This is a genomic window from Candidatus Rokuibacteriota bacterium, from assembly GCA_016209385.1.
Taxonomy (GTDB): domain Bacteria; phylum Methylomirabilota; class Methylomirabilia; order Rokubacteriales; family CSP1-6; genus JACQWB01.
The window spans coordinates 1-50243 of sequence record JACQWB010000205.1 but is presented as its reverse complement, the minus strand read 5'-3'; the positions used below and the strand labels follow the sequence as shown (position 1 = coordinate 50243).

46 protein-coding genes are annotated in these 50243 nt (G+C 68.7%); 6 read left to right on the top strand and 40 right to left on the bottom strand.

Annotated elements, in window-relative coordinates; translation table 11 throughout:
* Positions 1 to 313: 313 nt before the first annotated feature.
* The 30 genes from HY726_15090 to motA form a co-directional block, all read right to left on the bottom strand.
* A complete protein-coding gene (locus tag HY726_15090) occupies positions 314 to 1405 on the bottom strand; it encodes a hypothetical protein (GenBank protein MBI4610323.1) in 1092 nt (363 codons plus the stop codon).
* The gene (gene flhA / locus HY726_15085) at positions 1395 to 3539 is read right to left on the bottom strand and encodes a flagellar biosynthesis protein FlhA (protein MBI4610322.1); all 2145 of its coding nucleotides are present in this window, start codon (positions 3537 to 3539) and stop codon (positions 1395 to 1397) included. Before flhA ends, HY726_15090 begins: the two co-directional genes overlap by 11 nt.
* Positions 3536 to 4612, bottom strand: a complete 1077-nt coding sequence (flhB, locus tag HY726_15080) for a flagellar biosynthesis protein FlhB (GenBank protein ID MBI4610321.1) — start codon at positions 4610 to 4612, stop codon at positions 3536 to 3538. The genes flhA and flhB overlap by 4 nt, the downstream gene beginning before the upstream one ends.
* Complete coding sequence (fliR, locus tag HY726_15075; GenBank protein MBI4610320.1) at positions 4602 to 5402, bottom strand: flagellar biosynthetic protein FliR; 801 nt, start codon at positions 5400 to 5402, stop codon at positions 4602 to 4604. The genes flhB and fliR overlap by 11 nt, the downstream gene beginning before the upstream one ends.
* A 150-nt stretch (positions 5403 to 5552) precedes the next feature.
* On the bottom strand, positions 5553 to 5822 hold the full coding sequence (gene fliQ / locus HY726_15070) for a flagellar biosynthesis protein FliQ (protein ID MBI4610319.1): 270 nt from the start codon (positions 5820 to 5822) through the stop codon (positions 5553 to 5555).
* A 10-nt stretch (positions 5823 to 5832) separates the two neighbouring features.
* Positions 5833 to 6588 carry a flagellar type III secretion system pore protein FliP gene (gene fliP, locus HY726_15065; GenBank protein MBI4610318.1) on the bottom strand — a complete coding sequence of 252 codons (756 nt, stop codon included), beginning with the start codon at positions 6586 to 6588 and terminating at the stop codon, positions 5833 to 5835.
* A complete protein-coding gene (locus tag HY726_15060; protein MBI4610317.1) occupies positions 6585 to 6899 on the bottom strand; it encodes a flagellar biosynthetic protein FliO in 315 nt (104 codons plus the stop codon). The genes fliP and HY726_15060 overlap by 4 nt, the downstream gene beginning before the upstream one ends.
* A gap of 232 nt (positions 6900 to 7131) precedes the next feature.
* Positions 7132 to 8025, bottom strand: a complete 894-nt coding sequence (gene fliN / locus HY726_15055) for a flagellar motor switch protein FliN (protein MBI4610316.1) — start codon at positions 8023 to 8025, stop codon at positions 7132 to 7134.
* Complete coding sequence (gene fliM / locus HY726_15050; protein ID MBI4610315.1) at positions 8022 to 9023, bottom strand: flagellar motor switch protein FliM; 1002 nt, start codon at positions 9021 to 9023, stop codon at positions 8022 to 8024. The genes fliN and fliM overlap by 4 nt, the downstream gene beginning before the upstream one ends.
* On the bottom strand, positions 9020 to 9511 hold the full coding sequence (locus HY726_15045) for a flagellar basal body-associated FliL family protein (protein ID MBI4610314.1): 492 nt from the start codon (positions 9509 to 9511) through the stop codon (positions 9020 to 9022). Before HY726_15045 ends, fliM begins: the two co-directional genes overlap by 4 nt.
* Positions 9495 to 9719, bottom strand: a complete 225-nt coding sequence (locus tag HY726_15040; protein MBI4610313.1) for a flagellar FlbD family protein — start codon at positions 9717 to 9719, stop codon at positions 9495 to 9497. Before HY726_15040 ends, HY726_15045 begins: the two co-directional genes overlap by 17 nt.
* An 11-nt stretch (positions 9720 to 9730) precedes the next feature.
* Complete coding sequence (locus tag HY726_15035) at positions 9731 to 10957, bottom strand: flagellar hook protein FlgE (GenBank protein ID MBI4610312.1); 1227 nt, start codon at positions 10955 to 10957, stop codon at positions 9731 to 9733.
* Positions 10958 to 10972: 15 nt separating this feature from the next.
* Entirely contained in the window at positions 10973 to 11647 is a 675-nt protein-coding gene (locus HY726_15030) for a flagellar hook capping protein (GenBank protein ID MBI4610311.1), read from the bottom strand.
* A gap of 188 nt (positions 11648 to 11835) precedes the next feature.
* Positions 11836 to 12531, bottom strand: coding sequence for a flagellar hook-length control protein FliK (locus HY726_15025; protein MBI4610310.1), 696 nt, complete (start codon positions 12529 to 12531; stop codon positions 11836 to 11838).
* Between the two features lie 1031 nt (positions 12532 to 13562).
* Positions 13563 to 14357, bottom strand: coding sequence for a hypothetical protein (locus HY726_15020; GenBank protein MBI4610309.1), 795 nt, complete (start codon positions 14355 to 14357; stop codon positions 13563 to 13565).
* Positions 14347 to 14781 (bottom strand): flagellar export protein FliJ, encoded by a 435-nt coding sequence (fliJ, locus tag HY726_15015; protein MBI4610308.1) that lies wholly within the window; start codon positions 14779 to 14781, stop codon positions 14347 to 14349. Before fliJ ends, HY726_15020 begins: the two co-directional genes overlap by 11 nt.
* Positions 14778 to 16121 (bottom strand): FliI/YscN family ATPase, encoded by a 1344-nt coding sequence (locus tag HY726_15010; GenBank protein ID MBI4610307.1) that lies wholly within the window; start codon positions 16119 to 16121, stop codon positions 14778 to 14780. The genes fliJ and HY726_15010 overlap by 4 nt, the downstream gene beginning before the upstream one ends.
* Entirely contained in the window at positions 16118 to 16816 is a 699-nt protein-coding gene (locus tag HY726_15005; protein MBI4610306.1) for a hypothetical protein, read from the bottom strand. The genes HY726_15010 and HY726_15005 overlap by 4 nt, the downstream gene beginning before the upstream one ends.
* A complete protein-coding gene (gene fliG / locus HY726_15000) occupies positions 16809 to 17822 on the bottom strand; it encodes a flagellar motor switch protein FliG (protein MBI4610305.1) in 1014 nt (337 codons plus the stop codon). The genes HY726_15005 and fliG overlap by 8 nt, the downstream gene beginning before the upstream one ends.
* A gap of 3 nt (positions 17823 to 17825) precedes the next feature.
* Entirely contained in the window at positions 17826 to 19403 is a 1578-nt protein-coding gene (gene fliF / locus HY726_14995; protein MBI4610304.1) for a flagellar M-ring protein FliF, read from the bottom strand.
* Positions 19404 to 19406: 3 nt separating this feature from the next.
* Positions 19407 to 19745 (bottom strand): flagellar hook-basal body complex protein FliE, encoded by a 339-nt coding sequence (gene fliE, locus HY726_14990; GenBank protein ID MBI4610303.1) that lies wholly within the window; start codon positions 19743 to 19745, stop codon positions 19407 to 19409.
* A 20-nt stretch (positions 19746 to 19765) separates the two neighbouring features.
* Positions 19766 to 20185, bottom strand: a complete 420-nt coding sequence (gene flgC / locus HY726_14985; GenBank protein ID MBI4610302.1) for a flagellar basal body rod protein FlgC — start codon at positions 20183 to 20185, stop codon at positions 19766 to 19768.
* Between the two features lie 60 nt (positions 20186 to 20245).
* Positions 20246 to 20644 (bottom strand): flagellar basal body rod protein FlgB, encoded by a 399-nt coding sequence (gene flgB / locus HY726_14980; GenBank protein MBI4610301.1) that lies wholly within the window; start codon positions 20642 to 20644, stop codon positions 20246 to 20248.
* Entirely contained in the window at positions 20641 to 21993 is a 1353-nt protein-coding gene (locus tag HY726_14975) for a sigma-54-dependent Fis family transcriptional regulator (protein ID MBI4610300.1), read from the bottom strand. Before HY726_14975 ends, flgB begins: the two co-directional genes overlap by 4 nt.
* Positions 21990 to 22790 (bottom strand): hypothetical protein, encoded by an 801-nt coding sequence (locus HY726_14970; protein ID MBI4610299.1) that lies wholly within the window; start codon positions 22788 to 22790, stop codon positions 21990 to 21992. The genes HY726_14975 and HY726_14970 overlap by 4 nt, the downstream gene beginning before the upstream one ends.
* 6 nt (positions 22791 to 22796) lie before the next feature.
* A complete protein-coding gene (locus HY726_14965) occupies positions 22797 to 23432 on the bottom strand; it encodes a response regulator (GenBank protein ID MBI4610298.1) in 636 nt (211 codons plus the stop codon).
* Positions 23433 to 23752: 320 nt separating this feature from the next.
* The gene (locus HY726_14960; protein ID MBI4610297.1) at positions 23753 to 25087 is read right to left on the bottom strand and encodes a hypothetical protein; all 1335 of its coding nucleotides are present in this window, start codon (positions 25085 to 25087) and stop codon (positions 23753 to 23755) included.
* A gap of 93 nt (positions 25088 to 25180) precedes the next feature.
* Positions 25181 to 26476: a response regulator gene (locus tag HY726_14955; GenBank protein ID MBI4610296.1), complete on the bottom strand. Its 1296-nt coding sequence runs from the start codon at positions 26474 to 26476 to the stop codon at positions 25181 to 25183.
* A 59-nt stretch (positions 26477 to 26535) separates the two neighbouring features.
* Positions 26536 to 27420, bottom strand: coding sequence for an OmpA family protein (locus HY726_14950; GenBank protein MBI4610295.1), 885 nt, complete (start codon positions 27418 to 27420; stop codon positions 26536 to 26538).
* A gap of 3 nt (positions 27421 to 27423) precedes the next feature.
* Positions 27424 to 28284, bottom strand: coding sequence for a flagellar motor stator protein MotA (gene motA / locus HY726_14945; GenBank protein ID MBI4610294.1), 861 nt, complete (start codon positions 28282 to 28284; stop codon positions 27424 to 27426).
* A 516-nt stretch (positions 28285 to 28800) separates the two neighbouring features.
* Here motA and HY726_14940 point away from each other — a divergent pair.
* From HY726_14940 to HY726_14930, 3 genes are all read left to right on the top strand, one after another.
* On the top strand, positions 28801 to 29715 hold the full coding sequence (locus HY726_14940) for an HDOD domain-containing protein (protein ID MBI4610293.1): 915 nt from the start codon (positions 28801 to 28803) through the stop codon (positions 29713 to 29715).
* A gap of 1035 nt (positions 29716 to 30750) precedes the next feature.
* Positions 30751 to 31035 (top strand): ribbon-helix-helix protein, CopG family, encoded by a 285-nt coding sequence (locus HY726_14935; GenBank protein ID MBI4610292.1) that lies wholly within the window; start codon positions 30751 to 30753, stop codon positions 31033 to 31035.
* Positions 31028 to 31294 (top strand): type II toxin-antitoxin system RelE/ParE family toxin, encoded by a 267-nt coding sequence (locus HY726_14930; protein MBI4610291.1) that lies wholly within the window; start codon positions 31028 to 31030, stop codon positions 31292 to 31294. The genes HY726_14935 and HY726_14930 overlap by 8 nt, the downstream gene beginning before the upstream one ends.
* A 179-nt stretch (positions 31295 to 31473) precedes the next feature.
* Here the strand turns inward: HY726_14930 and HY726_14925 are convergent, their stop codons facing one another.
* From HY726_14925 to HY726_14880, 10 genes are all read right to left on the bottom strand, one after another.
* On the bottom strand, positions 31474 to 36675 hold the full coding sequence (locus HY726_14925) for a GAF domain-containing protein (GenBank protein ID MBI4610290.1): 5202 nt from the start codon (positions 36673 to 36675) through the stop codon (positions 31474 to 31476).
* Positions 36672 to 38780, bottom strand: coding sequence for a response regulator (locus HY726_14920; protein ID MBI4610289.1), 2109 nt, complete (start codon positions 38778 to 38780; stop codon positions 36672 to 36674). Before HY726_14920 ends, HY726_14925 begins: the two co-directional genes overlap by 4 nt.
* A 12-nt stretch (positions 38781 to 38792) precedes the next feature.
* Positions 38793 to 40934 (bottom strand): GAF domain-containing protein, encoded by a 2142-nt coding sequence (locus tag HY726_14915; protein ID MBI4610288.1) that lies wholly within the window; start codon positions 40932 to 40934, stop codon positions 38793 to 38795.
* Positions 40921 to 41595, bottom strand: a complete 675-nt coding sequence (locus HY726_14910; GenBank protein MBI4610287.1) for a GNAT family N-acetyltransferase — start codon at positions 41593 to 41595, stop codon at positions 40921 to 40923. Before HY726_14910 ends, HY726_14915 begins: the two co-directional genes overlap by 14 nt.
* Before the next feature lie 2 nt (positions 41596 to 41597).
* Positions 41598 to 42143, bottom strand: coding sequence for an STAS domain-containing protein (locus tag HY726_14905; protein ID MBI4610286.1), 546 nt, complete (start codon positions 42141 to 42143; stop codon positions 41598 to 41600).
* Between the two features lie 81 nt (positions 42144 to 42224).
* Entirely contained in the window at positions 42225 to 42878 is a 654-nt protein-coding gene (locus tag HY726_14900; GenBank protein ID MBI4610285.1) for a hypothetical protein, read from the bottom strand.
* Positions 42879 to 42926: 48 nt separating this feature from the next.
* Entirely contained in the window at positions 42927 to 43844 is a 918-nt protein-coding gene (locus HY726_14895; protein MBI4610284.1) for a methyltransferase domain-containing protein, read from the bottom strand.
* Positions 43845 to 43879: 35 nt separating this feature from the next.
* Entirely contained in the window at positions 43880 to 44347 is a 468-nt protein-coding gene (locus HY726_14890; GenBank protein ID MBI4610283.1) for a response regulator, read from the bottom strand.
* A 418-nt stretch (positions 44348 to 44765) separates the two neighbouring features.
* Complete coding sequence (locus HY726_14885; GenBank protein ID MBI4610282.1) at positions 44766 to 46112, bottom strand: sigma-54-dependent Fis family transcriptional regulator; 1347 nt, start codon at positions 46110 to 46112, stop codon at positions 44766 to 44768.
* Between the two features lie 19 nt (positions 46113 to 46131).
* On the bottom strand, positions 46132 to 48195 hold the full coding sequence (locus HY726_14880) for a GAF domain-containing protein (GenBank protein MBI4610281.1): 2064 nt from the start codon (positions 48193 to 48195) through the stop codon (positions 46132 to 46134).
* A gap of 136 nt (positions 48196 to 48331) precedes the next feature.
* On the opposite strand from HY726_14880, the gene HY726_14875 reads away from it, so the two are divergent.
* The 3 genes from HY726_14875 to tatB all read left to right on the top strand — a co-directional run bounded on the left by HY726_14875 (position 48332) and on the right by tatB (position 50125).
* Positions 48332 to 49153: a methyltransferase domain-containing protein gene (locus HY726_14875; protein MBI4610280.1), complete on the top strand. Its 822-nt coding sequence runs from the start codon at positions 48332 to 48334 to the stop codon at positions 49151 to 49153.
* A 146-nt stretch (positions 49154 to 49299) separates the two neighbouring features.
* A complete protein-coding gene (locus HY726_14870; protein ID MBI4610279.1) occupies positions 49300 to 49650 on the top strand; it encodes a phosphotyrosine protein phosphatase in 351 nt (116 codons plus the stop codon).
* Between the two features lie 4 nt (positions 49651 to 49654).
* Positions 49655 to 50125: a twin-arginine translocase subunit TatB gene (gene tatB / locus HY726_14865; GenBank protein ID MBI4610278.1), complete on the top strand. Its 471-nt coding sequence runs from the start codon at positions 49655 to 49657 to the stop codon at positions 50123 to 50125.
* Positions 50126 to 50243: the final 118 nt, after the last annotated feature.

Here is a 50243-nt window from a genome sequence, read left to right as displayed (position 1 = left end):
GTCATCTTCGTCATGTGGAGTCGGCAGGTGCCATACGACGAGACCTACCACCTGGCGACCATGGCGCGGCAGCAGTTACGCCGGGCGGCGTGACCGTGAAAAAAAAAGTTCTTGACAAGGGTCATAGAAAGTCTCCCCCGGTGGCAGTTCGAGCCGAGGGGCTCCCGACGAGCCGCAGGCGAGGAGAGCCACGAGGCGAGGCCCGAGTGAAATTGCGCGGGCCGGGCGGGTACCCGGGCCGGAGGCCGGGGTGTGCCGGAGGCATGGGTACGCGCTCGAAAGGCCCCGGGGCAGATTAGTGATGCCGGGTTTCTCATGCGGCGTTTCCCGAGACGATCGCGGTCGCGATCCGCTCTGGCCGAGCTTCCTCCAGGTCGTCGGGGACCTCCTGTCCGATGCCGAGCCAGGTGAGGGGGAGGGCGGTCGCGTGGCTCACGCTCAGGATGCCTCCGTAGTGCGAGGTCTCGTCGAGCTTGGTGAAGCAGAGCCGGTTGGGTCGGAGCCTGGCGAAGCCCTTGGCGGCTCCGAGGAGGTCGACCGAGCGTGTGGTTGCGGGCAGGACGAGGTGGACCTCGTCGGCGTGGGCGGCGTCGAGGAAGGGCACGAGCTTGTCCACGGACGAGCCCAGAGGGCTCCGGCCGATGGTGTCGATGAACACCAGGTCCTGGCTGTCCAGCGCGGCGAGTGCCCGGTCCATCTCATCGGGCTCGGTAACGACCTGGAGGGGGCTCTTCAGCAGATCCGCGTAGACCTTGAGTTGAGGGATGGCTCCGATCCGATAGGTGTCCATGGTCACGAGACCGATCTTCCGCCCATGGGTGAGCTGAGCCGTCGCCGCGACCTTTGCCATCGTCGTGGTCTTCCCTGCGCCGGTCGGACCGACGAAGGCGATCCGTAGAGCCCGCCGGCCGGCCCGATCCCACCGGCTGGGCGCGACGGGCAGGCGGTCCGCCAGAAGTCGTGTCGTGGCAGCCGCGGTCACTTTGCCGCCTTTGCGTTGGAGGGTCCGGAGGAAGGTCTGCGCGGTCGCGTCGGAAACGTCTTGCTCGCAGAGGCGATGGTAGAAGACCTGGAGCGGCGCGGGAAAACGGATGTGATCCGCCGCAGCCTTGCGGCCGGCGAGCGCGCCGGTGCCGCCGGCGTCGAACTCCTTGAGCCCTGCGGGCAGCCTCGCCGGGTTTGCCTGCGCCGCTCCCGCGCGGGCCGCCCGAGCCGGTGGCACCACGTGAGGCACCGCGCCGTCGAGGGCCGCGAGCACCTCCACGCGCGGCCGGCCGAAGAGGCGCCCGAGGCCCGCCGGCGGGAGCGTCTTGGTGTGAAGGAGGACGGCGTCTTCCCCGAGTTCCCGACGGACGGCCGCGAGGGCCTCGGGAACGCTGGCAGCTTCGAACCGTTTAAGCAGCATGCTCGACCTCCACAGGCAAGCTGGGTTGCAGCGTCACAGTGGCCGGAAGCTCGGCATACGAGAGCACGCCGAGATGGGGGAACGATCGCTCGAGGAGCCGGCGCAGGTGCGGGCGGAGGTCCTGCGCGCACAGCAGACATGGCCGCGCTTCGCCCGGGGCAGCCTGCTCGAGGGCGCGCGCCACCCCGTTCACGAGCCCCTGGAGCGCGTGCGGCTCGAGGACCAACGCGCCGGCTCCCTCCCCGCGCTGAAGGCCGGCCCGGAGCAGTCGCTCCACGCCGGGGTTGAGCACGAGCGGACGCAGCGTCTTGTTCGGCCCGAGGTACGGGTGGATCACGGCAGCGGGGATGACGGCCCGCACCCGCTCGGCCAGGTAGGCCGGATCCTTCGTATGGGGAGCGTAGTCCGACAGGGCCTCGAGGATGGTGGGCAGGTCCCGGATGGACACCTCTTCGGCAAGGAGGAGCTGAAGAACCTTGTGCACGGCGCCGAGCGGCAGGAGCGCCGGGATGAGCCCATCCAGGACCGCGGGTTGGCTTGCCTTCACCTGGTCCAGCATCTCCTGAACCGCCTGGCGCGTGAGGAGCGTCGCGGCGTGGCGGCGAACCGTTTCGGAGAGGTGGGTGGCGACCACAGTCCCGGGGTCGACGACCGTGTATCCCGCCGCGCGAGCCTCGTCCTTCAGGGCGGGGGAGATCCACAGGGCCGGGACGCCGAAGGTGGGCTCGCGGGTCTCGATTCCGTCCAGCTGCCGGGTCGCCGTCCCCGGGTTGATTGCCAGGAGGCGATCCGGGGTCACTTCTCCCTGAGCCACCTCGAGCTCCTTGAGGCGGATGAGATAGCTATTGGGGCGAAGCTGCAGGTTGTCCCGAACCCGGACCGGCGGGACCGTGAACCCGAGGTCCAGCGCGAACTGCTGCCTCAGCGCCTTCACGCGCTCGAGGAGCTCCCCGCCCTGGGCGGGATCCACCAGCGGGATCAGGTTGTATCCCACTTCGAGGCTCAGGAGGTCGACCGGCGGGAGGCCCTCGGGTTTGTCGCGAGTGCCGCTCGCGGGCCCAGCGGATCCGGCGTGAGCCTGGGTCGGCTGGGGGCCGCGTCCGCGGAGCGCGTAGTTCGCCGCGGCCAGGAGTCCGGCGAGGAGGAGAAATGGCAGCGTCGGGAGACCCGGGACGAGGGCCAGGCTCCCGAGGACCCCCGCAGTGACGCCGAGGGCGCGCGGGCGCAGCGTGAGCTGGCTGACGAGATCCGACGAGAGGTCGGATTCGGCGGCGGCCCGGGTCACGACGATGCCGGCCGCGGTGGAAACGATCAGCGCGGGGATCTGCGTGACGAGACCATCGCCCACGGTGAGGATCGTGTACGCCTGAAGCGCGTCGACGAGCCCCACGCCCTGCTGGAGCACGCCGACAGCGAGCCCGCCCAGGATGTTGATGGCCGTGATGATCAGGCTTGCCACCGCGTCGCCCCGCACGAACTTGGACGCGCCGTCCATGGCGCCGTAGAAGTCGGCCTCCCGGGCGATGCCCTCCCGCCGGCGGCGGGCGTCCGCCTCGGTGATCAAGCCGGCGTTGAGGTCGGCGTCGATGGACATCTGCTTGCCGGGCATCGCGTCGAGGGTGAAGCGGGCCGCCACCTCGGCGATCCGGCCGGCGCCCTTCGTGATCACCACGAACTGGATGACCACGAGGATCAGGAAGACGACGAGCCCGACGACGTAGTTGCCTGCGAGAACGAACTGGCCGAACGCCCTGATCACCTCGCCGGCCGCGGCCGGGCCTTCGTGGCCGTGGAGGAGAATGAGCCGGGTCGAGGCCACGTTGAGCGCCAGGCGGAGGAGCGTGAGCACGAGGAGCAGGGACGGGAAGGCCGAGAACTCCACGGGCTTCAGGATGTACATGGCGACGAGCAGGGTCAGGAGCGCGACGGAAAGGTTGGCGCTCAGGAGGATGTCCAAGACGACCGTGGGGAGCGGGATCACCATCATCCCGAGAATCCCCAGGACCGCGCCCGCCAGCCCCAGGTCGGTGAAGACGATGGCGGGCCCGCCGGCCAGCCCCGCCGGGTAGCCCCGCTCAGCGCGGAGGGACGCGGGTCCGCCGCCGGTGCGCGGTGCCGCGCCCGCGGTCCTCATGCGACGGGCCTCGGATGCTGGCGCTGGCTCAGCATGTACACGTAGGCCAGGACCTCGGCCACAGCGCGGTAGAGCGAGGCCGGGATTTCGCCGCCGAGTTCGACCGACTTGTAGAGCGCCTGGGCCAGCGGTGGGTGCTCGACGATCGGGACTCCCGCCGTGCGGGCGCGCTTTTTGATCTCCTCGGCGATGAGCCGGGCGCCCTTGGCCACCACCTTGGGCGCCCGCATGGTCTCGCGATCATACCTGAGCGCCACGGCCAGGTGCGTCGGGTTTGTCACGACCACATCGGCCTTCGGAACCTCGCTCATCATCCGGCGCATGGCGTACTGCCGGTGAAGGTGTCGAGCTCGGGCCCGGATGTGCGGGTCGCCCTCGCTCTGCCGCATCTCTTCCTTGACCTCTTCCCGGGTCATGCGGAGGCTCCGGAGATGGGTCCATCGCTGATAGCCGTAGTCCAGGAGCGCCAGAACGAGGTAGGCCGCGCCGATGCGCCAGAGGAGCGTGAGCGTCACTTCCGTCACGGTCGCCACAGCCGCCGACGGGTCGCGTCCCGCGAGCGTGACAAGCTCGGCGACGCGGGGCCGCAGGGTGATGAAGGCGATCCCGCCGATCGTGGCGAGCTTGAGGGGGCCCTTGAGAAGCTCGGCCAGCATGTGTCGGGCGAAGAGCCGCTTGAGTCCCTGGAACGGGTTCAGCTTCCCCCAGTTGGGCTCGAGCGTCCGGGTCGTGAAGAGGAACCCGACCTGAAGCACGTTGGCCCCGATGCCCACGACGGCCAGGAGGAGCACCGGTGGGAGGACGAGGTTGAGGAAGAGCGCGAAGACCTCGATGCTGTAGTCGTGGATCGCGCCAGGATGCCACTCGCCGACCTGAACGCGGGTCAGGAGCGCAGGAAGGAGCTCGGTCAGCGCACGGCTCCAGCCGGTACCGGCCCACGTGAGAAAGCCAGCGGCGCCGAGGATCGTAAACGCGGTCCCGACCTCCGGGCTCCGGGCAATCTGTCCCTTGCGCCGCGCCTCCTCCAGGCGTCTACCCGTCGGCGCTTCGGTTCGTTCGGGCTCATCGGCCATGGCTGAGGCTCCGGAGGAGCCCCACGAAGTGGGCCTCCATCTGTCTGATCTCCCCGCCGATCAGGCTCCCCATCAGGTCCAGGTTGAGGAGGAAAACGAGGAGTCCCACCGTGATCATCAGGGGGAAGCCGACGAGAAGGATGTTCATCTGCGGGATGCTCCTCGCCAGCAGCACGAGGATGAGGTTGGCGATGAAGAGCGCGCCGAGCGTGGGGCCTGCCAGGGCCAGGCCCAGCGTGAACATGCGGGACGCCAGGGGGAGGACGCTTTCCAAGAGTTCGGGGCTGAACCACCAGCCGCCGAGGGGAACCACGCGGAAGCTCTCAACTGCCGCCGCGACCACCAGGTGGTGGCCGTCGAGGGTCAGGAAGAGCAGGATCACCAGCATATCGAAGAGATGGGTGAGCACGGTGACCTGATTCCCCTGGGTGGGATCGAACACCGCGGCAAAACCGAACCCCATCTGCACCCCCATCAGCTCTGCCGCAAAGGTCGCCGCGGCCGTGATGAGATGCGCGATGAACCCGAGGAGGAGTCCCACCGCGAGCTCGCCGGCGACGCGCAGGGCGAGCTCGACGGCGTCGGCCGCCGCCGGCGGTGGCGCGGTCGCGATGGCGGACCAGGCGAGCCCGACCAGCGCGAAACCCAACCCCACGCGCGCGTGGATCGGCACCCGCGGATGGTTGAATGGCGGCGCGAGGGCCAGGAGGCCGCCGAGCCGGGCTGCGGCCAGGAGGAACCATTCGATGTGGCGCGGATCGAAGGGCCACAGGCCGACCGGCACAGTCATATGGCTCGGAGGGGGGCCACCCACGCCTTCGGCGCGGGTACCCGCCCCTTCCGATTCCTCCCCCCGATAGATTGCGCCGGCCAAGCCGGCGCTCGAAACCCTGGAGCAGCGTGACGTGACATGGCAGGTGTCATCGGGTACGCTCCGCAGTCATCCGGCGAACCTCGAGAGCCCGCCCAGGAGCCCCTGCGTGAACTCGACGAGCAGACTGAGCATCCACGGCCCGAGGAAGATCAGGATCAGGATCGAGGCCACCAGCTTTGGAAGAAACGTGAGCGTGACCTCCTGGATCTGGGTCACCGCCTGGAAGATGGAAACCAGGAGCCCGGCCAGGAGCCCGGCCCCCAGGATCGGCCCGGCGAGGAGCAGCGTCGTCCACAGCGCTTGGCGGGCCAGGTCCACGGTCATCTCGGGGGACATTGCGTTCGCGTCAGCGGTAGCTCGTGACCAGCGAGCGGATGACGAGGTGCCAGCCATCCGCCATGACGAACAGCAGAATCTTGATCGGCAGCGAGACGAGGATCGGTGGGAGCATCAGCATGCCCATGGACATGAGCACGCTGCCCACCACCATGTCGATGACGAGGAACGGGATGAAGATGACGAAGGAGAGCTGGAACGCCGTCCTCAGCTCGGAGATGACGAAGGCCGGGATCAGGACGTGGGTCTGAACGTCTCCCGGGCGATTCGGGCGCGGGCTCCGCGAGAGGTCCACCATGAGCGCCAGGTCACGCTCCCGGGTCTGCCGCAGCATGAACGCGCGAACCGGCGCGAGTCCCCGCTCCAGTGCCCGTTCCGGTCCGATCTGGCGGGCCAGGTAGGGTGCGAGGGCGTTCCGGTGGATCTCCTGGCCGACGGGGGCCATGATGAACGCGGTCAGGAACAGGGACAGCCCGATGATGATCTGGTTGGGCGGCATCTGCGCGGTTCCGAGGGCGTGGCGGAGGAAGGAGAGGACGATCAGCACGCGCGTGAACGAGGTCAGGAGAACGAGGATCGACGGGGCCAGCGCCAGCACCGTCAGCAGCGCCACGAGCTGGAGCATCGTGGAGACTTCGCTCGGGTCGGTCAGGTCGGCTTCCGTGAAGGAGATCCGCGGGAGCGGGAGCGCCTGGGCGGTCCCCGACAGGAGCAGGAGGGCCGCGAGGGTGGCGCCGATCAGGCCCAGGGTAGGGCTGTGCCTCATCGGGATTGCCCCCCGAGGCGCGCCCGGAGCGACCTCAGCTGGGTGGGGAGGTGCGGGTTCCCCTCCGGCTCGTCCGCCTGGCCGCGCCCCACCCAGGCCGTAGGCGCGGGGACCCCACCGGTGGCGACTTCTGCCTCGGGCCATGCGTCGAGCGGGACGATGCGCCCGGCGCTCACGCCGATCAGGATTGTCCGGGTTCCCACGCGGACCAGGCAGAGGTACTCCTTCGGGCCGAGGAGGGTGCGGCCCTCGATCCGGATCGGCCCGTTTCCGCCGGGTAAGAACCGCGCGAGGGGGAGCCGGCGGAGCAAGCGCGAGCCTCCGTACAAAAGGCCGGCCACCGCCAGGGAAGCCAGGCCGAGTCGCCAGAGGGAGCCGCTGAGCGTGGGCGCCGCTGAGTTGGGCGCCGCGGCGTCATGGCCTCGAACCGGATCCGCGCCTGCCGGGGCAGACGCGAGGGCGAGGAGGAGTCCAGCCAGTATCACCCACCTGCGGCTTATGCGCATGTCCGCTCGCCGGTGCTTCCCTTCGCGCGTGCCGGCGTCACCGGAGGCTCCGGATGCGGTCCGCGGGGCGGCTGATATGGGTGAGCCGTACCCCGAAGTTCTCGTCGATGATCACCACTTCGCCCCTGGCGATCGAACGATCGTTGACGAGGATCTCGACCGGTTCCCCCGCGAGCCGGTCCAGTTCGACCACCGATCCCGGGCCGAGGGCCAGGATGTCCCGAATCAGCATCTTGGTGCGTCCCAGCTCGACCGTGATCGGCAGCGTAATGTCCAGGATCAGGTCGAGCCCGGGCGGCGGAGCATCGGCGGACGCCTCGTCCGTTGCCGGCTCCCGGGAGGCCGGCGCGTGCCGGGCCGACAGCTCCTCGGCCACGGTGTCCGGAATCATCAACGCGAGCGTGGCCCGCTGGCTCCCGTCCACCGACAGCCAGGCCAGGGCTGCCGAGTGCGCCGGTGGCGTCCATGGATCGCCGGCCTCGATGACCTGGAGGTCTGCCGGGGCGAAGGAAACGGGACGGCCGAGCAGCCCCTTGAGCGACGAGCCGGCTGAGGCCATCATCTGGTTCACCATCTCGCGGAGCGCGTTTTCGTGGTCCGCCGAGAGGACGGCGGACTCGTCAGGGTCTTCGCCGATCGCGAGCTGCGCCAACCCGGCCGCATCCGCCCGCGGCAGGACCAACGCATGCGCGCCGCCGGAGCCTCGGCTGAAGCGGAGCTCGGCGACCATCCAGGGCAGCGGCAGCCGCTCCCTGAGCGCCTCGGTCCGCTCCAGGGGCCTCGGGTCCAGGTCGATGGTGATCGCGCGGTTGAGGAGCGTGGACAGGGCCGCCGCGCCGCCGGCGAGGAGGGTCCCGCAGTAGGCGCGCATCACTTCTTCGAGCGAGCGGTCGGACGGCGCCGTGGTCAGCGCGGAAAGCTTTGCGGTCATCGGGCACGCTTCCTTTCGTTCTGGCGGTCAGTGATCTCCACCGCCAGGTGGTGACGGCTCACTCCGGGTTTGCCTTTGAACTTCGTCAGCTGGCCGACCGTGACCATCACGGGGATCGTCGGCCCAGTGTTCAAGGCGAGCATCGACCCCTCGGCCAGGCTCAACAGATCCCGCACCCTGACCGAGGTCTGGCCCAGCACGACCCGGACCTCGAGGGGGGTGTGGAGGATCTCACCGACCAGGTGGTCTCGGGTTTCCGCATCCGGGTTGGCCTTGGTTGTGGAGAGCCACGGCTGGGCACCGAAGCGCGGGATCAGCGGTTCGAGCAGGAGATAGGGGTACCCGATCGTCATCCCACCGGTGACCTCACCCATCCGGAGCCGGAACGAGGCGACGAGGATGACCTCGTTCGGGGAGGTGATCTGGAGAAACTGCGAGTTGGTTTCCAGGTTCAGGATCCGCATCACGAACGCGCCGACCTGTTGCCAGGACTGCTGCAGCTCCACCACGGCCTGGAGGCCGATCCGCTCGATGATGGCCCGCTCGATCTCGGTGAATTCCCGGATCGGGCCGCTGGCCGCACCGCTCCCACCGAGGAGGCGATCGATCATCGCGAAGGCGAGCGGCGAGTTCACCTCCAGCACCGCTTCTCCGTTGAGCGGCTCCATGTTGAAGGTGAAGGCGCAGGCCGGAGTCCCGATCGCCAGCACATACTCGGCATAGGGGATCTGCTCGACGGCCTCCAGCTCAACGTCCACCACCGTCCGGAGCATTCCCGAGAGGGAGGCGGTGACGCGTTTGGCGAAATCGTCGTGGAGCACATGGAGGGCGCGGAGCTCGTACTTGGAGAGCCGGCTGGGTTGCCGGAAGTCATAGGGGACGGCACGCCGGTCGGCGCTGTGCCGCTTTGGGGTCGTCGCGGTCGCCACCTCCCCGCGGTGCACGGCGGAGAGGAGCGCGTCAATCTCCTCCTGGCTCAGGATCTCTTCAGGCTTCATTGCACGATGAACTCGGTGAAGAAGGCACGGACCAGGACCGGCCCCTTGAGCTCTGCGTTGAGGCGGTCGCGGAGCCGTTCTTTGAGACTGTCCCGCTGCTCGGCGTCCAGGAGCTCGGTGAGCGACGCGTTCGCCAGCACGCCGAGGCTCGTGTCCGTGAGGCGGGGCCGGAGCTCTTCCAGGAGCTTTTCGCTCTGGCCGGGGGCCATCGCAAACTCGATCGTGGTCTTCAGGTAGCGCCGGCCGTCAGTCCTGGCGACGTTGACGACGAGCGAGCCCAGCCGCCAGGTCCGGTACGCCGCCTGGCCGTGGGCCTTTGGCGAGTACGCTGACCACCACCAACCGGTGGCCCAGCCAGTGGCGAGGGCGAGCAGCACGGCCGCTCCCGCCATCAGGAGGCGGCCGCGTGGGTTCCGAGCGGGCACACCCACTTCGTGGGTAGCCGGCGCGGCCGCCGCCTGCGCGGTTCCCTTACTCTGCACTTCCATGGCGTGTTCCTCTGGACTTTGACGCGTGGGGCCGGCCTCGGCTGTGCGCCGTCTCCATCAGCTCCCGCACAGTCGCCGGGCTTTCCCTGACCTGGAGCCTGAGGCCGGTGGTCAGCGCGACGGTCGTCGCCGGCTCGTCTTCGACCGACTCGATCAGCTCCGCGCGCACCGAGAAGCGGACTCCGTTGACGGCGGTCAGGGTGATCATGCCGCGTCTCCTTACTGCTTGATGTTGACGATGGTCTGGAGCACCTCGTCGCCGGCCCGGAGCACGCGCGCGCTGGCCTCGAAGCCGCGCTGGGCGGTGATCAGGTCGGTGAACTCCTGCGCGAGATCCACGTTGGACTGCTCGAGCCCTCCCGGGATGAGGCTGCCCCGGCCGCCGGTGCTGGGGGCGCCGATGTTCGGGACACCGGCGTTCCCCGACTCGCGGAAGAGGTTGGACCCCTCGCGGATCAGCCCGCCCGGGTTGGCGAAGAGCGCGAGCTGGATGGTGTCGATGGTCTGGTTCTCGCCGTTATTGTAGAAGCCCGTGATGACGCCGTTCGTCCCCACGCTGAAGGACTGGAGCTGCCCGGCGGCATTGCCGTTCTGGCTCGCGAGGGCGAGGGTCGAGCTTCCGGCGACCCCGGTCACCGGCACGGTGTTGGTAGCCGAGCCGAAGTCCAGCGTGACCGTCTGGGGCGTGGTGGCCCCGGCCGTGGCTGCGTAGGTGATGCCGAGGCTGCCTGTGGCGCCGCTGGAGATGGTGCCGGAGGTGTCGAACACGACGTTGCCGGTGGCGCCGCTCAGGCCGGAGATGTTGGCGTCGGACTCGGTGACGGCCCAGTCCCAGCGGCCGGCGGCGGCGGCGAAGTTCTTGGTGAAGGTGATGGTCAGAGTATGCGGGCTGCCGAGGGAATCGCGAACGCTGAAGGTGGCCACGTAGGTGCTGGCGTCAGCCGCGGAGGCGTCCAGGTTGCCGCCGAAGAGCGCCGAGGCCGTGGCGGTGGCAGCGATGGTCTTGCCGGGCAGCACGGTGATGTCGCCGTTGACGCCCTGGACCTTGAAGCCGCTCACCGAGTCCACGAGCGTGCCGTTGGCGTCCACGGTGAAGGCCCCGGCGCGCGTGAAGTGCCGGGTGCCGTTGCCGTCTTTCAGGGCGAACAGCCCCTGGCCCTGGATCGCCAGGTCGGTCGGGTTGTTGGTGGTCTGGATCGCGGCCTGGTCGAAGTCGACCTGGACCGCGGCGAGCTGGACGCCGAGGCCGACCTGCACGGGGTTGCTCCCGGCCGAGTTGGCCGACGGGATCGTTTCGCCGCGGACGGTCTGGCTCAGGATGTCCGCGAAGGTCGCCCGCGCGCCCTTGAAGCCCGGGGTGTTGATGTTGGCGATGTTGTTGCCGATCACGTCGATGGCGGCCTGGTTCGAGCGGAGGCCGCTGACGCCGGTTGAGAGGATGCTCATGGGGGTTCCTCCTTGTTAGTTGGGTGTGGCGATAGCCGTGAGGTCGGAGACGGCTACCTGGATGGGACCGAGGGAAACCACGGGGATTCCGTTCTGGAGCGTGACGCCGGTGACGAGGCCGGTGATCGCGGAGACCGGTGCGAGCTGGCCTCCGGGGCCTGCCGCGAGCACCCGGTAGCGGTAGCTGCCGACTGGCAGCGGGCTGCTTCCGTCCCCCCGGCCGTCGAAGGCGACCAGGTGCGGGCCCGCGGATTGACCGCCCAGATTGAGCCGCTTGACGACCACCCCCTTCGCGTCGGTGACCTCGACCAGCACCTGCGAGGCGTCGGCCGGAAGCGCGTACGCGAGCTCCACGGGCCGCCCCAGGAAGCTGAATGTGGCGCTCAGCCCGATCACTTGCCGCCCCAGCAGGCCGGAGGCCCCGGTGAGGAGCGAGTTGCCCGCGCCGGACGCCGCCAGCGAATCCTGAATCGCGCGGAGCGACTCCAGGCTGGAGAACGCGGTCGACTGGTTGACGAACTGGTCGTTCGAGAGCGGGTTCAGCGGGTTCTGGTTTCGAAGCTGGGCGACCAGGAGCCTCAGGAAGTCCTCCTTCTCGAGGCGGTCCTGTCGCGTTTTGGCCGCGCCCCGCACCATGTTGATCAGCGGTGGGAGCACGGCGCCCAGGATCGGGAGCAGTGGCAAGGCCATGTTTTCCTCCTAGATTCCTCGGAGGGGGGCACGCCCCCCTTCCGATTCCTCCCCCCACTTGCGCGGGCCGGGCGGGTACCCGGGCCGAAGGCCCGGGTGCGCCGAAGGCGTGGGTGCGCGCTCGGAGAGGACCGTCAGTTCCGTCGAGCTGAAGTCGGAAAGTACGCCCTTGGTCACGGGGCCTCCTCCTAGATGGTGAGATCCACGCGGGGCGCGGGGCCCGCGCTGGTCATGCGGGAGCGCGGCCCGAGGCGATCGCGGGGCTCCGCGCGCCTGGGGCGCTCCGCAGAGCGATCCGGATCGCTCCGGGGTCTGGCGACATCGAGATCGACGCGGACAGTCAGCGAGGCGACCTCGAGCCCGCGACTCGCCAGGGCCGCTTGAAGCTCCGGGAGCGCCTGGCTGAGGAGGGTCTGGGTCTCGGGCCGCTCGGCATCAATGTTCAGGGCGAGCGCATCGCGGCTCGCCGTCACGCGCACGCGCACCCAGCCGAGCGTGGGCGGCTCCAGGTGGACGCGCATCTCGGTGCGCCCGTCCTGCCGGAGGATCCGTGCGGCCCGGACAATCTGATCCACGGGAAGCGCGGGCGCGTCGGCAGCGGTCGGCACCGGAGTCTGAAGCGGGTGGGCCTCGTCGGGGAGTCCGGCGCGGAGCGGGGCCTCGACGGTGACCTGGATCTCGCGCGTACCGCCGCTCAGGACGGCACGCTCATCGACGGAGTCCAGACCCAGCTCCGTTGGGAGGCGAGGCGCAGGCTCCTCGGTCGGGAGCCGAGTCGCCTGGGTCGGGATGACCCGTTGCGATCCCGCTTGGGGGAAACCGATGACGGGCGCTGCGATCCGCTGGACCGGCGCCTCCTGGGCTCTGTCCTGCCGTTCTGCCACGATCGCCTGCGGCGGTTCGGAGGGCCGACGCTGAGCTGGCGAACGTCCTTCGATCAGAGTCTGAGGCACGATCGGAGAGCCCGAATGGGCATGGCCGTCAGGTGCTGACCCGCCTGAGGGATCCCGGGAGACGGCGTCTCCGATCGGAGCGCCGCGCTGAGCTTGGGCCTCGGCACCCGGGGTCGGCGAGCCGTGCTCGCCAGCGCCGGGGGACGCGGGCGGCGTGCCTCCGAGCACTCCGCGACCGGTCCAAGCGGGGAGAGGGTCGGCGGCGACCGCCGCCGGGGCCTCCGAGCTTCGCGGGGACCGGTCGAGCGGAAGTGCCGGGTCGATCACCGGCGCGACCGATCTGCCCGTCGAAGACGCCGCGGCAGCGGCTGGCGTGCCGAGTGTCGGAGGGGTATTCATGGCGTGCTGGCCGGCATCAGGGGACGCTGGCGGCGTACCTCCGGGGAGCCCGCGATCGGTCGAAGCGGGGAGCGGGGCGCCGGCGATGGCTGCCGGAGCGTCCGAGCTACGGGGGGACCGGTCGACCGGAAGTGCCGGGTCGATCACCGGCGCGACCGATCTGCCCGTCGAAGACGCCGCGGCAGCGGCTGGCGTGCCGAGTGTCGGAGGGGTTTCAATCGCGTCCCGGTCGCCAGCGGCTAAGGCGGTGAGGACCTGGGTGACCGCGACGCCGTCTGGGCTCGCGATGGCAGGAGCCCGACCGACCGGGGAGCGCGGCGGACTCCACCCTGCAGCCGCACCCTCCATGCTGGTCTGAGGTGCCGGAGGGTAGACGCCCGACGTCAGCGGCCGGGAGCGATCCTGCGACCCGGCTTCGGCGCCGGGGCTTCCTCCGCCCGGCATCGGAGTCGCAAGCGCCGCGGGTTCGACCGGCGTTGGAACGGCGAGGAGCAAGGACGCGAAGTCGTGTGGGTCGGGCAACCCCTCGGAAGTGCCATCTCTGGACGGCTCAACCGCACTCGGGCTCGGGTCGCTCAACTGTCCTGGGTCCATCAGCGACATGAGGTCTACGCGAGTTGGGATCACGGGGTAGGCTCCTTTTGGGCCTCGCCTCCGTCTGATTTGCTCGGGCCTCGCCTCGTCGCTGGCGCCGGCGATGAAGCTGCCGGCGCCGAAGCGCCTCGGCTCGAACTGCCGTGCCCGGGGCTCGTCGGGAGCCCCTCGGCTCGAATTTCCACCGGGCCTCTCACGATCTCGCTCGTCAGGGTTGCGGCCTGTGCAGGATCGATGGCCCCGAGCACACGGGCGGCCTTTCGGGGCGCCATCTCTGTCAGAATCTGTGCGGCGACCTTTGGCTCGACCCGGGAGAGAATGCTCGCCGCCTCCTGCGGGCGCATCGATCCGTAGATCTCGGCCAGGGCGGGCGCGCCCTGAGCGAGCGCCGGGCGCGGCTGTTGAACTTCGAGCCGAGGGACGTCGGCCATGCCGTGAGGCAGGCCCGTCACGAGGCGAGACCCGAGTGGATTTTCGAGCCGAGGGACGTCGGCCATGCCGTGAGGCAGCGGGCACCCGGGGCACCCAGCGAAGCTGGGTTCCGCGGGTCGCACGAGGCGAGACCCGATGGCTGTGGGATGGCTCGGGACGTCTCGGGTCGTGGTCTCCTCCGCTTGAAGCGGTAGCTCGTCCTGGCGCAGGGAGGCCGGCGACGGCTGGGGTGCGGATGCGTCATCCGCCGTGGCCGAGACAGGGGCACCGGGCTCGTGAAACTTGGCGAGGATCATGACGCCGAACCCCGACCACGCGAAGCCTGCGGCGCCGGCGGCCAGGAGCAGCGCAGTGGTACCGACGCCGAGCAGCAACCGCGGGCTACGCTTCACCCCATACCCCCGTGGCGCGAAGCCGGAGGATGGCCGCCAAGTCATCGGTCACGGCCTGCTCCCGACGCTCCGCCTCAAGTCGTCGCTCCTCAAGGGTCCGGGTCTCGAGTTCCTCCGCGACCCGTCGGTCCCGGTGACGCTCGGTCCAGACGGCCCGGGCCTCGTCCAGGGCGACTTCCGCCCGGGCAAGCGAAGCTGCGAGGGCGGTCTCGGTCGCCTCGATGGCGGTGATCTGGCCGTGGACGCCCGTGGATCCCGGCGCTGCCGCGAACGCCGATTCGACCCAGCGCTGACGGAGCACGCCGAGGGTCGCCAGGCCGTCCTCGAGCGCCGCCACGGTATGGCGAGCCTGAGCGATGGCGATCTCGGCATCGCGCTCAACGACCCGCCTGACCCGGAGGAGCGCGCTGTAGGGCGTGCTCATGCGCGACGCTCCGCGGCGGGCTCCCGAACCAGAGTGGCCAGCCGGGCGAGCGTGTCCTCAAACGCGGTCCGGTCGCTCACGGCCTGGGTGAGAAAGTCGAGGATTTGATCCCAGCGCGCGATCGCCCGGTCGGCGGTGGGAAGCCCACCCGCTCGATACGCGCCAAGGGCCAGCAACGGCTCGACCTCCCGGTGAGCCGCGATGAGCGCCCGCAAGGACTGGGCGAGGGCTTGGTGCTCTGGCGTCACGATGTCGATCATGCAGCGGCTCACGCTCCCGAGGACATCGATGGCGGGGAAGTGCCCGTGCGCGGCGAGGGCGCGGGAGAGGACGATGTGGCCGTCGAGGATCGCGCGCACCGCGTCGGCCACCGGCTCGTTGGGATCGTCGCCTTCGACCAGAATCGTGTACAGCCCGGTGATGGACCCGGGCCCCGGGCAGGTGCCGGCCCGTTCCAGGAGCCTCGGGAGGAGGGCGAACACCGACGGCGGGTATCCGCGGGTGGTCGGGGGTTCGCCGACCGCGAGGCCGACCTCGCGTTGGGCCGCAGCGAAGCGTGTCAGCGAGTCCATCATCAGGAGCACGGTCCGGCCCGCATCGCGGAAGTGCTCGGCGATGGCCGTGGCGGTGAAGGCCGCTTGGCGGCGGATCTGGGGCGGGGCATCGGAGGTGGCAACGACGACGACGGAGCGCTCCAGCCCTTCCGGCCCCAGGTCCTTTTCGATGAACTCGCGAACCTCACGCCCGCGCTCGCCGACCAAGCCGATCACGTTGACGTCGGCCGCAGCGTACCGGGCGATCATGCCAAGCAGGACACTCTTGCCGACTCCCGAGCCCGCGAAGATACCGATGCGCTGGCCGTAGCCGACGGTGAGGAGCCCATCGATGACTCGGAGGCCGCTGGCCAGCGGGCGTTCGACTCGCCGCCGGGTGAGCGGGTCTGGAGGCCGTCGATGATTCGTCACTGAGGTGCGGACGCGGATGGGGCCACAGGTGTCCATCGGCCGCCCCAGCCCGTCGAGGACGCGTCCGAGCAGCTCGACGCCCACGGGGATCCTGAGCCCGTGGCCCAGGGGCAGCACCTCCGATCCGGGAGCGACGCCGAGGAGTTCCGCGAGGGGCATGAGCAGCAGGCGGCCCTCCCGGAACCCCACGACTTCGGCGAGGGCGCCCTCCGGCGAGCCGGCGACCCCGATCCGGCAGAGGTCGCCCACCGGAACCGGAGGTCCCGTCGCTTCGATCACCAGCCCCACCACCCGGATGACCTTTCCGCGGGGCCGCACCAGTCGATCGGGAGTCAGCAGGTCGAGGCGAGCTTCCATCGCGGCAAGGCCCTTCATGCGGACTCCTGGAGGAGACGCACGGCCTCCTGAAGCTGGCGCTCAAGGGAGGCGTCGAGCATCAGCGCCTCGGTCTTGACCAGCGCGTGGCCTCGCTCCACGCTGTCGTGGGTCTCCAGCCGGAGTTCCGTGCCTGCCAGGAGGTCGCCCAGCGCGGATTTCGCACGTTCCAGGGCGTTCCGATCGTCGGGGTGCAGCGTGACCACGACCTCCCGGGCCGGAAGGATGGCCCGCACCGCGGTCCGCACCACTGCGCTGAGCGCGTCGGGGTTCAGCGTGAGCTCGGTCTGGAGAATGGCCTGCGCGAGGCGAAAAGCCAGACGGGGAAGGGTCTCGACGAGATCCCGCTCCGCCTCGGTGGCGGCCGCGACCAGTCGCCCGGCGCCGGCGGAGAGGGCCTGCACAGCCTGGCGGAGGGCCTCGCCTTCGGTCTGAAGGGCCGCTTCTTTCCCGCTCCGGAAGCCTTGCTCGCGCGCCTCCGCTTCCAGCTCCCGCGCGTGGGCCTTGGCCCTGGCGATGATCGCGCGGGCCATCCGGTGAGCCTCGCGGACGACGGTCAGGCCCTCAGTTTCGGGCTCGGACTGGGCGAGCTCGGTGTCGGCGGTGGAGGCCCCGGGTGGAGACAGCTGCGGGAGAACCACTGGCCGAACGGTCCCGCCCGTCGCGAGCGTCTGGGAGAAGGCTGGCCTAGACAACGGTCTCCTCGCTGTCCTTGCCCGGAACGATCACCTCGCCCTCGGCCTCCAGGGCGCGGATCGTCTGGACGATGCGCATCTGGGCTTCCTCCACGTCCTTGAGGCGGACAGGGCCCAGGTACTCGATCTCCTGCTTCAGCACGGTCTGAGCCCGCTCCGACAGGTTCTCGAAGATCTTCGCGCGGACCGCCTCGCCGGCCGCCTTGAGTGCCCTCGCCAGGTCGTCCTGTTCCACCTCCATCAGGACCCGCTGGATCGAGCGATCGTCGAGGCGGACGATGTCGTCGAAGGTGAACATCAGCCGTCGGATGTCCGTGGCGAGCTGTGCGTGGGTCTGCTCCAGGGACTCGAAAACCTGCTTCTCTGCCGACCGATCAATGCGGTTCAGGATGTCGGCCACGGTCTTGAGCCCGCCCACCAGGGCAACCTCCTGGTTGAGAAGCGAGGCCATACGCTTCTCCAGCACCTGGCCGATGGACTTGACGATGTCGGGGCTGGTGGTGTCCATCTTGGCCATGCGGAGCACGACCTGGGTCCGTGTCTCGGGCGGCAGCTTGGACAGCACGACCGCGGCGACCTCGGGCTCGAGGTTGGCCAGGATGAGGGCCACGGTTTGGGGGTGCTCGCGGCGGATGAAGTCGGACAACTGCTTGGGGTCGGTCTTCCGCATGGCGGCGAAGGGAGCGGGTTGGAGCGAGACCCGGAGGCGCGTCAGCACCTCGTCCGCGCGGCTCGGAGTGAACGCCTTCCGCAGGACCTCGCGGACGTAGGTGAGGCCGCCCCTGAGGATGTACGAGCGGGCCTGCGCGAGCGTTGAGAACTCCTCAAGGACCCCCTTCGTCATGTCGGAGGAGACCTCGCCGATGCGGCTGATCTCGGTGGTTATCTCCTCGATCTCGGCATCCGTGAGCCGCTTGAAGATATCCGCCGACGCGTCGGCGCCGAGCGTCACGAGGAGGATCGCCGCCTTTCGCGTGCCGGAGAGTGGCTCGATCGCGGCGGGCATCGCTTATCCCGCGTGGACCTTGCGCTTGAGCATCCACACCCGGAGGAGCTGGACGACTTCGTCCGGGTGCTGCTTGGCCGCGGCGAGGACCCGCTGCTTCATCATGTCCTTCTGCTTGAGTTCCAATGGCTCCGGCGCGAACTTTTCCTCGATCGGCTCCGGCGCTTCGAGGGGAGCCGGAGCGTTCAGGACGGCCGACGCCGCGACCGCTTCCTCGAAGATCTTTCGCCGCCGCCGAGCCTCGAGGAGCACCAGGGCAACGCTGACGGCCACGGCGAGGCTCAGCGCGGTCCATGCCCAGCTCGGAATCGCCCTGGCGGGTCGGGTCGCCGGGGCGGAGGGCTCCCGCTCCGGCACCTGGGTCACATCGAACGGGATCTCGGCGACCTCGACCTCGTCACCGCGGTCCGGCAGGATTCCGGCGGCCTTCTGGACCAGCCTCCGGATCCGCTCGATCTCCGCCGGGGTCCGCGCCGGGCGCTTCCCTTGGACGATCGGGGTATCCAGGAGGACCGCCACGGAGAGACGCTTCACTTCTCCCGGGGCTACCACGGTCTTCTGGACCGTCCGCGAGATCTCGTACGTGATCTGTTCGGCTTCACGCTGGGTGCGGCTGTTGGAAGCGTTGAGCGGAGTCTGGGGGGACTCGGGACCCGGCACACCGCTCGGCTGGGAGGACGTGCCCTGGCTTGACTCGTTGGAGCGAGTCTCCTGCTTGACCACCGAGTTGGGGTCGAACCGCTCCTCGGTGCGCTCGACCTGGTCGAAGTTCACGTGGGCGGCGACCCGGACGGCTGAGTGGCCGGGCCCGACGACGGGGTCCAGCAGGGTCTGCACGCGCCGCTCGATCTCGGCCTCCAGGGTGGCGCGCGCTTCCTGCTGGCTTCCCGACAGCCCCCCGACGCTGCGGTCGGCGCCGCTCCCGAGCACGCGCCCGCTGGTGTCGAGCACCGTGACGCGGTCGGGGCTCAACCCTTCGACCGCGCCGCTGACCAGGTGGACGATCCCGCGCACCTGATCCGGCCTGAGCGCCGTCCCGGGTTTGAGGCGCACCACCACCGAGGCCGAGGCTGGCCGGTCCTGGGTTGAGAAGAGCCGGGGCGCGGGCATCGCCAGGTGCACGCGTGCCTGAAGCACCTCTCGGACCTGGCCGATGGTCCGGGCCAGCTCCCCCTGGAGGGCGCGCTGGAAATTGAGCCGCTGGGCGAAGTCGGTGGTCCCAAACTGGCTCTTGTCGAACAGCTCGAAGCCCGGGCTGCCCGCCGACGGAAGCCCCTGGCTCGCGAGCTTGAGCCGCCACTCGTGGACCTGGGCAGCCGACACCAGGATCTGCTTGCCGCCCTCGGCGAGCCGCGTGGGGACGCGCGCCTGACGGAGGGCCTCCGTCACGGCGGTTGCGTCCTCGGGCGGCAGGTTGGCGAACAGGATCTGGAAGTCACGCGGGCCGGAGAGGAGCGAGAGCAGCGTCACGGTCAGGCCCAGCGCCCCGACCGCCACGAGCAGGGACCACCGCGTGCGGCTCGGGAGGGTTGCCCATTTGGCTCTGGCGGCGACGAGGAGCATCTCGAGGCGTGGTGGCATCGGTTACACCTGAATTCGCAGGACTTCCTGGTACGCCTCGAGCAGGCGGTTTCGGACCTGGAGGAGGAGCTGGAAGGTCACGTTGGCCTTCTCCACGGCGATCAGGGTGGGAGTTACGTCCCGCGTCTGCCCGGTGGCGAAGGTCTGGGCGGCCTCTTCGGCCGACCGCTGGGCCTGGTTGACTGCAGCAATGGCGTCCCGGAGCAGGTCGCCGAAGCTCGTCGGGAGCGCGCCGTTCACCGCGCCCGCTCCCGCGCCGGGCACGACGGGCGGCTGCGGCGGCCGCGGCGGGGCCACCCGCAGGGCGGGTGAGGCGATCGGCTGCGGGGCGATGTCGGCCATCGCGAATCCTCAGTGTGGGGCTAGCGCCCCAGCTCGAGCGCTTTCTGCATCATGGACTTCAGAGCCTGGATGGCGCTGACGTTCGCCTCGTACGCGCGCGTGGCGGCCATCAGGTCGATCATTTCCATCACCGGGTTGACGTTGGGGAGCGAGACGTAGCCCTCCGCGTCCGCATCGGGGTGGCCCGGTTGGTGGATGCGCCGGAAGGGAGTTTGGGCGTCAACGACCCCGACGACGCGCACACCCCGGCTGGGCTCGGCGCTCGGCAGGCCGGGGAAGGCACTGCCGTGAGCCTCGAAGACGACCTTGCGTCGGCGGTACGGCCCGCCTTCGGGCGTGCGAGTCGTGTCGGCGTGGGCCAGGTTCTCGGCGATGAGGTTCATCCGAGCCCGCTGGGCGGCGAGCGCTGAGGCGCTGATGGCGAGGGGGTCGATCTCCATGGAGAGCCTCCTAGATAGCTCGGAGGGGGGCATGCCCCCGATGCGAGTTCACGGTTCCTCCTAGATGCGGCCGCTGATGGCGGTCTTCATGGCGTTGAGCTTCGCGATCAGCAGGTGGACGACCGCGTTGTGGTAGAGCGCGTTCTCGGCGATTTTGACCATCTGGCGATCGATGTCCACATCGTTGCCATCCGGTCGGGGAGGGCTGTCAGGAGCCCGCACGAGACGGACATCCAGTGTGTTGTCGCTGTCTCCGGCCTTGGCCGTGGGTCCGAAGGCCACCGGCGTCGCGTGGGCCTGGCGGGCCAGGTCGAGCTCCCGCGCGAACGTCAGGTCGTATCCCCTGTACCCGGGCGTCTCCACGTTGGCGAGGTTCTGCGCGAGGAGGGCGTGGCGTCGAACCGCGAATGCCGCGCCTCGCTGGAGCAGCTCCATCGTGGCCCCGAAGAGAGCGATCATGAGGCGGCCCCGGCGGCCGCGAGGGGCGACCCCAGGAGGGTCAGGGCCCCTTCGGTGAGGCGGTAGCTCCGCAGTCGGTTGCGAACGGTGCGCACGCTCATCCCGAGGATCTTGGCGGCCTTTTCCCGATTACCGCCCACCTGTCGGAGCGTGCTCAGGATCAGCTCCTTCTCGACCTCGTCCCACGGCCGGCCCGCCAGCTGCCCTGGCGTGACGGGGGTGGCGTCCTCGAGCACGAGGTCGCGCCCCCTGAGGACCGGTCCCGGTGCGAGGATCACGGCTCGCTGGATCACGTTCTCCAGCTCGCGCACGTTGCCGGGCCACGGGTGCGCGAGGAGGCGCCCCACGGCGGAGTCCGCTAGCTCTCGGACCGCAGCGTTGTACTCGGCGGCGTACCGGGCGAGGAAGTGGCGGGCGAGCAACGGGACGTCCTGCAGGCGCTCCCGGAGGGGCGGGAGCTGGAAGCTCACGACCGTGAGCCGGAACAGAAGGTCCTCCCGGAATCGTCCCTCCCGCACCAGCGCCCTGAGCGAGCGATTGGAGGCGGCGATGAAGCGAACGTCGACCCCCCGGGCGTCGCTGCCGCCGATTCGCGTGACCGACCGGTCCTCGAGGACCCGGAGGAGTTTGGCCTGCACCGGGAGCGGCATGTCGCCGATTTCATCGAGGAGGAGGGTGCCCCCCTGCGCTCGCTCGATCACGCCCTGGTGGGACGCCTTGGCGTCGGTGAACGCCCCGCGCTCGTGGCCGAACAGCTCGGCCTCGACCAAGGACTCGGGAAGAGCCGCGCAGTTGAGGGCCATGAAGGGACCACCGGCCCGGGGACTCCAACCGTGGATGGCGCGGGCCAGCACTTCCTTGCCGGTGCCGCTTTCCCCGAGCAGGAGGATCGTGGCACCGGTTGCGGCAGCGCGGCGGGCGTCGGCGAAGAGCGCCATCATCCGCGGGTCCTGGGTCAGGGGAAGTCGCGGAGAGGGCTCAGCGAGAGGCGTGAGCGGTGCCCGCTCCAGCAGCCGCTGGAGCCGCTGGGGGGACACGGGCTTTTCCAGGAAGTCGTCCGCGCCCGCCTTGAGGGCTGAGACTGCGGTCTCGACCGTCCCGAACCCGGTCAGGAGGACGAAGAACGTGTGCGGCACGCGGGCTTTGATCTCTCGGAGCAGGGCGAGGCCGTCGAGGTGGGGCATCCGGAGGTCGCTGATCACCATCGGATACGGGGAGGCGAGGAAGAGGCGGAGCGCCTCCGCGCCGTCCTGGGCCGTGTCGACCGCGGCGCCCTTGCGCCGGAGCAGGTCACTCACGGACTGCCGGGGGAGTGCCTCGTCGTCGACCACCAGGATCGTGCCGCTCATCGGTCCCGTCCTCCCTCGTCGGCCGGCTGATCGTCCGGGGCGAGCGGAAAGTCACAGCGCACCTCCGTCCCCTGTCCCGGCGCGCTCGCGATCTTGATCGTCGCCCCGTGGCGGGTGAGGATGCCCGAAACCACGGCCAGGCCCAGGCCGGTGCCCCTGGGTTTGGTCGTCACGAAGGGCTCGAAGATCCGCGCGAGGAGCTCGGGCGCGATGCCGATGCCGGTGTCCGTGATCTTCACCCGGAGGCGCCTGCCCTTGGCTTCGGTGCCGATCGTCAGACTGCCACCGTGCGGCATAGCCTGGAGCGCGTTGAGGAGAAGGTTGAGGAAGACCTGCTTGAGCTGTTCGGTGTCACCCCGGATGCAGGAGCGTGTGGCGGCAAGGTCCCTGACCAGCTCGACGCCGGTGCCCCGCACCGCGTGGTCGGCGAACGTTGTGGCCTCTTCAAGGACACGATGAAGGTCCACGCGAGCGAGCAGCGGCTCGGGACGGCGTCCGAACGCGAGGAGGTTGGTCGCGACTGCCGTGAGACTCCTGATGCCGGTGAGGAGGCGGCTGGCCAGGAGCGAGAGGTCGGGGTGCTCGCGCACCGCTTCCTCGATGAGCGAGGCGTACAGCTCGGTCGCCCCCAGCAGGTTCTTGAGCTCGTGGGCGACCGCGGCCGAGGCGGCGCTCCAGCTCAGGATCTGGTCGGCCTTGGTGCTCGCCCGAGGTGAGCCGTCCAAGTCCGTCTTCAACGCCGGAGGCTTGACCCAGCCCGGCGCGGCGGGCCGGTGGCGCAGGGTGGCGCTCCCCATGCTGGCTCAGGCCCTCCGCGCCCTGGCCTGGGCGGGCGCCCACGGCGAGCATGCGGGCCGGCTCCCCTTGGTCAGCCTCGCCCGGAGCGTTTCCCGCGAGATGCCCAAGAGCCGGGCAGCCCGGGCTTTGTTGCCGTGTGTCGCGGCGATCACATGATCGATGTAAGCCGCGACGACCTCTCGAAGCGGCTTAGGAGCTCCCAGCGGGGGGGGCCATGCCGGTCCCTGCGTCTCCTCGGTAAGGGGGAATGTCACGGCTCGCGAGGGGCCCGGGAGGTGCGGTCCGCCGGCGAGTGCAGCGTCGCAGGCCCTGACGAGGGCGTCCGGGTCGACAGGCTTCACCAGATACTCCGCGGCGCCGCGGCGCATGGCCTCGACGACGCTCCGGATCTCCGGATAGCCGGTCACGATGATGACCGGCAGCCCGGGCCACAGCGCTTTGAGCTCACCGAGCAGGTCGATCCCGGTCCGGTCGGGGAGGATCAGATCGAGCAGGACGAGGTCGGGGAGACTCGCCTTGCAGCGCGCGATCGTCTCCCGCGCGCTTGAGGCTTGGCTCACGGTGTGCCCGGCGTTCTGGAGGAGCTCGGCCGTCAGCTCTCGGCTCGTCCGATCGTCGTCTGCGACCAGGATGCGCGGCATAGCGTTCAGAGCGCTTCGGTTTGCCACTGGGGCCACTATAGCGAGGCCGCGCAGGCGGGCGCACCCCCGATTCCGGTCCCGATAGGCGGACCGGCGTCCCCCCCGGGCGCAGCCGGATCGGATGGGGCGCTAGTAAACGGAGGGGGACACCCACGCCTTCGGCGCGGGTACCCGGCCCGCTCAACCGGAATGGGGGGAGGTATGGGAACGGGGGCGCTAGGTATGTGTCGGAGTAATGCCCTTCGAGCGCGGGCTTGGCCCGCGCAACCGATTCCTGGGGGAGGTTTCGGAGGGGGCCGTCGAGGCCCCCTCCGAGCTGTTTAGGTCGTCGGGGCTTGAGCCGGTCGCATCGGGGGAAGCGCAACGACCACGATCGTACCCTTCTGGGGAGCGGGCTCTATCCACACCTGACCGCCGTGGCCCGCGACGATTTCCTGGACGATGCTCAGCCCGAGCCCAGTCCCTTCGCCGACCGGTTTTGTGGTGAAGAACGGTTCGAAAATGCGCGGGAGAACCTCGGGCGGAATCCCCGGCCCGTCGTCTTCGACTCGAAGCTGGACCCACTCGCCGGCCCGGCGCGTGGTGAGCTTCAGGACCCCTGAGCCATAGGCGGCTACCATCGCGTGCTGGGCGTTGAGCATCAGATTGATCAGGACCTGCTCCAGCTCGTGATGGTCCCCCATGACTGCCGGAAGGTCCGGTTCGAGATCGGTCTCGACCCGGATGTTGTCGGCGGCGAGCTGGTATTCCTGAAAGTCGGTCGCCCATCGGACCAGGTCGTTCACGCCGACAGGCCCGCGTTCCGACGGGTGGTTGCGGGCGAAGGTCGAGAGCCCCTTCGCGATCTTCGCTGCCCGCGCCGCCGCCTCTTTAATCTTGCCTACGTGGCGTTTGGCGTCGTCGAGCGACGCTGCCTTCTCGATCAGCGTCGCCCGCCCGAGCACCGCCGTGAGCGGGTTGGTGAGCTCGTGGGCGACGCCGGACACGAGCTGGCCCAGGGCCTTGAGCTTCTCGGTGTGCTGGAGCTGGGCTTGGTGCGAGCGAAGGAGCGCCTCGAGGGTTTGGACCCGCTGGCGGTCCTCTGCCCAGGCCAGCAGGAGTCCTGCCCATGAGGCGAGCCACCGGGCCGCCGTCACCTCGACCGGTTGGAAGATCCGCCCCGCCTCCCGATCGCCGAAGCTGAGCACCGCCGCCACGCGGTGATTCCAAATCACGGGGACGTGGAGCGCTGCTCGGAGGGCGAGCGACCGGTCGAGCGCACGGTTGAACTGCACGCAATGGCTCCCGAGGCCGACCACGGGTTCGCACCCCTGGACCACGGCGGTGAGCGCTGAGTCTTCGGAGGCGGGCCACGGGCCCCCGAGCTGCGGCTCATCCTCCTCGCCGACTGCGGCGAGGGGCTCGAAGCGTGAGCCGGTGCCCACGGGGGCCACGAGGCTCACAAAGTCGACCTCGAGAAGCCCCCGGCCCACCTCCACGATCCGCCGGGGCGTGTGCCCACCGTTCGAACCGTTGAGGAGGATTTCCGGGAGGCTGGCCATCCGGGCCACCAGAAGCCGCTCGCGCTGGATCTCGAGGCTGGGGCGCTCGAGGTCCTGGATCCGGCTCCCGAGCGCCGCGTTTTCTTCGGCCACGCCGAGGTCTCGGTGTTTCAAGGACACACGCTCCCTTTGCCGTTTGCTGGGTGATCCCCAAGGACGAACGGAGCCAAGAATAGAGGTCGGCAGGGGAGCGGCGATTCCGGACGGTCAGGCGCGCGACTGGTCGCCCATCACGGCCGCCAGCGCGCCGAGCAATGCCTTCAGCGTGAACGGCTTGCTCAGGCAGGGGGCGTCGGTGCGTTCCAGGAAGGACTGGGTTTCCTGGCCCAGGACGTCGCCGGTCGTGATGACCACCTTTCGGGCGAGGGCCGGGTCCCGGCGGGCTATCTCCTCGAGGAGCGCTTGACCGTTGATGTCCGGCAGGCGGACGTCCAGGATGATGGCGTCGAACTGCCCGGTGTCGAGCATTGCGAGCGCCTCGCTGCCCGATCCGGCCTCCTGGGTGACGTGTCCGGCCCGGCGCAGGAGATGGCTCAGCGCACCCCGAAGGTCGGTCTCGTCGTCCACCACCAGGATCCGGCCGGTCGGGGCGGGACTGGCTTGAGAAGCCTCGGCGTCGAGCGCCTGCGCCGCGCCGATCGGCAGCGCGACCAGAAGGGTCGCACCAGCGGCGTCGGACCGGGCCAGGAGGCTCCCTCCGTGGGCCTCGACGATCGCCTGGCACAGGCTGAGACCGAGGCCGGTGCCGACCCCCGGGGGCTTGGTGGTGAAGAACGGATCGAAGATCCGCTCGCGGAGATCGGCGGGAATTCCCGGCCCGTCGTCGGCGATCTCCACGCGCACCCGGGCGGGCTCGGCCGCCATGCCGATGCGGATCGTCCCGCGTCCCCGTCCCGTGGATTCGATGGCCTGGCGGGCGTTGACGAAGAGGTTCACAAAGACCTGAAGCATCTGGTTTGGATCGACGGCGCAGAGCGGGAGGTCGGCGGCACACTCCCACTGGACGGTGATGCTCGCGTGGCGGAGCGAGGGGTCGAGCAGCTCGATCCCCTGGCGGAGCAGCTCGTGCACGTCCGTCAGGACCCGTTCGGGCGACGGTCGCTTGGCATAGGTCGCCAGGTTCTTGACCACCCTGATCGCTCGCTCGGTCTGGGTTCGGATCCGGTCGACCAGGTCCTGGGCCTCGGCGGCGAGCGGGAGCTCCTGGAGGATCGTCAGGCAGGCGAGAACGGCGGCGAGGGGGTTGTTCAGCTCGTGCGCCATGCCCCCGATGAGCTGATTCAGGCCGACGAGCTTTTCGAGGTCGGCCAGCTGCGCCTCGGCGCGCCGGAGGTCCTCGAGCCGGTTTTGAAGCTCGCGGGAGAGCCGCGCGTTGTCGCGCGCCAGCGTCTCCAGCGCCGCAGCGAGAGCGGGGGCGTCGGTCTGGCTTGCCCGCCTCAGATCCGCGACGGCCTCGAGCTCCTCAGGCCGATCGCTGTTCGCCGTGATCTCTCCTGCTCCCATGCTGGACTTATCGCGAAGAGATACGCGAACGCTATTGTAAGTGACCCTTGGCGGTGCCATCAACGGATATTTTTGCCGGCGTGGCCGGGAAGCCCGTCGATCTCCGCCAGAAGCTGCGAGCGCTCCCTGCTGCCCACGGCCCCCTCGCTCCGGCGCTTGATGATGATGCTCACACGCCGGTTCTGGGAGTCCCGGGGATTCGTGGGCTCCAGGAGCTGATGGTCGGCGTACCCGATGACCCGGGTGACCTGGCGGGGGCGTAAGCCGCTTTCCTCCATCGCCCGGCGCGCGCTGTTCGCCCGATCCGCCGACAGCTCCCAGTTGCTGTAGTCGCGCTGGGTCCCCTGGTAGGGCCGGGAGTCCGTGTGCCCCTCGATGGTCACCTCGTTGGGCAGTCGCCCGGCGACCCTGGCGATGATCGCCAGAAGCCGGCGAGTGGCCGGCTTGAGCGTCGCCGACCCGATATCGAAGAAGACGCTGTCGTCCTTCTCCACGAGCTGGATCCTGAGGCCGTCCGCAGTCACGTCGATCCGGATCTGATCTTGGAGTTTTTTGAGCTCTCCCTCCGCCTCGATGAGCTCGGCGAGCCACTTCGCCACCCCCTCCAGGGTCAGATCGTCCCCTGGCTCGAGCGCGGTCGCAGCCGAGGCGGGCCGGGGCTGCATGGGGAGGATCCCCGCACCACCGTTGAGCACGGAAGCGCGCCCGGCCTGACTCCACACAGCGGGCGTGCGGAAGTAGGCGCCAATCGCCTCCCGGACCTGGACGTTCTGACTGCTGGCCCAGAGCACGATGAAGAGGGCCATCATGGTGGTCATGAAGTCGGCGTAGGCCACCTTCCACGCCCCGCCGTGGGGTTCGCCGTGCCGCTTCGGGCGCCGCACGACGATCCGGACTGCTCGGGGGTCCTGCTGCTGCTGGCGGCGCAGCCTTCGGCGGAACATGCGCTACCTCGGGCTCACGACCTGGATCGCCGTGTCCATCTCGTCCAGCTCCGGCCGCTCGTGGGAGAAGATGACCCGGCGGGCGAACTCCACCGCCACGGCGGGCGGGGTGCCCTTCGCCATCGCGACCACGCCGGACTTGATGCACTCGAGGTACTTGGCCTCGGCCTGGCTCTGGAAATCCAGGTTCATCGCCAGGGGCTGGACAACCCCATAGGAGAGGAAGACGCCGAGGAACGTCCCCACGAGGGCCGCGGCCACGCTGCGGCCCATCTCGGACGCCGGCCCGTCGACTCCCTGCATCGAGATGACGATTCCCACGATCGCCGCGACGATGCCGAGGCCGGGGAGGGTATCGCCCAGCTTCGCCAGGATCCCCGATGCCTTGGTGACCTCTTCGTGGTGGGTCTCCAGCTCGCGGTCGAGCAGGAGATCCAGGTCCTCGGGCGGGATCCCCGTGTCGAGCAACAGCCGGAGCGCGTCGGCGAAGAAGCGCACCGCTTTGGGAAAGGCCAGAAAGCTCGGGTACTTGGAGAAGATGGTGCTGGATTCAGGTGCCGCGATATCCTGGTCGAGAGCGATGATGCCGTGCTTCTTGATATTGACGAACACCTCGAACTGGAGGGTGAGGAGGTCGGTGTACTGGTCCTTGCCCGACGTGGCCCGTCCCACCACGGCGCGGATTCCCGCGAAGAGCTTCGGGAGGTGGTGGTGTGGGGTTCCGATCAGGACCGTACCGAGCGCGGCGCCGATAATGATCAGGATCTCGGCGGGTTGGATCAGGAGCATGAGGGGACCGCCTGCGAGGAGGAACCCCCCGAATACGCTTAAGAAAACGACGCCGACCCCGATGAGTACGATCATGCGGCAGCTCCTCCCTGACGGGGGCGCGTCGGTCGGCCAGCCCGAAGTAGCTCAGCGACCGATATCAGGGCCGGTTCCCCCCTGGTGTCCGGCTAGACCGAAGGTCCATTCCGCGTCTCACCCGTTCCAACGACCCGGCGGCCCGCCGACATGGCGCGGTCCGCACCTGATCGGTCCAACGTCTGTCCCGTTGCCAGCTAGAACCCCGGATCTGCGGCAGCGACTCTCCTGCGTTGCCCCCTGGAGAGACTTCCCGCGAGACCCAGGCTGTGTGCGCTGTCTCGCCAACGGACGGTTGCTCGGCGGCACCCATCCGCTGCTCTAGGGATTCGGCAGGCAGTCAGCCGAAACGGAGGGAATCACAGGAGGTTCAGAAAGCGGTCTGGGTGGCCGAATACTTGATTGGGTGCGGCTGTCCCACCGCCGTCTTTGTGTGGGACCGCCTCTGACTGTAAACATGCTGATTTTGAAGCGCTCCTTCCGCTGCGGAAGGGCTGCGCCCCGGGGACATCGGCGATGACACTCTCTTGGAATCCGGCGGCGGCGACACCTGAGCGGCTCTCGACGCCGTTCAAGGAGCGGTTTCTGGCGGATCTGGACCTGTTGCCCCCGCTTCCCTCGTTTCCTCCCGTCATTTCGCGCCTGATGAAGATCGTCAACGATTACGACTCCTCCGTGCTCGACATCGCCTGGATCTTGCGGGAGGATCCCGGACTCACCGTGCGCGTGCTCAGGATGGCCAACTCGCCGGTCTATGGCGCCCGCATGCCGGTCACCTCAGTGGCGCAGGCCGTCTTGAGGCTGGGGATGGTGCAGATCCGGAACATCATCCTCACGCTGGGGATCATCCGGACCCTGGAGACGTGGGGCGGCCGCGACCGCAAAGCCTTCTGGCTCCACAGCGTGACCGTGGCCTTCGCCACCGAGGCGATCCTCCAGGTGGCGGTCCCGGCGGCCGAGGAGGACGGCGAAGACGGCGCCTTTGCCGCGGGCCTCCTCCACGACATCGGCCTGCTCGTGCTGTGGGAGTACTATCCCTCCGTGTTCGTGGAGATCAGCCGGTTGGCCTCCGAGCAAGGCCTGGCCCGGTATAAAGCGGAGCTGGCAGCCCTGGAGACCGACCACGGAAGGATCGGCGCGCTGATCGCCGCCCGGTGGGGGCTGCCCCAGCCGATCGTTTCCGGGATCGACTTTCACCACCAGCCCGCGCTCGCGCCCGCCGAGGACCGGCGGGTCGCCGATCTGGTCCACCTGGCTGAGTGCATCTGCTCGCGTGAGGGGATCGGGGACGCCGGCGACGGCCTCCCGATGGATCCCGACCCGGAGACGCTCCGGAACCTCGGGGTGGAGCCGGCATTGTTTCCCGAGATCATCAGCCGTACGCAGGAGCTGGCAAAGAAGTCAGCGCTCCTGATCGAGTTGGCCCGCTAAAGAGCTCGGAGGGGGGCTCCGCCCCCCTTCCGAAGCCTCCCCCACGACGGATTGCGCCGGCAAAGCCGGCGCTCGAAACTTCCCTCGGGGGGGGCTGACGCCCCCCTTCCGATGCCTCCCCCCCCCCGGACAGGTTGCGCGGGCAAAGCCCGCGCTCGATCCCCTCGAAGGGGGCCTCGACGGCCCCCTCCGAGCCTCCCCCGGGAATGGTGGTTCGAGCCGAGGGGCGGCCGCCGCCCCGCCGGCGAAGACAGCCCCGAGGCGAGGCCCGAGTTGGTTGCGCGGGCCAAGCCCGCGCTAGAAAGCCTCGGAGGGGGGCTCCGCCCCCTTCCGATGCCTCTCCCCAAACCGATTGCGTGGGCCGGGTACCCGCCCCCGAAGGGGCGGGTGGGCGCTCGGCTCCTGGCTCGTTTTCGAGGACCGAACTCGTTTCTTCCCCTATAGGGTGAGGTTGGGAAGGAATCGAATTTGGGGTAGTCCGGCGGTAGGCGTGCGGATCTCCCTTGACTCCCTTTTGGAGCCTCTACGGCCCTCGCCAGACGACCAGGGTCGCCCGAAACGCCTGCTCAGCGCAGAAGAAAAGGCTTGCTCGGAGCGCTCAAGATGGCGTAAGCAGAGAACCACCGCCGGCCCTCAGGGGTGGAGGAAAGGTTTTGAGAAACCCTGGGGGAAAGGTTTCGGGAAATGACAGGTGGGTGAGGTGGGACCGTGCCTGATCACGTTTGACGGGACGGCGCGCCTGCCCCAGGAGCTGTGGCGGTGGAGGAGGGCGTAATGTATGAGCAGCTCCTCGGCGAGGGCCAGAGCGGTGGAGCCGGCTCCTGAACGGTGCTCGGAATTCGTTTCTTTCCCAACCACACCCTTAAGGGGAGGAATCGAATCCGGCTTGAGCGCCCCTGCCGATCCTCCCCGGGCTGGGCCGACCAGGGGCGGTGTCCCCTGGGCTTCGCAGCCCGACCCTCCAAACGCAGAAGTTATAGGAAGGGTTCTTGTGTTCTCTTGGTTATTCGTGTAGCTTAAGACGAAGGCGACGTCATGGGAAACAAGCAAACGGTCAGCGTGGTCCTCGACGCCGAGGTGGCACAGGCCCTCAAAGCGGAAGCCGGTCGACGGGACCGTAGCATGAGCTGGATCGTGAACCGACTCCTCGAGGCCGCGCTGCTCGAATCCCGAGAGATCCGCATCGAGGAAGTCCTGCCTGAAGACCCGGACTGGAAGATCGTTCAGTCCCGGGGGCGCGAGGCGCTGGCTGATTTCGAAAGCTACGATCGGGCTCGGCTGAGAAGGCTGGGACGGAGGCGTCGGGCGGTAGGTGGCTGAACCCTACCGCGTTCGCTTCCGCAGCCGGTCGGTGCGGAAAGAGCTGGACGCCCTCGATGACGAGACCTACCTCCGGATCGCGGCAGCAATCCACTCCCTCCGGGAGAATCCGCGGCCGCCAGGCACGAAGAAGCTTTCGGGTCATGGAGCCTATCGGATTCGAATCGGCGATTATCGGGTCCTGTATACGGTTGCCGACGAAGTGCGTGAGATCCGGGTCGAAGGAGTGCGCAGGCGCAACGAGCACACATACGACTGAGGCCTGAGCTGATGTTCAAGCGAGGCCCCCGCCGACTGACCTAGGGGGACCCCCCCCTCAGGCTCGAGCGCCGGCTTTGCCGGCGCAAGCTGTTCTGGGGGGAGGTTCGGAAGGGGCGGGTACCCGCGCCACACCCGCGCGACAGCGCGGGAGGTCGGCGTGGGTGGCCCCCCTCCGAGTCAAAGGCGCAGATCTTTCAGCCGCTCTCGAAGCTCGGCGGGCTGAAACGGCTTTTCCAGGTAGGGCTGGCCGGATTCCTGCAGGAAGGTCCTGACCTCTTTCGCGATGTCGCCTGTCACGAACAGCACGCTCGGCCGGCGCGGGAGGTTCAGCGTCTGGAGGGCCTTCCAGACCTCCTGCCCGCTCATGTGGGGCATCCTGAGGTCCAGCGTCATGAGGTCGTACGTGCCCCGCGCGAGCATCGTCATAGCGTCGCGTCCCGAGTGAGCGACCTCCGCACGGTGCCCGATCTGTTCAAACATCAGCGAGAGCAGACGAGCGACCGTCGGCTCGTCGTCCACGACGAGGACCGACAGCTGCCGCGTTGACTCGGCGGCCGGCTCGGGCGCCTCCGTCGGCGGCTTCACCTCGCTCTCGATGGCGGGAAGCATGATCGTGAACGTCGCCCCCCGACCGGCCTCGCTCTCGGCGAGGAGCTGTCCGCCGTGGGCCTGGAGGATCCCGTACGAGATGCTGAGGCCGAGCCCTGTTCCCTGTCCCACCGGCTTGGTTGTCAGGAACGGGTCGAAGATCCGGGGGAGCAGCTCCGGGGCGATGCCGGGGCCGTCGTCCCGGACCTTGGCCCAGACATGGGTTCGGTTGCTGCCAGTCTCGATCCAGAGCGTCCCGCGTCCGTGGGTGGCCTTCATCGCGTGGTGGGCGTTCAGGACGAGGTTCAGGATCACCTGCTGGAGCTGGCCGCGGTCGGCCAGGGTTTTGGGGAGCGGCTCGGCCAGATTCCACACCACCTCGATCTGGTCGGTGCTGAGGTGGTAGGCCTGCAGGCTGAGCGTCTGGCGGAGGGCCTCGTTGACGTCCACCGGGACGCGCTCGTGCGGTCTCGGCCGCGCAAAGACCAGGAGGTCCCGGATGATCTTCGCCGCGCGCAACGCCTGGGTACGGATCGTTTCCAGGTCGTCGCCGAGTTCTTTCGACGGCTGCTTTTCCAGCGCCAGCGAGGAGAAGCCCAGGATCACGGACAGCGGGTTGTTGATCTCGTGGGCCACCCCCGCCGCCAGCTGGCCCGTCGCGGCGAGCTTCTCCGCCTGGACGAGCTGGGCCTGGGTCGCCTTCAGGGACTCGTAGGCTTCGTTGACCTGCTGGTAGAGGTGCGCGTTCCTGATCATGACCGCCGCCTGGCTCGCCGAGACCTCGAGCAGGCGCGCGTCCCTGTCGGTGAAGCCGCCAGGCTTGTCAGCGGCATAGAGGATCCCGATGACCTCTCCCTCGACGCTGAGCGGCACGGCCGCGATGGACTCGAGCTGGTGGCGATCGATGAACTCCTGGACGCGGGCCGGGAGATCGCGCGGGTTGTTCAGGATCAAGCTCCCCAGCTTCCGGAGGTTCCCGACCTGCCGCGCCGCCTCCGCGAGCTCGGGGGCCTGGATGTCCCGGACGAGGTCCTCGCTCACCCCGTAGCCGGGCATCTGGCCGACGATCCGCCGCTGGCGGCGGTCGTAGAGCGCGATCAGCGACCGCCGGGCGCCCACGAGCTCGGCGACCTGACGTGTCAATCGACCGTACGTCTCCCGGATGTCGGTCAGCGTGGACATGGACTGGGCGATCCGGTGGAGCCCCGTCATCTCCTGGAGCTGGTGCTCTGCCTCCTGGAACAGGCGGGCATTCTCGATGGCGATGCCGACCTGGCGGCCGATCGCCTCGACGAGGTCGAGCTCCTCCGGCGTGAAGTGATGCTCGGCTTCCCACCAGGTGACGAAGAGACCGCCGACGGGCTGCCCCTTGACGATCATCGGGCAGAACAGGACCGAGCGCTGGGGGAAGCGCCGGAGGGTTTCGGGGTCGACCCGAGGATCCGCCTCGGCGTCGCTGGAGTAGACCGGGCGGTGGTGCTCCCAGGCCTCCTCCAGCAGCCGGTGGCCCTTGATCGGGATCGGGAACGTCATGAACGGCCCCAGCAACTGCTTCGGCACGTGGTAGCCGGCGATCGGGTGGAGGTACTTCTCCTCGGGGTCCGCGAGGAAAGCGCCCACCATGTCGGCCCCGAGCGCCCGGGCCGCCTCCCGCGCGACGCGGCGCATGCGCTCCGTCAGGTCCAGGGTCGAGGTGACCTCCTGGGTGATGGCGAGCAGCGTCTGCGTCTCCCGGAGCCGGGTCTTCAGCTCCTTCAGGAGGTTCGTCCGCTCGAACGCGATCGCGGCGTGGCTGGCCAGCGAGACGAGGAGGCCCACGTCCTCGGCCGAGAATGGTCTCGGCGACTTGTTCAGGACCCCCAGTATTCCGATGACCTGCCCCCGGAGGATGACCGGGACCTCCAGGACGGCGCGGTAGCCGAATTCGGTCACGATGACCGAGTCGCGCCAGTGCGGGTCTCTCGTCATGTCCGAGGAGACGTGGGGCTTCTTCGTCAGCACGACACGTCCCACGCGGCTCTCGGAGACTTTCCGGGGCGGGCGCGCGCGCAGGGCGTCCTCGAGCCCGTAGGCGCCGCGGAGCACCAGCTCGTCCCCCTCGAGCAGGAGGGTGGCCGAGCTGTCGGTCCCCAGCAGCTCGCAGATCCGCCGGCCGATCAACGAGAAGAGCCGCTCGAAGTCATCCTCGGTTGCCAGCTCCTTCACGATCTCGACGAAGGCGGCCTGGCGCGTTTCGAGCTTGCGCCGGACGGTGACGTCGCGGGCGATCCCCTGGACGGCCACCGGCTTGCCGTCCCTGAAGACCAGGCGGCCGCTGCACTCGAGGGCCACCCGACTCCCGTCCTTCTGGATCAGCTCGGTGGTGAACAGTTCGGGGACGCGCTCGCCCCTGATCATCCGGCGTACGAGGTCCCGGTTCCGGGTCAGGTCCTGGGGCGCGACCACCTGGGCGATGTCCATCCCGAGGAGCTCCTCCCGGGCCCGGCCGGTCGCGCGGACGCCGGCTTCGTTGACCGCCAGGATCTTCCCCTCGAGGTCGTGGACGTAGGCGATGTCGAGGATGTTCTCGAAGAGCTCACGGTAGCGGGTCTCCGAGACTGCCAGCCGCTCCCGGGCCTCGCGCTCCGCCTCCAGCAGCCGGGCGTTGTCAACGGCGATCGCCGCCTGCCGCGCGATCCCCTCGACCAGGCGGATCTCTTCCGACGTGAAGGAGTGGGGCTCCCGCACCCAGACGACAGCGAACCCTCCGATCAGCTCGCCCTTGAGCCACATCGGGTGGACGAGGACGGATTTGTGAGGGATCAGCTGGGCCAGCGGGTGGTCGAACCGCGCGTCCGTCTGGCTCTCGCTGGAGTAGATTGGCCCCTCGAGCTGCCTGGCGATCTCGACGAAGCCGTCCCCGAGGCTGAGCGGGGCGCGCGCGAAGGTCGCGACCAGCTCTTTGGGGACGCGATACCCGGCGAGCGGCACGAAGCAGTCGCGGTTCGGGCTGAGGCACCAGGCTCCCCCCATGTCAGCGCCGAGGACCCGGACCATTTCCCGGATCGTGCGGCGGGCGATCTCGCTCAGGTCCAGCGTCGAGCCCACCGCCTGGCCCACGGCCAGCAGGGTCTCGGTCTGCCCGAGTCGCTGCCGGGTCTCCTCGTAGAGCTGGGCGTTCTCGATCGCGAGCGCGGCCTGGGCGGCCAGGGCGCCGAGCAGCTCTGCGTCCTCGGGGCGGAAGGGCCGGGGCTCGCGATGGAGGAGCTTGAGCACGCCGAGCGTCCGGTCCTTGAGCCTCATGGGGACCGCCAGCATCGCCCGGTATCCGAAGCGGCGCACCACGGGCGTCTCCCGCCAGTCGGCGTCCTCGGCAAGGTCCGGGCAGATGAGCGGGCTGCCTTCGCGGATGACTCGTCCCGTGAGGCTCTGGTTGACCTTGAGCCTCCCGATCGCTTTCAGCTCGTCGTCCACCCCGACCGCGCTGCGGAACACCAGCTCGTCCCCCTCGAGGAGGAGCAGGAGGGCCGCATGGCTGCCCATGAGCTGGCGGGCCTGCTCGGTGATCATGGGGAGGAGCCGATGCATGTTGATCTCGCTTGCCAGGTCCCGGCCCATCGCGGCGATGGTCTTCTGGCGCTGCTCGAGCTCGCGCTCGGTCTCCAGGAGGCGGGCATTCTCGATGGCGAGGGCGGCCTGCCGCGCGATTCCCTCCGCCAGGCGCACCTCTTCGGGCGTGAACCGGTGCCGCTCGCGCACCCACGCGATCGCGACCCCCCCGAAGATCCGATCCTTGAACCACATCGGGATGCCCAGGGCCGACTTGTGGGGGACCAGCCGCGCGAGCGGATGGTCGAACCTCGGGTCGGCCTGGCTGTCGGTCGCATAGATCGGCTCCCGGAACTGCTTCGCGGCGTCGATGATCGGATGCTCGAGCGGGAACGGGGTGTGGGCGAAGGTCTCGACCAGCTCCTTGGGGACGCGGTAGCCCGCAACGGGGAGCAAGCCGTCGCGGGTCTGCGTGACGAGCCACGCGCCGCCCGTGTCCGCCCCGAGGGTCCTGACGATCTCGCGCGTCATCCTGCGGAGGATCTCGGTCAGGTCCTGCGTCGAGCTGATCGCCTGGCTCGCGGCCAGCAGGGTCTCGGTGTGGCGGAGGCGCTGCTGCGTCTCCGCGTAGAGTCCCGCGTTCTGGATCGCGATGGCGGCGTGGTCAGCGAGCCTGAGCAGGATCGCCTCGTCCTGGTCGCTGAACGGGCGCGGCGCGCGGTTGTGCACGATGACCAGCCCTTCGACGCGATCACCGATCCGGATCGGGACGGCCATCAGCGCGACCACGCCCTCCTCGCGCGCCAGCCAGAGGTAGTCCTTGGTGATCCGCGGATCCTCGGCGTAGTTGTCGGTGCGGAACGGGCGCCCGGTCACGAGCACGAGCCCGCTCACCCCTTTTCCGGGCTCGACGCGGAAGGTGTCGTACCCTTCGTAGCGTGCCCCCGCCCGGTGCCGGAAGACGAGGGTGTCCGACCCGGGCTCCAGGAGCCCGATCCGCGCCGCGTCGCTCGCACACAGCTCCCTGGCGGCCTCGGTCACCCGTTGCAGCACGGTGCCGAGGTCCAGGGAGGCATTGATGGTCCGAGTCACGTCGGCCAGGACCTCGGCCTCCTGCCGCCGCCGCTCGGCCTCCTCGTAGAGCCGCGCGTTCTCGATGGCCATCGCGGCCTGGGCCGCGAAGGTGTTGAGCAGTCGCTGGACGCTTCGGACGCGGCCGAGCCACGCCTTGACCATCCGGACACCTGGCTTCCGGCTGATCACCTGAGGACGTCGCGTACGACTTCGAGAAGCTCCTCGCGCGAAAACGGCTTGCGAAGGAGCTTGCCGTTCGCTTCGGCCATGAAGGCCTGGACCGCCTCGGTGACGAGGCCGCCGGTCATCAGCAGGAAGCGGCGACGCAGGGCCGGATGGCGGGCGCTGACCTCACGGTAGAACGTGAGCCCGTCCATGCCGGGCAGGTAGAGGTCGGAGACGATCAGGTCCACCGCGCCGTCGAGTCGTTTCAGCGCCTCGTCGGCGTTCGGGACGCCGACGGTCGTGCCCCCCGCGGCTTCCAGGTAGGCCCGCACGAGGTCCTGCACCGGCCGATCGTCCTCGACCACGAGAATCCGCAGCCCCGACAGCGAGACCGGGCCGTCGGATGTCGGCGCGAGCGTCGCGGCCGGGCTCGCGCGACCGGGCGTGCTGCCGGCCCCCGCCTGTGGGCCGGAGCGGTTCGCCCCGTCGGAGTGGACCCCGGCCTTGATCGGCAGCTTGACCGTGAAGGTCGAGCCCTTGCCCAGCTCGCTCTTGACCTCGATGGTGCCGTCGTGGCTCTGCACGATCCCGAGGCTCACCGAGAGCCCGAGGCCGGTGCCGCTCACGTCGGGCTTGGTGGTGAAGAACGGCTCGAAGATCCTGTCGAGGTGCCCGGGCGCGATCCCGGTTCCGGTGTCGGCGAACTCGACCTGAACGAACCCGTCGGCCGCGGCGCTGTGGATGGTGACCGAGCCCCCGTCCGGCATCGCGTGGAGCGCGTTGTTGATGAGGTTCACGAACACCTGCTTGATCCGGGGCACGTCGACCTCGACGGCGGGGAGATCCGGGGCGTAGATCTCGTAGAACACGACGTGCTCGAGGCCGGCCTGGCGCCGGACCATCGCGACCGTTTGCTCGACCACCGCGTTGAGATCCGCGGGTTCGGGTCTGAACTGGCTCTGGCGGCTGAACTGGAGCAGGTCGCGCACGATGTCGCGCGCCCGCACCGCCTCCTGCTGGATCAGCGTCAGCTCCTCGCGCATCGGGTCGCCGGGTTTGAGGGCGCCGATCAGGTACGAGGCGAAGCCGAGCACGCTGGTCAGCGGGTTGTTCAGCTCGTGCGCGATGTTCGCGACCAGCTCCCCGATGGCGGCCAGCTTCGTGGACTGGATCAGCTGCGCCTGCGCCTGCTTCAGCTCCGCCATCTTGCGGGTCACGTCCGCGTAGAGGCGCGAATTCTCCACCGCGGTGGCGACCTGGTTGGCGACGATCTTGACCAGGTTCTCCTCGTCGGCCTTCGCCCCTGGCGGCAGCACGTGGTGTGCCCGCATGAGGCCCAGCGGCCGTCCGCGGATCATGAGGGGGATGGTCCACTCGACCTCGTTCCAGTCCTCAGCCGGCTCGTTGCGGAGCATGCTGCGCGGGTGCCCGCCCTCGTCGCCGCGCACGGTCACTCTCAGGCCGGCTGGTTCGCTAAGCTCCACGGTGAGCCTGGTCGTCCCCAGGGCCCGCACCAGGCCGGCCAGGAGCCGCTCGAGCAGCGTGCGGACTTCCAGCTCCGACGTCATGTCCTGGAACACCCGGTGCAGATCCTCGAGCTGGCCCGCCCGCCGCACGAAGTGATCGTTCAGGCGCTTGAGGTTCTCGACCTGGTTCACCAGCCGGTAGACCAGGCGCTGGTTGAGCTCGCGGAGGTAGACGCCTTCTTCGCGCTCCTCGACCCGCTCGCGCTTGCCCTCCAGGAACTCGGCAACCTGCCGGGGAAGGGTGTCCACGTCGATGGGCTTCTGGAGGTATCCGTCGCACCCCGCGACGAGCGTGCGCTGGCGGTCACCGTCCATCGCGTAGGCGGTCAGGGCGATCACGGGCGTGGTGGAGACCGCCGGGAACGACTTGAGGACGGCGACGACCTCGTAGCCGTTGACGCCGGGCAGGTTGATGTCGAGGAGGATGAGGGCCGGGTCCTCGCGAATCGCGGCCTCGATACCCGCCAGGCCGTCCTCCGCCTCGACCACCGTGTAGCCTGCGGCCTCGAGGACCGCGCGGGCCAGCATGCGGTTCTCGGCGTTGTCCTCGATATAGAGGATTTTCGGTGACGGGCGATCGTGGGGGAATCCGTGTCTGGGCATGCGCGGGGTCCCTCAGCTCGCGGGCGTGAGCGGGAGCACGAAGTGGAACGTGGACCCGTGGTTCTCCCGGCTCTCCGCCCAGATGCGTCCCCTGTGTAGCTCGACGAATTTCTTGCTGATGGCAAGCCCGAGCCCGGTGCCGCCCGCGTCCCGTGCCAGCGGACTGTCGAGGCGCTGGAACGGCTCGAAGAGCCGCGGGAGGTCGGCTTCCCGGATGCCGATGCCGGTGTCCGCGACGCTGACGTGGACCGCGTCCGGTTCCGGGCGAACACGAACCATCACGCGCCCCGTCGCCGTGAACTTGACGGCGTTGCTCAGGAGGTTGAGCAGGACCTGCTTCACCTTCGTTCGGTCCCCACGCAGCCGGGGCAGTTCGAGCGGGGCGTCTTTCTCGATCTTGAGCGGCTTGCCGCGCGCGAGCGGGGCCGAGGACTCGATGCATTCGTCCATGAGGTCGTGCAGGTCGATCTCCTGGAGGTCCAGCTCCTGTTTGCCCGCTTCAATGCGCGAGATGTCGAGGACGCTGTTGATCAGCTCGAGCAGGTGCATGCTGCTGCTGTGGACGGAGCGGACGTAGCTGTCCTGCCGGTCGGTCAGGTCGCCATCGATCCGGTTGAGGAGCACCTTCGAGAAGCCGATGATCGAGTTGAGCGGCGTGCGCAGCTCGTGCGACATGCTGGCGAGGAACTGCGATTTGAGCTGGCTCGCCTGCAACAGGCGGGCGTTCGAGCTGCCGAGCTGCTCGTACAGGCGCGCGTTCTCCAGGGAGATGGCGGCCTGGTTGGCCACGACCGAGAGAACCTCCAGCTCCTGGTCGTCGAAGACCTCCCCTGAGAGCTTCTCGCCCAGCAACAGGATGCCGGTCAGCTTGTTCTCGATCTTCAGGGGCACGAGGAGCGACGCCGGGATCTGTTCGAGTTCCCCCTCCACGGCCTCGAAGTACACCGCCATCTGCCGGTTGATCTTCACCTCTTCCTTCACGAGCACGCCGTCGGCCTGCGCCAGCCACTGGGCGATCGAGCTGTCGGCGCGGATCGGGGCGATCCCTGACTCCTCCCCGGTGGTGCTCTCCTCGCGATAGGGCACGAAGAGGTTGGCGGCCCGGTCGTAGAGCATCACAACGCAGTGGGTCAGGGGGATCCCCCGGGCCAGGCCGCGGACGAGCGTATCCACCAGTTTGCCGGAGTCGAGGATCGCGCTCATCCGGTTGCTGAGGTTGAGGAGCGTGTCGTAACAACCGCGGCGCTTGCTGAAGATGAGCCGCTCGACCTGCGACTCGAGGCCGTGGCCAAACGGGCTGAGGAAGAGCGTCATGATGAGCCCGAGAGGAATGACAATCCACAGGGCGCTCGTCTCCTCCAGCCGGAACTGCTGCTCGAGCGTCCAGGTGAGGCCCACGAGGAGCGACGTGACGACGGCCGCAACGCCGCAGTAGATCGCGGCCTTCTTGAGCGCCACGTCCACGTCGAACATGCGATAGCGGACGATCGACAGCCCGATCATGAAGACCAGGATCATATTGCCCGGGATCCCCAGCGGATAGGCCTGGTCCGCCGCGGGGAGGAATCGGGTGAGGATGAACCGCGCGAAGTCGACGAACCCGCCGATCAGGCTGATAAAGGTGGCGAGCAGGACGAGCATGACGCGGTTCCGGCGGAAGCTCGAGTCGATCGTCCGGTAGGCCTTCGCGAGGTGGCAGAGGCCGTAGATCATGAACGCGTTGAAGTAGAGGAAGAAGGGCGTGTACAGCGGCCCGGTGGCCGGGGCCCACCCCCAGTGCGTCGACTTGACGCCGGTCATGAAGAGCGCCGACCCGCTGGCGTTGATCGCGCTGAAGATGATCGCGAGGCCGTACGCCAGGGCGAGCGCGGGCCTGCGGCGGGTGGTGCTGTCCAGGAAGATGAGGACGAAGTGGTAGTAGAACACGGGGATCGCGATCACCCCGACGTGGATGACGACTTCCCAGAGGTAGGCGCTCGCCTCGTCCGGGGCCCTCCTCAGCATGAACACGCCGAAGTTCCAGAGGGCCAGCGCGGTCGCGAAATAGGCAAAGACCCTGTTCAGCCGGCTCGCCGGGTTCCGGAGGATCGAGACGCCGACCAGCGCCGCGTTCAGGAACAGCGCGATGAGCGGGAGTGCGCTATGAAGTGTCACTTCCGTCCCCCTTGGATCCGTCGAGGGGAAGGAGGTACTTGTCCTTTCCGCGCTGCTCTTCGATCTCTTCTCTCAGGATTCCGAACACGATCACGTCCCAGCACTGGCCACCCTGGAAGCCTGCCTTCCGCAGGACGCCTTCCTGGCGGAATCCGTTTCGACGCATGGAGTTGATGCTCACGAAGTTGTACTCGTAGACCTTCGCCTCGATCCGTCTCAGCCCCAACACGTCGATCGCGTAGTAGCCGACCAGCTTGCTGGCCTGGACGCCGTATCCTTTGCGCAGGGCCCGCTGGTTCGCGATGATCGTCTCGAGGAAGGCGTATCCCTCGAGCAGGTGGATGTTGTACAGCCGCACGAGCCCCACCGGCTTCGACCACTCCCTGGCCGTGATGACCAGGATGATCTGGGTCGGATCGGTCAGGCACGCCTCGTAGAATGACGGGTGCTTGTCGTACACGTACTTGTAGGCATAGAGGAGTTCGCTCCCGACCATCCGCTCGACGAAGGGGTCCTCCGCCCACTCCGAGAGGTAGACGAGGTCCCCCGGCGTGAATGTCCGCAGGGCGACCCGTTTCCCCCGCGTGACCACGATCCCCTGATCCGCCGCCCCGAGCCCCGCGGCCGGAGCGTCGAGCGACACCCGTTGCGCTTCGATCACACCTATTTGGGCCTCGCCTCGTGGCTGTTTACTCGGGTCTCGCCTCGTCGCTGTCCTCGCCTCCGGCTCGTCCGAAGCGCCTCGGCTCGAACTGCCACGCCTGCGGCTCGTCGGGAGCCCCTCGGCTCGAAGTGCCACTCGGGCCTCGCCTCGTGGCGGGCCTGCCACACGGCATGGCCGACGCCACTCGGCTCGAACTGCCCTTGACCGTTCCAGAACCGGAAGGCCGTGATCGTTCCGGATTTTCTCAATGCCTGGCGCACCGTCGGGTTCACCCGCAACATCATAACACCGCCCGGCTGGGCTTCGATCACCTTCAAGCCGTCGAGGAGCGCGGCGATCCCGCAGACATCGATCGCCGGCACGCCCTCCAGGTCCACGAGCAGCCGCGCATCTCCCGGCCTCGCGTACCCGCGGATCAGCTTGCGGAGCCGCGGGGCGGTCGCGGCGGTGATCGCTCCGCCGAGGCGGAGGCGGACCAGCCCGTCGCTGGCCGCTGCGCCGTCCTCCTGGCATACGCTGTTGGCCTCGATTGCTGTCGCGCTCATCCCATCCCCTCGCGCTTCGTCACAGGGTTCACTGCCCGGCGGGGGGCCCGAGGGGGGAGTGACCCCCCTCGGGCGTCCGCGCTACTGGAAGAGCGTGACGTGGAGCTTGATCAACGGCGAGCCGTTCTTGTCGAACTCGTTAGGCTGAAGCGGGGTCGTGGTGGTCAGCCCCGTGGACGGGTCCAGGTAGTACCACACCCCACTGACCTGGAACGGGATAAGGAAGATCCCGCTGAACAGGCCCGAGGTCTTCTGGGCGCCGTTGACCGTGGACCAGCTTCCTGTGATCGGCGCGTACGGGCAGGGTCCGCCCGCGCAGTTGGTGCTCGTGAGCGGCGACAGGTCGAGCTGCCCCTTCAGCTTTCCGCTGACGGTGTTAACGAAGAACTTGCCGTCGACCTGGCCGGTGCCAAAGCCCGTGTCCGGGTCCACAGGGACGCGCGACTGCGCTTGCACGGTGACGCTCCCGGTCAGAAACTCCAGGGTCCCGGACCCCTGCAAGGTCCCGGTCTCGGTTGCCTGAGCGAGCCTTATCCCAATCGGCAGGATGACGCCGGGCATGATCCGCGCGCCGCTCGGCGTGAACTCAGCCGGCGGGGCCTCGAGCACCTCGTAGAGAACACCCTGCGCGACGCCAGTCTGAGCCAGGGTTGTCACCGGGCTCAGCACGAGCACTCCGCTCGCGACCAGCAGTCCGATCATCCATCTCAACGATCGTTTCAAGTTCCGCTTCATCTCGTCATCTCCTCACCACTCGCTCGGGTCGCCCCGGCGAGCACCAAGTCACGTCCCAAAGATGACATGGAGTTCAACGCACTGTGATCCACTCCCCACGAAACGTCTCACCTCCCTTCGGTTCGGGCCTCGCCTCTGCCTCATCTGCTCGGGCCTCGCCTCGTCGCTGGCGCAGGCGATGAAGCTGCCGGCGCCGAAGCGCCTCGGCTCGTCGCTGTCCTTCCGGGCCCACGCCAGGAGGCTCGCCCCGTCCAGGAATGTCCGTCGCATCTCCAGCACTGTGAAGCCGGCGTCGCGCAACCTGCGCGAGAACTCGTCCTCCTCCCAGTAGTGGGGCCCGATCTGGGTCCGCGTGGCTTCGAAGATCGAGTTGGGGAGGAGCCACAGGAGACACCGGAGCGCGGCGCTCAGGCCCGCGCGGGCCCTGACCGCCCGGAAGGTAGCCCGCAGCCAGACCCGCCGCGTGAAGTTCACGAAGACCGCGCTGCCGCCGGGCTTCAGGACCCGGTAGGTTTCCCTGAGCAGTCGGTCTGGAGTCGGATTGAGGTAGAGCGAGTGGATGTTCACGACCTGGTCGAACGCCCCGTCTCTGAAGGTGTTGCCGATCGTGAGGTCGGCGTGACGGAAAGCGAGGTTCGGAAGGTGCTTCGCCCGCCGCTTCTCCCTGGCCAGTTCGACCAGGGCGGCGTACGGGTCGATGCCCACGACCGAGAACCCGGCTTCGGCGAGGCTGACGGCGAAATTGCCGGGCCCGCATCCCACGTCCAGCACGTGGACATCGCGCCGGTCAACCGACTCAGGGACGGAGGTTTCCACCAGCGCCAGGACTTCGCGCCGAAGGCTCAGGTAGGGAGCGAAGCGCTCGAAGATGAAGTCGTAGACGACCCCGTAGCCGACAGACAGCATCCGGTCGAGCCCCCAGCGGATGCCCCCGACGAGCCACCCGCGCCGGGTCGGCGTCTTCATCCTCGGCTCAGCGTCGTCTGGCGCCGGCATCCCGGCTATCCCTTTGTGGGCAGGGCCCGCTCGACGGCGTCGCGCAGCTCATCGGGCGTGAACGGCTTGGACAGGATGGAGCTGAAACCCATGCGGTTCGCTTCGTCAAGGACCTCCGGGGTGCCGTGAGCTGTCACCAGGATGAAGGCCATGTCCGGTCGCACCGCTCGAGCTTGCCGGACCACCTGGAACCCATCCATCCCCGGCATCCTGTAATCCACCACCATGAGGTCGAACTCCTCGTGGGCCACCAACTCCAGGGCTCGCTCGCCTCGATTGGCGCCCTTGACCGCGTATCCGAGGGACTGCAGCACGTTCACGCACAGGACTACGACTGGGCCGGCGTCGTCGACGATGAGGATCTTTTGCCTGTCGTTCTTCACCGAACGGCCCCGACCATGGGCTTCCGGAAAGGCCAGGAGGTCATCCGGAGCCATGGAGGTCGAAGTCGGGCGACTCCCCTCGGTCGCCATGTTCCCCCTCTTGGGTGTGAGTTATCGGTTTGGTGGGGAGAGAGTCGGAGGGGCCTACCGACGATTCCCTCTCGCTCACCCCGGGCGCCGAACGGCTGCAAGAGGGGGACCAAGGTTGGAGGGATCGGATAAGCGGTGATGGTCCAAGGCTTTTTCGAGTTCGACGGTGGGCGTCATCGCGGATGAACCGGCCAGTTCTTTACCACCTGGGACTCGGGGCCGGGGAGGAGGAAGCGGGGCAGGCGAGTCGTTTCAGACAGTTACCGGGGCTTTGATCGCGCGTTCTCGCCCCGGTGAGGAACTTACCAGCGATGAGAAACTGATCGGGCTAGGACCTCTTCGAGCGCGGGCTTTGCCCGCGCAAGCGATTCCTGGGGGAGGCCTCGGAGGGGGCCGTCGAGGCCCCCTCCGATTTGACTCAGGCCTCGCCGAGCTTCTTCCGAAGGGTCTGGCGGGAAATTCCGAGGATTTCCGCGGCTTTGCTCTTGTTTCCGTTCACCAGGCTCATAACCTGGTGAATATAGGCCCGCTCGACGTCGGCCAGCGTGCCCGGCTGCTCTGACGGTCTGAGGAGGGGCACGCCGTCGGCACGCGCCGCGAGCGGAAGCGGCAGGTGTTGGGGTTCGATGTAGTCTGAGGTGCCCAGAATGACCAGGCGCTCGATGAGGTTTTTCAGCTCGCGGATGTTGCCGGGCCACGGGTAATTGAGCAGCAGCCGCTCCGTCTCGGGGGCGAAGCCGATGATGGCCTTGTGGAACATCCGGTTGGCCTCGAGGAGGAAGTGGCGCGCAAGGGGCAGGATGTCCTCGCGGCGCTCGCGCAACGGCAGGATCGTGATCGGGATGGAGTTGAGGCGGTAGAAGAGATCTTCCCGGAACTTTCCCTCCTTCGCGAGGAGCTCGAGGGGTCGGTTGGTGGCCGCGATGACCCGGACGTCCACCTTGATGTCCCGGGTCCCGCCCACCCGCTTGAAGACCCGCTCCTGGAGGCAGCGCAAGATCTTGGCCTGGCTGCCCGGGGACAGCTCGCTGATCTCGTCCAGGAACAGCGTCCCGCGGTCGGCCAGCTCCATGAGCCCTTTCTTCGTCGTCTTCGCGTCGGTGAAGGCTCCCTTCTCGTGGCCGAAGAGCTCGCTCTCGAAGAGGGTTTCGGTGATCGCCGCGCAGTTCACCTCCATGAAGGGGAAGTCGCGCCGCGGGCTCTCGTAGTGGAGTCCCTTGGCGACCAGTTCTTTTCCGGTGCCGCTCTCGCCGAGGATCAGGATCGTGTGCGCCTCGCTCCGGGCGAGCTGGCCGATGACCTCGCGGAGACGGCGTGTCGCCTCGGACTCGCCGATGAGCTGATCCGCGCGGTACTGGCCGCTCTGGAGCTGGTGGAACCTCTGGATCTCCCGGCGAGCCTTTACCTCTTCCAGGGCGCGACGGACGGCCAGCCAGAGCTTGTCGAGGGGTTCGAAGGGCTTCTCCAGATAATCCGTCGCCCCGTTCTTCATCGCCTCCACCACGCTGCCGATGTAGCCGTAGGCGGTGATCATGATGACCGCGGTATCGGGGTGACGGTCCCTGAGCGCCTTGAGGACCTGGATCCCGTTGATGTCGGGCAGCCGGATGTCCAGGAGGACGACGTCCGGATCCACGTCGTCGGCCATCAGGAGCCCGTCCTTCCCGGTAGCGGCCGTGTGGACCTCGAGCGGCTCCTGCCCCAGCAGCCGGGCCAGCAACAGGCGGATGTCTTTCTCGTCGTCGATGATCAGGACGCTCTGCATGCCGCCTGTCAGCCGGCGATCATTTCAGGAGTTCGCGCACGACGTCCAGGAGCTGCTCGCGCGAGAACGGCTTCTGCAGCAGTTTACCCTCGCCCTGGGCCAGAAACCCCTGGATGGCATCGGTGATCAGGCCCCCCGTCATCAGCAGAAAGCGGCGCCTCAGGCGAGAGTCCCGGGTGGTGGCCTCCCGGTAGAGCGCGAGGGCGTCCATGCCGGGCAGGTAGACGTCGGAGAGTACCAGGTCGACCGGTTCCGACAGGGCTTCGAGGGCCTCCTCGGCGGTCGTGACGCAGACGGTGTCGCAGCCGGCCGCTTCCAGGTACGCGTGCACGAGCCGGCGCACCGCCGGATCGTCCTCGACCACGAGGATGCGGCGCCCCGCCAGCGTCGCGGGCCCGCCGGGCGTCTCCTTGACGGGCTCCGTCGCCAGCGTCCCGATGGGTAGCTCGATCGCGAAGGTCGTGCCCTGGCTCCCCGTGCTGTCCACGCGGAGGTCACCGCCGTGTTCCTGGATGATGCCGTAGGAGATGCTGAGGCCGAGACCGGTTCCCCGGGCTCCCTTGGTCGTCACGAACGGGTCGAAGACCTTCGGCAGGATCTCGGCGGGCACGCCCGGGCCGGTGTCCTGCACCAGAATGACCACGCGGTCCGGACCGGCGCGCCGCATGGCGATGCGGAGTCGTCGGTCGCCGTCCGCCTCTGTCATCGCCTGCTTGGCGTTGGTGACGAGGTTCAGCAGGACCTGCTGGAGCTGACCGCCGTCCGCCCAGAGGGGCGGCAGGCCGGGTTCGACCTGCTGCTCCACGCTGATCCCCGCGAGCTGGAGGTCGGAGGCGGTGACGCTCAGGACCTTGGCCAGGAGGTCGCCCAGGTCGACGCGCTCGCGTTCGAGGGGCAGGCGCCGGGCAAAGGTGAGCAGCCCCTGAACGATCCGCCGGCTCCTCTCGGCCTGCTCGACCATGAGATCGAGGGTCGGGTGCAACGGCTCCGGGGCCTGGTCCCGCATGATGTGCGCGCTGCCGAGCAGGACCGTCAGCGGGTTGTTCAGCTCGTGGGCGACGCCCGCCACCAGCTGCCCCAGGGCCGAGAGCTTCTCGGTCTGGAGCATCTGCTGCTGGGCGAGGGTCAACCGGAGCTGCTGGTCCCTCACCACTTCCGCGAGACGGCTGGCCGCTTGCCGGGCCTCTTCCAGGAGGCGCGCGTTGTCGAGGGCGTAGGCGATGTACGTCATCAGCGCGTTCAGGAACTGCAGATCGCTGGGGCCGAAGGACCGCAGGTCAGCCGGCGTGGTGGCGCCGTACTCCTTTTTGGCCAGGTTGATGACGCCGATGATCCGGTCCCCCACCCGGACCGGCATGCAGATGAAGGAGCCACCGCCGTACTTCGGGTCGTTGGCTTTGCCGAAGCGCGGGTCGGTCTCCACGTCGTCGACGAGGATCGGTTCCCCGAGCTGCACCGCCCGGCCGGCGATCCCTTCGCCCACCCTGACCTCGACGCCGCGGGTCACCTCTTCCGGGAGCCCGCGGGCCGCGGCGATCCGGAGCGTCTGCCGCTCGCGGTCCAGGAGCATGATGGAGCCGATCCTCGCGCGCACGGTTCGCATCGTCCGCTCGAGCACCAGGCCGAGGAGGTCCTGCATCGCCGGGATTCGGGCTGCCAGCTCCACCATCTCGTTCAGCGTCCCGAGCTTGAAGACGAGGTCCTCGAGTCGCTCCGTAGACCCGCGAAGGTCCTCGAGGAGGCGGTTGAACGCGTCCGTGATCTGGCCGAGCTCTGCCACCGGGCCGAGACCCGGCACCATCGCGGCTTCGGCCGGCGTCGTCGCGAGGTCGGCCGGCTTCGGCGTTATCACGGCTTGGGCGAGATCGCTGATGCGGTTGACCATGCGCTGGAAGACGACGAAGCCCAGGAGGGCGATCAGGAGGGCGAGGAGCAGGCCCAGCTGGGCATCGGTCTCCGCGACCAGCTCGTAACGCCACAGAAGATAGAGGAAGACGAGCAGCGGAAGGAGGGAGCTGACGGCGAAGATGGTCGCGGCGGCCTCACGGATGCTGCGACTGCGGGAGAGAAGACGGAGCTTCATGGGCCCTCCAGTCGTGAAATGGACCTGGTAAAAATCATACTACGGACGTCCCGTGTCGGGAACCCCTGGGGCCGGTGCCGCAGCGGTGCGCCTTGACTCGGCCGTCCGTCGCCTGATAGCGTTGGTTCCGCTCGCCGTGCCGCGTCACATCGATCCGTATCGCGATATCGACGCCCAGCCCGACCCCGAGCGTTATGTCACGAGCCTCGAGGCGCGGGGGCGGGTGAAGACGCAAGTCCGCCTGCGCCGCCGGTTCCTCAGGTTCGCCGGGATCAGGCCCGGCTGGCGTGTGCTGGAGGTGGGGTGCGGCACCGGCGTCGTCTGCCGTGATCTCGCGAAGCTGGTCGGTCCTCGCGGCGCCATCGTCGGCGTGGATCCGAGCCGGGTGTTTGTCCGCGTCGCCCGCCGGCTGGCGCGCGAGCACCGGGTGGACGGCCGGGTTCGCTTCGAGGTGGGTGACGGCGCCCGGCTCAGGTTTCGCGCCGGTCTCTTCGACGGCGCGCTGGCGATCACCGTGCTCCTCCATGTCCCGGATCCGGAGACGGTCCTCAGGGAGATGATCCGGGTCACGCGCCCGGGCGGGATCGTGGGCGTGCAGGACCAGGACTTCGGGACGCTCGCCCTCGACCATCCCGATCGCGGCTTGACGAGCCGGATCCTGGACGACGTGGCTCGCGAGATCTACGCCGATCCGTGGAGCGGGCGGACCCTCTTCGGGACGCTCCGGCGGCTCGGGCTCCGGCAGGTCCGGCTGACCACCGACGTGTATCAGGACACGCGTCTCGAGCCCTGGACCTGGTCCATGCTGGAGCGTCGCGCTGAGAACGCGGTCAGTCTCGGGCTCGTCGGCCCTCGAAGCGCGCAGCGCTGGCTGCGGGCGATCAAGGCCCAGGCGGAGGCGCGTACGTTCGTGTGCACGCTGAACTTCTACGGGGCCGTCGGCGTCAAGGGCGCGTGATGGAGCGTGTGCTAGATTGCTCGGAGGGGGACTCCGCCCCCCTCCGATGCCTCCCCCCTTCGCTTGCGCGGGCCAAGCCCGCGCTCGAAGATTTTTCCGCAGCCTGCTAGAATCGGTTGCGTGAGCGTCCGTGACGGAGGCGGCCGGTGAAGTTCTTGTTCGTCTGCACTGGAAACATCTCGCGGAGCCCCGCGGCCGAAGAGGTCTTTCGGCGGATCACGAACGGAGCGCAGGAGACGCGCTCCGTCGGGATCTCGCCCTACTGTCCCCGTCCCATCTGCGGAGACGACCTGCGCTGGGCCGACGTCGTGGCGGTCATGGAGGAGGACCACCGCGCCTTCATCGTGGCGCGGTGGGCTGACGCCGGTCGGAAGCTGCGCGTCCTCGGGATCGAGGACCGCTACCACCGCCATGACCCGGAGCTGATCCGCCTGCTCGAGGTCAAGCTGACGGAGTTGCTCGCCGATGTGGGTGCCCGCGACATCGGCGGGAAGTGACCGCATGCTGGACATCGGCTTTCAGGAGCTCCTCCTCATCCTGGTGATCGCGCTGCTGGTCTTCGGGCCGAAGCGCCTCCCTGAGCTCGGCCGGGCGATTGGCCGGGCCATGCGGGAGTTCCGGCGGACCAGCGAAGAGTTCCGCTCGACTCTCGAGACCAAGCTCCAGCTGAACGAACCCGATCCGGTTCCGTCGGCGCCCGAAACCGTCGTCGACGAGCCGCCGCCGCCCACCCCGGCGGAGACGGGCACGGGAGGCGCCGCGGAGCCGGAGCTCAGCCCGGCCCCGGAGGCGATGGCCGTGTCCGCCGAGCCTTACCTGGCCCAGCGCGGCGGCCGGCTCTTTCACACCCGCGAGTGCACCTGGACCGGGCACATCGGCGAGCTGGACCGCATCTATTTCAAGCGGGTGGCGGACGCCAGAGATCAGGGTTTCGCTCCGTGTCCGGTCTGCGAGCCCTGGGAGCCCGCCTGATTTTTTTCTTGACAGATAGTCGTCAGATGTCGACTAATCTATTGTCGAGAACAATCGGAGAGGGCCTCGACGGCCCCCTCCGAGGCCTCCCCCATGAATCGGTTGCGCGGGCGAAGCC

Excerpts from the sequence above, each read along its gene's own strand:
- HY726_15090 (MBI4610323.1), bottom strand. The coding sequence starts at position 1,405 with ATGCTGCTTAAACGGTTCGAAGCTGCCAGCGTTCCCGAGGCCCTCGCG.
- flhA (MBI4610322.1), bottom strand. The coding sequence starts at position 3,539 with ATGAGGACCGCGGGCGCGGCACCGCGCACCGGCGGCGGACCCGCGTCC.
- flhB (MBI4610321.1), bottom strand. The coding sequence starts at position 4,612 with ATGGCCGATGAGCCCGAACGAACCGAAGCGCCGACGGGTAGACGCCTG.
- fliR (MBI4610320.1), bottom strand. The coding sequence starts at position 5,402 with ATGACTGTGCCGGTCGGCCTGTGGCCCTTCGATCCGCGCCACATCGAA.
- fliQ (MBI4610319.1), bottom strand. The coding sequence starts at position 5,822 with ATGTCCCCCGAGATGACCGTGGACCTGGCCCGCCAAGCGCTGTGGACG.
- fliP (MBI4610318.1), bottom strand. The coding sequence starts at position 6,588 with ATGAGGCACAGCCCTACCCTGGGCCTGATCGGCGCCACCCTCGCGGCC.
- fliN (MBI4610316.1), bottom strand. The coding sequence starts at position 8,025 with ATGACCGCAAAGCTTTCCGCGCTGACCACGGCGCCGTCCGACCGCTCG.
- fliM (MBI4610315.1), bottom strand. The coding sequence starts at position 9,023 with ATGAAGCCTGAAGAGATCCTGAGCCAGGAGGAGATTGACGCGCTCCTC.
- HY726_15045 (MBI4610314.1), bottom strand. The coding sequence starts at position 9,511 with ATGGAAGTGCAGAGTAAGGGAACCGCGCAGGCGGCGGCCGCGCCGGCT.
- HY726_15040 (MBI4610313.1), bottom strand. The coding sequence starts at position 9,719 with ATGATCACCCTGACCGCCGTCAACGGAGTCCGCTTCTCGGTGCGCGCG.
- HY726_15035 (MBI4610312.1), bottom strand. The coding sequence starts at position 10,957 with ATGAGCATCCTCTCAACCGGCGTCAGCGGCCTCCGCTCGAACCAGGCC.
- HY726_15030 (MBI4610311.1), bottom strand. The coding sequence starts at position 11,647 with ATGGCCTTGCCACTGCTCCCGATCCTGGGCGCCGTGCTCCCACCGCTG.
- fliJ (MBI4610308.1), bottom strand. The coding sequence starts at position 14,781 with ATGAGCACGCCCTACAGCGCGCTCCTCCGGGTCAGGCGGGTCGTTGAG.
- HY726_15010 (MBI4610307.1), bottom strand. The coding sequence starts at position 16,121 with ATGAAGGGCCTTGCCGCGATGGAAGCTCGCCTCGACCTGCTGACTCCC.
- fliG (MBI4610305.1), bottom strand. The coding sequence starts at position 17,822 with ATGCCCGCCGCGATCGAGCCACTCTCCGGCACGCGAAAGGCGGCGATC.
- fliF (MBI4610304.1), bottom strand. The coding sequence starts at position 19,403 with ATGCCACCACGCCTCGAGATGCTCCTCGTCGCCGCCAGAGCCAAATGG.
- fliE (MBI4610303.1), bottom strand. The coding sequence starts at position 19,745 with ATGGCCGACATCGCCCCGCAGCCGATCGCCTCACCCGCCCTGCGGGTG.
- flgC (MBI4610302.1), bottom strand. The coding sequence starts at position 20,185 with ATGGAGATCGACCCCCTCGCCATCAGCGCCTCAGCGCTCGCCGCCCAG.
- flgB (MBI4610301.1), bottom strand. The coding sequence starts at position 20,644 with ATGATCGCTCTCTTCGGGGCCACGATGGAGCTGCTCCAGCGAGGCGCG.
- HY726_14975 (MBI4610300.1), bottom strand. The coding sequence starts at position 21,993 with ATGAGCGGCACGATCCTGGTGGTCGACGACGAGGCACTCCCCCGGCAG.
- HY726_14970 (MBI4610299.1), bottom strand. The coding sequence starts at position 22,790 with ATGGGGAGCGCCACCCTGCGCCACCGGCCCGCCGCGCCGGGCTGGGTC.
- HY726_14965 (MBI4610298.1), bottom strand. The coding sequence starts at position 23,432 with ATGCCGCGCATCCTGGTCGCAGACGACGATCGGACGAGCCGAGAGCTG.
- HY726_14955 (MBI4610296.1), bottom strand. The coding sequence starts at position 26,476 with ATGGGAGCAGGAGAGATCACGGCGAACAGCGATCGGCCTGAGGAGCTC.
- HY726_14950 (MBI4610295.1), bottom strand. The coding sequence starts at position 27,420 with ATGTTCCGCCGAAGGCTGCGCCGCCAGCAGCAGCAGGACCCCCGAGCA.
- motA (MBI4610294.1), bottom strand. The coding sequence starts at position 28,284 with ATGATCGTACTCATCGGGGTCGGCGTCGTTTTCTTAAGCGTATTCGGG.
- HY726_14940 (MBI4610293.1), top strand. The coding sequence starts at position 28,801 with ATGACACTCTCTTGGAATCCGGCGGCGGCGACACCTGAGCGGCTCTCG.
- HY726_14935 (MBI4610292.1), top strand. The coding sequence starts at position 30,751 with ATGGGAAACAAGCAAACGGTCAGCGTGGTCCTCGACGCCGAGGTGGCA.
- HY726_14920 (MBI4610289.1), bottom strand. The coding sequence starts at position 38,780 with ATGCCCAGACACGGATTCCCCCACGATCGCCCGTCACCGAAAATCCTC.
- HY726_14905 (MBI4610286.1), bottom strand. The coding sequence starts at position 42,143 with ATGAGCGCGACAGCAATCGAGGCCAACAGCGTATGCCAGGAGGACGGC.
- HY726_14900 (MBI4610285.1), bottom strand. The coding sequence starts at position 42,878 with ATGAAGCGGAACTTGAAACGATCGTTGAGATGGATGATCGGACTGCTG.
- HY726_14895 (MBI4610284.1), bottom strand. The coding sequence starts at position 43,844 with ATGAAGACGCCGACCCGGCGCGGGTGGCTCGTCGGGGGCATCCGCTGG.
- HY726_14890 (MBI4610283.1), bottom strand. The coding sequence starts at position 44,347 with ATGGCGACCGAGGGGAGTCGCCCGACTTCGACCTCCATGGCTCCGGAT.
- HY726_14885 (MBI4610282.1), bottom strand. The coding sequence starts at position 46,112 with ATGCAGAGCGTCCTGATCATCGACGACGAGAAAGACATCCGCCTGTTG.
- HY726_14880 (MBI4610281.1), bottom strand. The coding sequence starts at position 48,195 with ATGAAGCTCCGTCTTCTCTCCCGCAGTCGCAGCATCCGTGAGGCCGCC.
- tatB (MBI4610278.1), top strand. The coding sequence starts at position 49,655 with ATGCTGGACATCGGCTTTCAGGAGCTCCTCCTCATCCTGGTGATCGCG.